General features: G+C 60.7%; 62 protein-coding genes and 5 tRNA genes (2 of these 67 running past the window's edge). 58 read left to right on the top strand and 9 right to left on the bottom strand.

Annotated features, from left to right (window positions below):
* The 22 genes from alr to tuf (PP263_RS12465) all read left to right on the top strand — a co-directional run.
* On the top strand, positions 1-791 hold the 3' portion of the coding sequence (gene alr, locus PP263_RS12570; protein ID WP_308363846.1) for an alanine racemase. Its footprint begins 346 nt before the window's first position; the window shows 791 of its 1,137 coding nt (coding positions 347-1,137); the start codon falls outside the window, past its left edge; its stop codon occupies positions 789-791.
* 2 nt (positions 792-793) lie between these two features.
* Entirely contained in the window at positions 794-1,792 is a 999-nt protein-coding gene (gene birA / locus PP263_RS12565) for a bifunctional biotin--[acetyl-CoA-carboxylase] ligase/biotin operon repressor BirA (protein ID WP_308363845.1), read from the top strand.
* 2 nt (positions 1,793-1,794) lie between these two features.
* Positions 1,795-2,538 (top strand): type III pantothenate kinase, encoded by a 744-nt coding sequence (locus tag PP263_RS12560; protein ID WP_308368609.1) that lies wholly within the window; start codon positions 1,795-1,797, stop codon positions 2,536-2,538.
* A 258-nt stretch (positions 2,539-2,796) separates the two neighbouring features.
* Positions 2,797-3,486 carry a hypothetical protein gene (locus tag PP263_RS12555; RefSeq protein ID WP_308363844.1) on the top strand — a complete coding sequence of 230 codons (690 nt, stop codon included), beginning with the start codon at positions 2,797-2,799 and terminating at the stop codon, positions 3,484-3,486.
* A gap of 219 nt (positions 3,487-3,705) precedes the next feature.
* Positions 3,706-3,781 (top strand) — tRNA-Thr (locus PP263_RS12550).
* A 109-nt stretch (positions 3,782-3,890) separates the two neighbouring features.
* A tRNA-Tyr gene (locus PP263_RS12545) sits at positions 3,891-3,974 on the top strand.
* Between the two features lie 72 nt (positions 3,975-4,046).
* Positions 4,047-4,120: transfer RNA gene (locus PP263_RS12540), tRNA-Gly, on the top strand.
* A 49-nt stretch (positions 4,121-4,169) separates the two neighbouring features.
* A tRNA-Thr gene (locus PP263_RS12535) sits at positions 4,170-4,244 on the top strand.
* A gap of 133 nt (positions 4,245-4,377) precedes the next feature.
* Entirely contained in the window at positions 4,378-5,571 is a 1,194-nt protein-coding gene (gene tuf, locus PP263_RS12530) for an elongation factor Tu (protein WP_308363833.1), read from the top strand.
* A 146-nt stretch (positions 5,572-5,717) separates the two neighbouring features.
* A tRNA-Trp gene (locus PP263_RS12525) sits at positions 5,718-5,793 on the top strand.
* A 49-nt stretch (positions 5,794-5,842) separates the two neighbouring features.
* On the top strand, positions 5,843-6,211 hold the full coding sequence (gene secE, locus PP263_RS12520) for a preprotein translocase subunit SecE (RefSeq protein ID WP_308363843.1): 369 nt from the start codon (positions 5,843-5,845) through the stop codon (positions 6,209-6,211).
* 10 nt (positions 6,212-6,221) lie between these two features.
* Positions 6,222-6,755: a transcription termination/antitermination protein NusG gene (gene nusG, locus PP263_RS12515; protein WP_308363842.1), complete on the top strand. Its 534-nt coding sequence runs from the start codon at positions 6,222-6,224 to the stop codon at positions 6,753-6,755.
* 159 nt (positions 6,756-6,914) lie between these two features.
* Positions 6,915-7,346 carry a 50S ribosomal protein L11 gene (gene rplK, locus PP263_RS12510; RefSeq protein ID WP_183463863.1) on the top strand — a complete coding sequence of 144 codons (432 nt, stop codon included), beginning with the start codon at positions 6,915-6,917 and terminating at the stop codon, positions 7,344-7,346.
* Positions 7,347-8,042, top strand: a complete 696-nt coding sequence (rplA, locus tag PP263_RS12505; RefSeq protein WP_183463861.1) for a 50S ribosomal protein L1 — start codon at positions 7,347-7,349, stop codon at positions 8,040-8,042.
* A 361-nt stretch (positions 8,043-8,403) separates the two neighbouring features.
* A complete protein-coding gene (rplJ, locus tag PP263_RS12500; protein ID WP_183463859.1) occupies positions 8,404-8,898 on the top strand; it encodes a 50S ribosomal protein L10 in 495 nt (164 codons plus the stop codon).
* A 73-nt stretch (positions 8,899-8,971) separates the two neighbouring features.
* A complete protein-coding gene (gene rplL, locus PP263_RS12495; protein ID WP_183463856.1) occupies positions 8,972-9,340 on the top strand; it encodes a 50S ribosomal protein L7/L12 in 369 nt (122 codons plus the stop codon).
* A gap of 395 nt (positions 9,341-9,735) precedes the next feature.
* Entirely contained in the window at positions 9,736-13,809 is a 4,074-nt protein-coding gene (rpoB, locus tag PP263_RS12490; protein ID WP_308363839.1) for a DNA-directed RNA polymerase subunit beta, read from the top strand.
* Between the two features lie 104 nt (positions 13,810-13,913).
* Positions 13,914-18,143 (top strand): DNA-directed RNA polymerase subunit beta', encoded by a 4,230-nt coding sequence (gene rpoC, locus PP263_RS12485; RefSeq protein ID WP_308363837.1) that lies wholly within the window; start codon positions 13,914-13,916, stop codon positions 18,141-18,143.
* A 314-nt stretch (positions 18,144-18,457) separates the two neighbouring features.
* Entirely contained in the window at positions 18,458-18,832 is a 375-nt protein-coding gene (gene rpsL / locus PP263_RS12480) for a 30S ribosomal protein S12 (RefSeq protein ID WP_067150990.1), read from the top strand.
* A gap of 116 nt (positions 18,833-18,948) precedes the next feature.
* A complete protein-coding gene (gene rpsG / locus PP263_RS12475; protein WP_183463850.1) occupies positions 18,949-19,419 on the top strand; it encodes a 30S ribosomal protein S7 in 471 nt (156 codons plus the stop codon).
* 89 nt (positions 19,420-19,508) lie between these two features.
* Positions 19,509-21,614: an elongation factor G gene (fusA, locus tag PP263_RS12470; protein ID WP_308363834.1), complete on the top strand. Its 2,106-nt coding sequence runs from the start codon at positions 19,509-19,511 to the stop codon at positions 21,612-21,614.
* An 89-nt stretch (positions 21,615-21,703) separates the two neighbouring features.
* Entirely contained in the window at positions 21,704-22,897 is a 1,194-nt protein-coding gene (tuf, locus tag PP263_RS12465; RefSeq protein ID WP_308363833.1) for an elongation factor Tu, read from the top strand.
* Positions 22,898-23,000: 103 nt separating this feature from the next.
* Here tuf (PP263_RS12465) and PP263_RS12460 read toward each other — a convergent pair whose 3' ends face one another.
* A complete protein-coding gene (locus PP263_RS12460) occupies positions 23,001-23,477 on the bottom strand; it encodes a YbaK/EbsC family protein (RefSeq protein ID WP_308363832.1) in 477 nt (158 codons plus the stop codon).
* 186 nt (positions 23,478-23,663) lie between these two features.
* Between PP263_RS12460 and rpsJ the strand changes: the two genes are divergently transcribed.
* The 30 genes from rpsJ (at position 23,664) to PP263_RS12310 (ending at position 39,188) form a co-directional block, all read left to right on the top strand.
* Positions 23,664-23,975 carry a 30S ribosomal protein S10 gene (gene rpsJ, locus PP263_RS12455; RefSeq protein ID WP_066967210.1) on the top strand — a complete coding sequence of 104 codons (312 nt, stop codon included), beginning with the start codon at positions 23,664-23,666 and terminating at the stop codon, positions 23,973-23,975.
* 110 nt (positions 23,976-24,085) lie between these two features.
* The gene (gene rplC / locus PP263_RS12450; RefSeq protein WP_308363829.1) at positions 24,086-24,721 is read left to right on the top strand and encodes a 50S ribosomal protein L3; all 636 of its coding nucleotides are present in this window, start codon (positions 24,086-24,088) and stop codon (positions 24,719-24,721) included.
* Between the two features lie 18 nt (positions 24,722-24,739).
* Positions 24,740-25,354 (top strand): 50S ribosomal protein L4, encoded by a 615-nt coding sequence (rplD, locus tag PP263_RS12445; RefSeq protein ID WP_308363828.1) that lies wholly within the window; start codon positions 24,740-24,742, stop codon positions 25,352-25,354.
* Entirely contained in the window at positions 25,351-25,659 is a 309-nt protein-coding gene (gene rplW / locus PP263_RS12440) for a 50S ribosomal protein L23 (RefSeq protein WP_183462965.1), read from the top strand. Before rplD ends, rplW begins: the two co-directional genes overlap by 4 nt.
* Positions 25,660-25,676: 17 nt before the next feature.
* Positions 25,677-26,501, top strand: coding sequence for a 50S ribosomal protein L2 (gene rplB / locus PP263_RS12435; protein WP_183462964.1), 825 nt, complete (start codon positions 25,677-25,679; stop codon positions 26,499-26,501).
* 158 nt (positions 26,502-26,659) lie between these two features.
* Positions 26,660-26,938 (top strand): 30S ribosomal protein S19, encoded by a 279-nt coding sequence (gene rpsS / locus PP263_RS12430; RefSeq protein ID WP_067087044.1) that lies wholly within the window; start codon positions 26,660-26,662, stop codon positions 26,936-26,938.
* 15 nt (positions 26,939-26,953) lie between these two features.
* Positions 26,954-27,286 carry a 50S ribosomal protein L22 gene (gene rplV, locus PP263_RS12425; protein ID WP_067087040.1) on the top strand — a complete coding sequence of 111 codons (333 nt, stop codon included), beginning with the start codon at positions 26,954-26,956 and terminating at the stop codon, positions 27,284-27,286.
* Positions 27,287-27,305: 19 nt separating this feature from the next.
* Positions 27,306-27,986, top strand: coding sequence for a 30S ribosomal protein S3 (rpsC, locus tag PP263_RS12420; RefSeq protein ID WP_308363826.1), 681 nt, complete (start codon positions 27,306-27,308; stop codon positions 27,984-27,986).
* A gap of 11 nt (positions 27,987-27,997) precedes the next feature.
* A complete protein-coding gene (gene rplP, locus PP263_RS12415) occupies positions 27,998-28,411 on the top strand; it encodes a 50S ribosomal protein L16 (protein WP_073277504.1) in 414 nt (137 codons plus the stop codon).
* Entirely contained in the window at positions 28,411-28,602 is a 192-nt protein-coding gene (gene rpmC / locus PP263_RS12410; protein WP_193166393.1) for a 50S ribosomal protein L29, read from the top strand. Before rplP ends, rpmC begins: the two co-directional genes overlap by 1 nt.
* Before the next feature lie 2 nt (positions 28,603-28,604).
* Positions 28,605-28,868: a 30S ribosomal protein S17 gene (gene rpsQ / locus PP263_RS12405; protein ID WP_183462960.1), complete on the top strand. Its 264-nt coding sequence runs from the start codon at positions 28,605-28,607 to the stop codon at positions 28,866-28,868.
* A gap of 34 nt (positions 28,869-28,902) precedes the next feature.
* Positions 28,903-29,271: a 50S ribosomal protein L14 gene (rplN, locus tag PP263_RS12400; RefSeq protein ID WP_183462957.1), complete on the top strand. Its 369-nt coding sequence runs from the start codon at positions 28,903-28,905 to the stop codon at positions 29,269-29,271.
* A 24-nt stretch (positions 29,272-29,295) separates the two neighbouring features.
* Positions 29,296-29,613 (top strand): 50S ribosomal protein L24, encoded by a 318-nt coding sequence (gene rplX / locus PP263_RS12395; protein ID WP_308363824.1) that lies wholly within the window; start codon positions 29,296-29,298, stop codon positions 29,611-29,613.
* Positions 29,614-29,631: 18 nt separating this feature from the next.
* A complete protein-coding gene (rplE, locus tag PP263_RS12390; protein ID WP_183462953.1) occupies positions 29,632-30,171 on the top strand; it encodes a 50S ribosomal protein L5 in 540 nt (179 codons plus the stop codon).
* Positions 30,172-30,180: 9 nt separating this feature from the next.
* Positions 30,181-30,486 carry a 30S ribosomal protein S14 gene (rpsN, locus tag PP263_RS12385; protein ID WP_183462951.1) on the top strand — a complete coding sequence of 102 codons (306 nt, stop codon included), beginning with the start codon at positions 30,181-30,183 and terminating at the stop codon, positions 30,484-30,486.
* A 25-nt stretch (positions 30,487-30,511) separates the two neighbouring features.
* A complete protein-coding gene (rpsH, locus tag PP263_RS12380) occupies positions 30,512-30,904 on the top strand; it encodes a 30S ribosomal protein S8 (RefSeq protein WP_308363823.1) in 393 nt (130 codons plus the stop codon).
* 12 nt (positions 30,905-30,916) lie between these two features.
* Complete coding sequence (gene rplF, locus PP263_RS12375) at positions 30,917-31,450, top strand: 50S ribosomal protein L6 (RefSeq protein WP_308363822.1); 534 nt, start codon at positions 30,917-30,919, stop codon at positions 31,448-31,450.
* 26 nt (positions 31,451-31,476) lie between these two features.
* A complete protein-coding gene (gene rplR / locus PP263_RS12370; protein ID WP_183462945.1) occupies positions 31,477-31,827 on the top strand; it encodes a 50S ribosomal protein L18 in 351 nt (116 codons plus the stop codon).
* Between the two features lie 10 nt (positions 31,828-31,837).
* A complete protein-coding gene (gene rpsE / locus PP263_RS12365) occupies positions 31,838-32,344 on the top strand; it encodes a 30S ribosomal protein S5 (RefSeq protein ID WP_308363821.1) in 507 nt (168 codons plus the stop codon).
* Positions 32,345-32,397: 53 nt separating this feature from the next.
* Positions 32,398-32,583: a 50S ribosomal protein L30 gene (gene rpmD / locus PP263_RS12360; RefSeq protein WP_308363820.1), complete on the top strand. Its 186-nt coding sequence runs from the start codon at positions 32,398-32,400 to the stop codon at positions 32,581-32,583.
* Between the two features lies 1 nt (position 32,584).
* Positions 32,585-33,019 (top strand): 50S ribosomal protein L15, encoded by a 435-nt coding sequence (gene rplO / locus PP263_RS12355; RefSeq protein WP_308363819.1) that lies wholly within the window; start codon positions 32,585-32,587, stop codon positions 33,017-33,019.
* A gap of 11 nt (positions 33,020-33,030) precedes the next feature.
* Positions 33,031-34,377, top strand: a complete 1,347-nt coding sequence (gene secY / locus PP263_RS12350) for a preprotein translocase subunit SecY (RefSeq protein WP_308363818.1) — start codon at positions 33,031-33,033, stop codon at positions 34,375-34,377.
* 44 nt (positions 34,378-34,421) lie between these two features.
* Positions 34,422-34,538, top strand: a complete 117-nt coding sequence (gene rpmJ, locus PP263_RS12345; protein ID WP_091516926.1) for a 50S ribosomal protein L36 — start codon at positions 34,422-34,424, stop codon at positions 34,536-34,538.
* A gap of 414 nt (positions 34,539-34,952) precedes the next feature.
* Complete coding sequence (rpsM, locus tag PP263_RS12340; RefSeq protein WP_183462934.1) at positions 34,953-35,309, top strand: 30S ribosomal protein S13; 357 nt, start codon at positions 34,953-34,955, stop codon at positions 35,307-35,309.
* Positions 35,310-35,396: 87 nt separating this feature from the next.
* Entirely contained in the window at positions 35,397-35,786 is a 390-nt protein-coding gene (gene rpsK / locus PP263_RS12335; RefSeq protein WP_183462932.1) for a 30S ribosomal protein S11, read from the top strand.
* A 15-nt stretch (positions 35,787-35,801) separates the two neighbouring features.
* Positions 35,802-36,422, top strand: a complete 621-nt coding sequence (gene rpsD / locus PP263_RS12330; RefSeq protein WP_183462931.1) for a 30S ribosomal protein S4 — start codon at positions 35,802-35,804, stop codon at positions 36,420-36,422.
* A 45-nt stretch (positions 36,423-36,467) separates the two neighbouring features.
* Positions 36,468-37,472: a DNA-directed RNA polymerase subunit alpha gene (locus PP263_RS12325; protein ID WP_308363815.1), complete on the top strand. Its 1,005-nt coding sequence runs from the start codon at positions 36,468-36,470 to the stop codon at positions 37,470-37,472.
* 115 nt (positions 37,473-37,587) lie between these two features.
* The gene (gene rplQ, locus PP263_RS12320) at positions 37,588-37,983 is read left to right on the top strand and encodes a 50S ribosomal protein L17 (RefSeq protein WP_308363813.1); all 396 of its coding nucleotides are present in this window, start codon (positions 37,588-37,590) and stop codon (positions 37,981-37,983) included.
* 151 nt (positions 37,984-38,134) lie between these two features.
* On the top strand, positions 38,135-38,383 hold the full coding sequence (locus tag PP263_RS12315; protein ID WP_308363812.1) for a DUF1315 family protein: 249 nt from the start codon (positions 38,135-38,137) through the stop codon (positions 38,381-38,383).
* Positions 38,384-38,573: 190 nt separating this feature from the next.
* The gene (locus tag PP263_RS12310; RefSeq protein WP_308363811.1) at positions 38,574-39,188 is read left to right on the top strand and encodes a hypothetical protein; all 615 of its coding nucleotides are present in this window, start codon (positions 38,574-38,576) and stop codon (positions 39,186-39,188) included.
* A gap of 67 nt (positions 39,189-39,255) precedes the next feature.
* Here PP263_RS12310 and PP263_RS12305 read toward each other — a convergent pair whose 3' ends face one another.
* The 5 genes from PP263_RS12305 to uvrA all read right to left on the bottom strand — a co-directional run bounded on the left by PP263_RS12305 (position 39,256) and on the right by uvrA (position 45,781).
* Positions 39,256-40,710: a pectin acetylesterase-family hydrolase gene (locus tag PP263_RS12305; RefSeq protein ID WP_308363809.1), complete on the bottom strand. Its 1,455-nt coding sequence runs from the start codon at positions 40,708-40,710 to the stop codon at positions 39,256-39,258.
* 422 nt (positions 40,711-41,132) lie between these two features.
* On the bottom strand, positions 41,133-41,333 hold the full coding sequence (locus tag PP263_RS12300; RefSeq protein WP_308363808.1) for a hypothetical protein: 201 nt from the start codon (positions 41,331-41,333) through the stop codon (positions 41,133-41,135).
* A 58-nt stretch (positions 41,334-41,391) separates the two neighbouring features.
* Positions 41,392-41,649 carry a hypothetical protein gene (locus PP263_RS12295; protein ID WP_308363807.1) on the bottom strand — a complete coding sequence of 86 codons (258 nt, stop codon included), beginning with the start codon at positions 41,647-41,649 and terminating at the stop codon, positions 41,392-41,394.
* Between the two features lie 29 nt (positions 41,650-41,678).
* Positions 41,679-42,908, bottom strand: coding sequence for an Nramp family divalent metal transporter (locus PP263_RS12290; RefSeq protein ID WP_308363805.1), 1,230 nt, complete (start codon positions 42,906-42,908; stop codon positions 41,679-41,681).
* Positions 42,909-42,952: 44 nt separating this feature from the next.
* Positions 42,953-45,781 carry an excinuclease ABC subunit UvrA gene (gene uvrA / locus PP263_RS12285; RefSeq protein WP_308363804.1) on the bottom strand — a complete coding sequence of 943 codons (2,829 nt, stop codon included), beginning with the start codon at positions 45,779-45,781 and terminating at the stop codon, positions 42,953-42,955.
* Positions 45,782-45,883: 102 nt separating this feature from the next.
* Here uvrA and PP263_RS12280 point away from each other — a divergent pair, with 102 nt between their 5' ends.
* From PP263_RS12280 to PP263_RS12265, 4 genes are all read left to right on the top strand, one after another.
* Positions 45,884-47,290, top strand: a complete 1,407-nt coding sequence (locus tag PP263_RS12280) for a mannose-1-phosphate guanylyltransferase/mannose-6-phosphate isomerase (protein ID WP_308363803.1) — start codon at positions 45,884-45,886, stop codon at positions 47,288-47,290.
* 299 nt (positions 47,291-47,589) lie between these two features.
* The gene (locus PP263_RS12275; RefSeq protein WP_308363801.1) at positions 47,590-48,753 is read left to right on the top strand and encodes an MFS transporter; all 1,164 of its coding nucleotides are present in this window, start codon (positions 47,590-47,592) and stop codon (positions 48,751-48,753) included.
* 127 nt (positions 48,754-48,880) lie between these two features.
* Complete coding sequence (ssb, locus tag PP263_RS12270) at positions 48,881-49,435, top strand: single-stranded DNA-binding protein (RefSeq protein ID WP_308363799.1); 555 nt, start codon at positions 48,881-48,883, stop codon at positions 49,433-49,435.
* 13 nt (positions 49,436-49,448) lie between these two features.
* Entirely contained in the window at positions 49,449-50,279 is an 831-nt protein-coding gene (locus PP263_RS12265) for a sugar nucleotide-binding protein (RefSeq protein ID WP_308363797.1), read from the top strand.
* A 338-nt stretch (positions 50,280-50,617) separates the two neighbouring features.
* Here PP263_RS12265 and fabB read toward each other — a convergent pair whose 3' ends face one another.
* Entirely contained in the window at positions 50,618-51,841 is a 1,224-nt protein-coding gene (gene fabB, locus PP263_RS12260; RefSeq protein WP_308363796.1) for a beta-ketoacyl-ACP synthase I, read from the bottom strand.
* 95 nt (positions 51,842-51,936) lie between these two features.
* A complete protein-coding gene (gene fabA / locus PP263_RS12255) occupies positions 51,937-52,461 on the bottom strand; it encodes a 3-hydroxyacyl-[acyl-carrier-protein] dehydratase FabA (RefSeq protein ID WP_308363795.1) in 525 nt (174 codons plus the stop codon).
* Between the two features lie 236 nt (positions 52,462-52,697).
* Between fabA and galU the strand changes: the two genes are divergently transcribed.
* Positions 52,698-53,546 carry a UTP--glucose-1-phosphate uridylyltransferase GalU gene (galU, locus tag PP263_RS12250; RefSeq protein WP_308363794.1) on the top strand — a complete coding sequence of 283 codons (849 nt, stop codon included), beginning with the start codon at positions 52,698-52,700 and terminating at the stop codon, positions 53,544-53,546.
* 1 nt (position 53,547) lies between these two features.
* The gene (locus PP263_RS12245) at positions 53,548-54,897 is read left to right on the top strand and encodes a phosphomannomutase (protein ID WP_308363793.1); all 1,350 of its coding nucleotides are present in this window, start codon (positions 53,548-53,550) and stop codon (positions 54,895-54,897) included.
* Positions 54,898-55,105: 208 nt separating this feature from the next.
* Here PP263_RS12245 and PP263_RS12240 read toward each other — a convergent pair whose 3' ends face one another.
* Positions 55,106-55,704, bottom strand: the 3' portion of a protein-coding gene (locus PP263_RS12240) for a polyprenyl synthetase family protein (protein ID WP_308363792.1). The gene runs 364 nt beyond the window's last position; only the last 599 of its 963 coding nucleotides appear in the window; its start codon lies beyond the right edge, outside the window; the stop codon is at positions 55,106-55,108.

Genomic DNA, 55,704 nt, shown 5'->3' with positions numbered 1-55,704 from the left:
CGCAGCAACTGCGGGCATGGGTGGACAGTTGTGCCCGGGCGGGTATTCGCGCCCCCTGCGCGCTCAAGGTGGATTCAGGCATGACCCGCCTGGGTATGTCACCTGCAGAACTGAGGCAACTGCTGGCGGAGGGCGACCTGTTGCGCGCCGCAGACATCCAGTTGCTGCTGAGCCACCTGGCCTGCGCCGACGAACCGGCGCATCCACAGAACGCCCGGCAGTTGGAGTGTTTCCGGCGCGCCGGCGAGGAATTGAAGGCGCTCTGCCCGCAGGTATCCCTGAGCCTGGCCAACTCCTCAGGTATTTTTCTCGGTGACGACTACCACTTCGATATCGCCCGGCCCGGCTCGGCGCTCTACGGGGTCAACCCGGAGCCGGGATCGCCCAACCCCATGCGCGCGGTGGTGGAGCTGAGTCTGCCTGTGGTACAGAAACGCTATGTGGCCCAAGAGAGCAGCGTGGGTTACGGGGCGATCCAGAAAGCCGCCGCCGGCAGCTGGCTGGCAGTGGCGCGGGGCGGCTATGCGGACGGTATACTGCGCGCCCAGGGAGGCCGCGGTTGCGGCTGGGCCTGCGACCGGCGGCTGCCCATGGTGGGCCGGGTCTCCATGGATTCGGCCACCTATGACATCAGCGCCCTGAGCGAGGCCCAGCGCGAAGCCCTGGAGAATATCGAAGTGCTGAACCGCGAGTTGACCGTGGACGAGGTGGCAGGTTACGCCGGTACCATCGGCTATGAAATTCTCACCAGCCTGGGCCATCGCTATTTTCGCCGCTACCTGAGGTCTTGAAAGTGCCCGTCTCCGATTCCGCATTGCGGCAATTGCGCCCGGTCCTGGATCTTCTCGCCGACGGCGAGGTGCACTCCGGCGAATCCCTGGGCGCGGTCCTGGGGGTGAGCCGCGCCGCGGTGTGGAAGCAACTGAAAAAACTCGAGGCTTACGGGATTCCCCTGGAGTCGGTAAAAGGGCGCGGCTATCGCCTGCCCGGCGGACTGGACCTGCTGGTCGCCGAGGGGATTGAAGCCAGGTTGGCCCCGCGCACTCAGGCCCTGCTCGGCGAACTGATCCTGCTGGACCGGGTGGACTCTACCAATGCGCAGATACTGGCTCGGCTGGAGAAGGGCAGGGGCCACGGCGCGGTGATGTTCGCCGAACAGCAGACTGCCGGCCGCGGCCGGCGCGGGCGCAGTTGGGCCAGCCCGTTCGGGGGCGGGATCAATTTCTCCATCGGCTGGCAGTTCAACGGCGGTGTGCAGCTGCTTGAGGGCCTGAGCCTGGCAGTGGGAGTGGCGCTGACGCGCGCGCTGGCAGAGTTCGGTGTGCCGGATATTCGCCTGAAGTGGCCCAACGATGTCTGGTGCCGGGGGCGCAAGTTGGCCGGCGTGCTGCTGGAGCTGAGCGGAGATCTCACCGACCGCTGCGCGGTGGTAGTGGGCGTAGGGCTGAATGTAGGCCTGCCGGAGGCGAGTGGCGAAAATATCGACCAACCCTGGATCGACCTGAATCGGGTGCACCCGGGAATCGGGCGCAACGAATTGGCAGCATCACTGCTGAACCGGCTGCTGCCATTGCTGGAGACCTATCCGGTGGAAGGTTTTGCCGCTTACCGCGAGGCGTGGCAGCAACTGGACCAGTTCTCCGGGCGATCGGTGCGCATTGTCAGTGCGCGGCAGGAGTGGACCGGCGTGGATCGGGGCGTTGACGACACCGGGGCCTTGATTCTGGAAACCGACGGAGGGCTGAAGCGGTTTTATGGCGGCGAAGTGTCCCTTCGGGAGGCTGTGGATTGAGCGTGGGACTGATACTGGAGCTGGATATCGGCAACACCCGCAGCAAATGGCGGCTGCTCGACAACGGGCAGTCGCTGGCGCTGGGAGCCCTGGACACCGCTGCACTGAAGCGCGGCGAGCTGCCGGTGGCCTGGAGCGATATCCGGCCGCAGCGGCTGCGCGCCGCCAATGTGGCTGGAGAGGTCGTCGCCGATGCTCTCGCGGCGCTGGCGAGGGACAGGTTCGGATTGGAGGCGGAGTTCGCCCGGGTGCAGGCCGACTGTGCGGGGGTCACCTGCGGTTACCGGAAACCCGGTGGGCTGGGAGTGGACCGCTGGCTGGCGGTGCTCGCCGCGCACCGGCTCGATCCGCGCGCTGCGCTGATTGTGGACTGCGGCAGTGCGGTGACTCTCGATTTGCTGGATACTGGCGGACGGCACCTGGGAGGATATATATTGCCCGGCCTCGGCCCCATGCGCCGCGCCCTCTACAGCGATACCGACGCGGTAAAGGTGCGTGAAATCCGCTCCCCCGGCATGTCCCTGGCACCGGGCCGCGATACCGGAGAGGCGGTCAATCGGGGTCTGCCACTGATGGTGATGGGTGCCGTAGAGCACGCGCTGGCGGAGCTGCGGCGAACAGCCGGCAGCGAGCCGCTGCTGTGGCTGACCGGAGGGGACGGCGAGTTCTTTTCCTCCCTGTTTCCCCGGCCCCATGAATTGGTTCCTGAGCTGGTACTGGATGGCCTGGCACTCAGCAATCCCTAACCGGACATTGCACCACGCCGCTCAATTTTTTGTATAACGCTATGATTTCAAACAATTTCCAGAGATATCCCAGATGACAATTTGCTGCCCACCACCGCTGGCCGCGCCCTCGCTTGATCTCTGCACGCTCAGTGCATTTTTGCGGCTAATACGTGCAATAAGCATGTATCTACGCCGCAAAAATGCACTGAGCGCGCAGATCTCGGCGCGATCATCACGGCCCCTGGCACAATATCCGGGTTAACAGTTTCTGATTTTATGCGCTGGATAGTTATCGCCCTGTTGCTCGCCAATATCGGCCTCTACGCCTGGTTCCAGACCGCCGGCCACGCCTCGCAGTCGCTGGCGGTCGACAACGCCGTGCCGCGGGAGGCCGGCGACTCTATTGTGCTGGTGGAAGAGGCTCCGCAAAACGCCTTGCGCGAGGTACCCCCGGCTCCCGAGCCAAAGTTGCAGAGCGGGGATTTGTGCACTCTGCTCGGCCCCTTTGAAGAGGTGTATCTGGGGGAGGATATAGCGCAGCGGTTGCAGGCCCTGCAGGTGGATGCCGCGCTGCGCGAAGTTGAGGTGGAGGGGCAGATGCGCTACTGGGTGTTCCTGGCGCCCATGAGTTCGCGCCGCGAGGCATTCAGCAAGCTGCGCGAGTTGCAGGCGGCGGGGATAGACAGTTATGTGATTCCCAAAGGTACGCTCGCCAATGGAATCTCATTCGGCATATTCTCCGAACCTGATCGCGCTGCATCCCTGGCGGAAGAGTTGCGCCAGAAGGGCATTGACATCCGGACCCGCGAGGAGCCGCAGACCCACCTGGAGCGCTGGGTGGTGCTGCCGCCCGATGGTGCGGAGCAACTGGCGGAGGACTTCTGGACCCAGCTGCAGCGGGAATACCCGGAGCTGGACCGGCGGCAGAATCTTTGCAGCGAAGTAAACAGCGACTCGGAGGGGTAGGGCCGTGCGCGCCGAGTACCTGTGCGGAGCCTTGTAGTTAAGCCTGTGGCGGCCCCGCTGCCGGGGGCTTCGCTTCAACGGCCGAATATTCTTTCGAGTCCCGAGTCCCGAGTCCCGAGTCCCGTCACGCACGTCCCCTGTTGCGCCCGACCAGAACATCCCCTAGAATCCCGCCTCCACGTTGCGGGGCCGATATGGTTTCCGTGGGGTAGAGACAGGGCTGGCGTAGCTCAGTTGGTAGAGCAGCTGACTTGTAATCAGCCGGTCGGGGGTTCGACTCCTCTCGCCAGCTCCATTTTGTCTCTCGCGCTGTTCGCTTTGGACTCTGCAGATAAGTCTGTGAATTTGAAGGAAAAATCGTTGACAGTGCGGTGGCCGGTGTAGAGAATACACGCCGCTTTCGAGCAGGGGTTCCCGAGTGGCCAAAGGGATCAGACTGTAAATCTGACGCGCAAGCTTCGGTGGTTCGAATCCACCCCCCTGCACCATACAAGAGGCGGAGAGCAGAGGCTGAATTGCCTGCTCTGTGTCTGTAAAGGATCCGCGTGCGGACTGGTTCTGCGGGTATGGTTCAATGGTAGAACCTCAGCCTTCCAAGCTGATGATGCGGGTTCGATTCCCGCTACCCGCTCCATTATCCCGGGGCTGCGGCTTGTGGGGATCGCGTGGAGTTTGGCAGTAGTGCTCATGTAGCTCAGGGGTAGAGCACACCCTTGGTAAGGGTGAGGTCGGCGGTTCAAATCCGCCCATGAGCTCCATTATTTATGGCCGCGGGGGCAGGTGTCTCCGCGGCTGTTTGTATCCGGGTGCCGGGTTTGTTGGTGGTCGGGTGCGCCGGTTCTGGGAGTAGGTTCCGCTGATCAGGGCGTGCCTATATTTAGGAGGCTAGCAATGGCAAAAGAAAAGTTTGAACGTTCCAAGCCCCACGTGAACGTGGGCACCATCGGTCACGTAGACCACGGTAAAACCACCCTGACCGCCGCGCTGACCCGCGTTTGCGCCGAAGTCTGGGGCGGCTCTGCAGTCGCCTTCGAAGGGATCGACAACGCTCCCGAAGAGCGCGAGCGCGGTATCACCATTGCCACCTCCCACGTAGAATACGAATCCCCGACCCGTCACTACGCCCACGTAGACTGCCCGGGACACGCCGACTATGTGAAGAACATGATCACCGGTGCTGCGCAGATGGACGGCGCCATCCTGGTCTGCTCCGCCGCCGACGGCCCCATGCCGCAGACCCGCGAGCACATCCTGCTGTCCCGCCAGGTAGGCGTACCCTACATCGTGGTCTTCCTCAACAAAGCCGATATGGTGGACGACGAAGAACTGCTCGAGCTGGTGGAAATGGAAGTGCGCGAACTGCTCGACCAGTACGAATTCCCCGGTGACGACACCCCGATCATCGTCGGTTCCGCGCTGATGGCGCTGAACGGCGAAGACGACAACGAAATGGGCACCACCGCCGTCAAGAAGCTGGTGGAAACCCTGGACGAGTACATCCCCGAGCCGGAGCGCGCGGTGGACCAGCCGTTCCTGATGCCCATCGAAGACGTCTTCTCCATCTCCGGCCGCGGCACCGTAGTGACCGGTCGTGTAGAGCGCGGCATCATCAAGACCGGCGACGAAATCCAAATCGTCGGCATCAAGGAAACCACCACCACCACCTGTACCGGTGTGGAAATGTTCCGCAAGCTGCTCGACGAGGGCCGTGCGGGTGAGAACATCGGCGCCCTGCTGCGCGGCACCAAGCGCGACGAAGTAGAGCGTGGCCAGGTACTGGCCAAGCCGGGCTCCATCACCCCGCACACCAAGTTCGAGGCGGAAGTGTACGTCCTGTCCAAAGACGAAGGCGGCCGTCACACCCCCTTCTTCAAGGGCTACCGTCCGCAGTTCTACTTCCGCACCACCGACGTAACCGGTGCCTGTGAACTGCCGGAAGGTACCGAAATGGTAATGCCGGGTGACAACATCCAGATGACGGTGACCCTGATTGCCCCGATCGCCATGGAAGAAGGCCTGCGCTTCGCGATCCGCGAAGGCGGCCGTACCGTTGGTGCTGGCGTGGTAGCCAAGATCATCGAATAAGCCGGTGCGCGGGGCTCCACAGCTCCGCATGCGGGCCGAAAGGCCCGCAAAAGACCCGTTGATCGGGGGCGGAGCTGGTGCTAAACTCCGCTCCCTCATTTTTCGGTCGCTGATGCAAAAGTGTGCAGTGGCGTCCGGTTGTTCTTAGGCCAGTGGCTCAATTGGTAGAGCATCGGTCTCCAAAACCGAGGGTTGGGGGTTCGAGTCCCTCCTGGCCTGCCATTTCTAGATGCTGGTTTCTAGAGGCTAGAAACTAGAAAGGCTTCTGTATATGAATGCTAAAGTAGAGGCGAAAACCTTTCGTCTTGATGGCCTGAAGTGGCTGCTGGTGGTGCTGTTGGTTGGCACCGCGGTGGCGGGCAATTCCTATTACGTCGATTTTCCTCTTCTGTACCGCGTGCTGGCGATTGTTGCGCTTTGCCTGGTGGCGCTGGCTGTTGCAGTCAATACCGCCAAGGGCAATGCCTTCTGGAATCTCCTGCGTGAGGCCCAGACAGAGGTGCGGCGGGTTGTCTGGCCGAGCCGCCAGGAGGCGACACAGACCACGCTGATCGTGGTGGTGATTACGTTGATTACGGCGCTGATCCTGTGGGCGCTGGATTCCGCCCTGGGTTGGGCAGCATCCAAGGTTATCGGCTAAAGGTTGACGCATGGCTAAGCATTGGTACGTGGTTCAGGCCTACTCCGGCTACGAGAAGCGCGTCGCGTCCTCCCTGAAGGAGCGCATCGAACTGCACGAAATGGACCACCTGTTCGGTGAGGTGCTGGTGCCCACCGAAGAAGTGGTTGAGATGCGCGCCGGGCAAAAGCGCAAGAGCGAGCGCAAGTTCTTCCCCGGCTATGTGCTGGTGGAGATGGAGTTGAACGACGATACCTGGCATCTGGTGAAAGAGACCCCACGCGTGCTGGGTTTTATCGGCGGCAAGGCGGACAGGCCGGCACCGATCACCGATCGCGAAGCCCAGGCTATCCTGAATCGCATCGACGACTCTGTCGACAAGCCCAAACCCAAGACCCTGTTCGAGCCCGGCGAGATGGTGCGGGTTACCGACGGGCCGTTCAACGATTTCAACGGTGTGGTGGAAGAGGTCAACTACGAGAAGAGCCGCCTGCGTGTGGCGGTGTTGATCTTCGGCCGCTCCACTCCGGTAGAGCTGGAGTTCAGCCAAGTAGAGAAAAGCTGATTCCGGCGTCGAATTTTCAGCCCTCTTTCACCGTCGGGTGGAAGGGGGCTTTCGCGTCCCTGAAGGTTCAATAGCTTTCGGGGCAACAGGGGAGCCGAGCGCTGCGGGTGGATAACCCGTTCAACGCAGGCGCTACCACCCAACCAGAGGAGAGCTGTAATGGCTAAGAAAGTCGAAGCTTACATCAAGCTGCAAGTCAAGGCCGGCCAGGCCAACCCGAGCCCGCCCGTTGGCCCCGCGCTGGGTCAGCACGGCGTAAATATCATGGAGTTCTGTAAGGCGTTCAACGCCCAGACCCAGAATATCGAGCCGGGCCTGCCGGTGCCGGTAGTGATCTCTGTGTACAGCGATCGCTCCTTCACCTTCATCATGAAGTCCCCGCCTGCCGCAGTACTGCTGCGCAAGGCCGCCAAGATCAAGAGCGGTTCCGGTCGCCCGAACACCGAGAAGGTGGGCAAGGTAACCCGTGCCCAGTTGGAAGAAATCGCCACCGTCAAAATGGCAGACCTGACTGCATCCGATATGGACGCGGCCGTGCGCACTATCGCCGGTTCCGCACGCAGTGCCGGTATCGAAGTGGAGGGTCTGTAAATGGCTAAGTTGAGCAAGCGTCAGCGCGCTATCGCTGAGAAAGTGGAAGCTGGTAAAGCCTACGGCATCGACGATGCATTGGCCCTACTGAAGGAGCTGTCCAATGTGAAGTTCGCGGAAACCGTGGATGCCTCCATCAATCTGGGTATCGATCCGCGCAAATCCGATCAGGCAGTTCGCGGTGCCACCACTCTGCCTCACGGCACCGGTAAAGATGTACGTGTAGCTGTGTTCACCCAGGGCGCCAACGCCGATGCGGCGAAAGAAGCCGGCGCCGACCTGGTGGGCATGGACGAGCTGGCCGCCGAAGTGAAGGCCGGCAAAATGGACTTCGACGTGGTGATCGCCTCCCCGGATGCGATGCGCGTTGTCGGCCAGCTGGGCCAGATCCTCGGTCCCCGCGGCCTGATGCCGAACCCGAAGACCGGCACCGTGACTCCGGACGTGGTCACTGCGGTGAAAAACGCCAAGGCCGGTCAGGTGCGTTTCCGCGCTGACAAGGGCGGCATTATTCACGGTGGTATCGGCAAGGTGAGCTTTGATCCGAACGCGATCAAGGAGAACCTGGAGGCGCTGGTGTCGGATCTGAAGAAGGTCAAGCCCGCGTCCGCCAAGGGTGTCTACCTGAAGAAGATCACCCTGAGCACCACCATGGGGCCGGGCCTGACCATCGATCAGGCCTCTCTGAACATTTAACTGTGCTTGTAGGAGCGGCGACCGCCAGGGATGGCGGAGTGCCGCCCAGCGGAAATGCAGATTTTGCAGAAGCAAAAATCTGTCCATGGTCGCGATCGATCTTACTTACGTAGTACATGCTGATCGCGGCCATGGGCCGCTCCTACAGCAAAACCAAACTTTGGGGTCCGCTATGCACTGCACAGCGGGCCGTCAAAGACCGTAGGTGCCGCGCGGACTCCGGTTCGCAGGCTTAATCCGGACGGAGAGTCCGAACCTACGCAGACGGTGTGCCCAAACCAGTATTTTTGCTGGATTTGAGCTGCCGGAACGGGATCGGGAGCGGTATTCCCGGTCTTTTTTCAAATCCAGGAGTGACACTATGGCTATTGGACTCGAAGACAAGAAAGCGATTGTCGCAGAAGTCCAGCAAGCTGCTGAAGGCGCCCTGTCGGCGGTGATCGCGGATTCCCGCGGTGTTACCGTGAACGACATGACCGCCCTGCGCAAAGAGGCTCGCGAGAACGGCGTTTGGTTGAAAGTCGTCCGCAACACTCTGGCGCGCCGCGCTCTTGCCGGTACCGAATACGAATGTCTCGTAGAGAAGTTCGTCGGTCCCAGCCTGATTGCCTTTTCCAACGAACACCCGGGTGCCGGTGCGCGCATCCTGTCGGCGTTCGCCAAGGGAAATGACAAGCTGGAACTGAAAGGTGCCGCCTTCGAAGGCGCTGTCGCTGATGTCGCCATGTTGGCAACCCTGCCGACATACGACGAAGCGATCGCCAAGCTGATGAGCGTGTTGAAAGAAGCATCTGCTGGCAAGTTGGTCCGCACTATTGCGGCCATTCGCGACCAGAAAGAGCAGGAAGCAGCCTGATTCACTGTTGAACGGCTGTCTTTTCAATGAATTCACGAGCAGCCTGCTGCTCAAACAAATTGGGTACTGACTCATGTCTCTGACTAAAGAAGATATCATCAACGCAGTTGCCGAAATGTCTGTGAAGGACGTTGTCGAGCTGATCGAAGCAATGGAAGAGAAGTTCGGCGTAACTGCCGCTGCTGCAGTTGTAGCCGGTCCGGCTGCCGGTGAAGCGGCTGCGGAAGAGAAGGACGAGTTCGACGTAATCCTGACTTCCGCCGGCGAGAAGAAAGTAAACGTGATCAAGGCTGTTCGCGGCATCACCGGCCTGGGCCTGAAGGAAGCCAAGGCATTGGTAGACGGCGCTCCGGCTCCGCTGAAAGAAGGCGTGAGCAAGGACGAAGCCGAAGAGGCGAAGAAGCAGCTGGAAGAAGCTGGCGCAACTGTAGAGCTGAAGTAATTCGGTGGTTGCGCTGCCGCCCGGCGTTTTTTGCGACGGGTGGCGACAAGGCTGGTGGACTTTTGTCCGCCGGCCTTTTTGCCGTTTTCGGCAGCGAGGTTTTCGAGTCTCTTAACGCGTTGTTTTTTTGACCGAAGAAAACATGACCGCTGAGACTGCAAATACACCTTAACGCACTCTGTGCGCCGCTGAAAAGCGCAAGTGCTCGAGAGATTTCCGATCAGTGCAGTGAAGACTGTATTGCTCAGAGGCTTCTCGCCCGGAGGTGGAAAACCGGGGTCAGAGTAAAATTATTTTAATGGCGCAGCCATTCAATTTTTCAAATTGGAAAATAATTTTACTCTGACCCCGGTTTTCCCACGAAGTCTTGTCACCGATCAAGCTGGGGAATATGAATGGCTTACTCATACACTGAGAAAAAACGTATCCGCAAGGATTTTGGCAAGCTGCCGAAGGTCATGGATGTGCCTTTCCTGCTTGCGATACAGCTGGACTCCTATCGCAAATTCACACAGGCCGACAAGCGTCCCGATGACCGGCTGGATATCGGACTGCAGGCGGCGTTCAAGTCCGTATTTCCAATTGTCAGCTATTCCGGCAACGCCGCCCTGGAGTATGTGAGTTACCAGCTGGGCAAGCCGGCGTTCGACGTCAAGGAGTGTACCCTCCGCGGCGTCACCTACGCCTGCCCGCTGCGGGTGCGCGTGCGCCTGATCATCTATGACAAAGAGTCTGCCAATAAGTCCATCAAGGACATCAAGGAGCAGGAAGTGTACATGGGCGAAATTCCGCTCATGACCGACAATGGTACCTTCGTGATCAATGGTACCGAGCGCGTGATCGTTTCCCAGCTGCACCGCTCCCCGGGTGTGTTCTTCGATCACGACAAGGGCAAGACCCACTCCTCCGGTAAGCTGTTGTACGCCGCGCGCGTGATTCCCTACCGCGGCTCCTGGCTGGATTTCGAGTTCGACCCGAAAGACCTGGTCTATGTGCGCATCGACCGCCGCCGCAAACTGCCGGCGACCATCCTGCTGCGCGCCCTGGGCTACAGCTCCCAGGAAATGTTGGAGATGTTCTTCGAAACCAGCAGATTCGAGCTGCACGAGGACAATGTCAGCCTGGAGCTGATCCCCTCGCGCCTGCGCGGTGACGTCGCCTCTTTCGATATCAAGGATGGCAAGGGCAAGGTCCTCGTCGAGGACGGCCGCCGCATCACCCCGCGCCATATTCGCCAGTTGGAAAAAGCCGGCGTGGAGCGTCTCGAGGCACCCCTTGAATACCTCTACGGCCGCGTACTGGCCCACGATATCGTGGACGAGTCCACCGGCGAAGTGGCGGTCGAGTGCAACACCGAGATTACCGAAGAGGTGCTGGGCAAGCTGAAGGCGCTGAACATCAGCAAATTCGAAACCCTGTACACCAACGACCTGGATCGCGGTCCGTTCGTTTCCGACACCCTGCGCGCCGACCCATCGCGCACCCAGTTGGAAGCGCTGGTGGAAATCTACCGCATGATGCGTCCCGGTGAACCGCCCACCAAGGAGTCCGCCGAGTCCCTGTTCGAAAACCTTTTCTTCACTGAAGAGCGTTACGACCTGTCTGCGGTCGGCCGCATGAAGTTCAACCGCCGCCTGGGTCGCGAGGACGAGACCGGCGCGGGCACCCTGAGCAAGGAAGATATCGTCGACGTCCTCAAGACGCTGATCGATATCCGCAACGGCCAGGGCATGGTGGACGACATCGACCACCTGGGTAACCGCCGTGTGCGCTCCGTGGGTGAAATGGCCGAAAACCAGTTCCGCGTGGGCCTGGTACGCGTCGAGCGGGCGGTGAAAGAGCGCCTGTCCATGGCCGAGTCCGAGGGCCTGATGCCCCAGGACCTGATCAACGCCAAGCCGGTGGCGGCGGCGGTGAAGGAGTTCTTCGGCTCCTCCCAGCTGTCCCAGTTTATGGACCAGAACAACCCGCTGTCGGAAGTGACCCACAAGCGCCGCGTCTCCGCCCTCGGCCCGGGCGGCCTGACTCGCGAGCGCGCCGGCTTCGAGGTGCGCGACGTGCACCCGACCCACTACGGCCGTGTGTGCCCGATCGAGACCCCGGAAGGCCCGAACATCGGCTTGATCAACTCCCTGGCCACCTACGCCCGCGCCAACCACTACGGCTTCCTGGAGAGCCCCTACCGCAAGGTGGTGAGCGGTCAGGTGACCGACGAGATCGAATACCTGTCTGCGATCAACGAAGCCAACTTCGTGATCGCCCAGGCGTCCGCTGCGGTGGATGATCAGGGCCGCTTTACCGACGACCTGGTGAGTGTGCGCCACCAGAACGAATTTACCCTGAAGACGCCGGACGAAATCCAGTATATGGACGTATCCGCGCGCCAGGTGGTTTCAGTAGCCGCAGCTATGATTCCTTTCCTGGAGCACGACGACGCCAACCGCGCACTCATGGGTTCGAACATGCAGCGTCAGGCGGTGCCGACCCTGCGCGCCGAGAAGCCCCTGGTGGGCACCGGTATGGAGCGCACCGTGGCGCGTGACTCCGGCGTCTGTGTGGTGGCCAAGCGCGGCGGTGTGATCGAGCGCGTGGATGCCAGCCGTGTGGTGGTGCGCGTCGCTGACGAAGAAGTGGAGGCGGGCGAGGCCGGTGTGGATATCTACGGGCTCACCAAGTACACCCGTTCCAACCAGAACACCTGTATCAACCAGCGCCCGATTGTGAAAACCGGCGATGTGGTGGAGCGCGGCGATATCCTCGCCGACGGCCCCTCCGTGGACCTGGGCGAACTGGCCCTGGGGCAGAACATGCGCATCGCGTTCATGCCCTGGAACGGCTACAACTTCGAGGATTCCATCCTGGTGTCCGAGCGCGTGGTGCAGGAGGACCGCTTCACCACCATCCATATCCAGGAGCTGACCTGTATCGCCCGCGACACCAAGCTGGGCAGTGAGGAGATCACCGCGGATATTCCCAACGTGGGCGAATCCGCGCTGAACAAGCTGGACGAGTCCGGCATCGTGTACATCGGTGCGGAAGTGGGTCCGGGCGACATCCTGGTGGGCAAGGTAACGCCGAAGGGCGAGGCTCAGTTGACCCCGGAGGAGAAACTGCTGCGCGCCATCTTCGGCGAGAAGGCGTCCGACGTGAAGGACACCTCCCTGCGTGCGCCCAGCGGTGCCCGCGGTACCGTCATCGACGTGCAGGTGTTCACCCGCGACGGCCTGCAGAAAGACCAGCGCTCCATCGATATCGAGAAGGCGCAACTGGACGAAGTGCGCAAGGATCTGAACGAGGAATACCGCATCGTCGAGGGAGCCACCTTCGAGCGCCTGCAGGCGGCGCTGGAAGGCCAGAAGGCCGCCGGCGGCAAGGGCGTCAAGAAGGGTGACGTGCTCACCGCGGACGTGCTGTCCCAGCTGCCGCGGGAGGACTGGTTCAAGCTGCGCATGGCGGAGGAGAGCCTGAACGAGCAGCTGGAGAAAGCTGAAGCGCAGCTGAAAGAGCGCCGCAAGCTGCTCGATGAAGCCTTCGAGGACAAGAAGAAAAAACTGGAATCCGGTGACGACCTGGCGCCGGGCGTGCTGAAAATCGTCAAGGTCTACCTGGCGATCAAGCGCCGCATCCAGCCCGGCGACAAGATGGCCGGCCGCCACGGTAACAAGGGTGTTATTTCGGTGATCAAGCCGGTCGAGGATATGCCCTACGACGATAGCGGCGAGCCGGTCGATATCGTGCTCAACCCGCTGGGTGTTCCCTCGCGGATGAACGTGGGCCAGGTGCTGGAGATGCACCTGGGCATGGCCGCCAAGGGGCTGGGCGCCAAGATCGATCGCATGATCAAGGAGCAGCAGGAGGCGAAGAAAATCCGCGGATTCCTGGAAGAGGTCTACAACTCCACCGGCGGCCGGGTCGAGGAACTGGATCAGCTTTCCGATCAGGAGATCCTGGCGATGGCAGAGAATCTGCGCAATGGCGTGCCCATGGCCACCCCGGTGTTCGACGGTGCCGACGAGCGCGAGATCAAGCAGTTGCTGAACCTGGCGGATGTGCCGGAATCCGGGCAGATCACCCTGCACGACGGCCGTACCGGCGACGCCTTCGAGCGGCCGGTCACCGTGGGCTATATGTACATGCTCAAGCTGAACCACCTGGTGGACGACAAGATGCACGCGCGTTCCACCGGCTCCTACAGCCTGGTCACCCAGCAGCCGCTGGGCGGTAAGGCGCAGTTCGGCGGCCAGCGTTTCGGAGAGATGGAGGTCTGGGCGCTGGAAGCCTACGGCGCCGCCTACACTCTGCAGGAAATGCTCACGGTCAAATCCGACGACGTGGAAGGGCGGACCAAGATGTACAAGAACATCGTGGACTCCGATCACCGCATGGAGCCGGGAATGCCCGAATCCTTCAACGTACTGGTCAAGGAAATCCGCTCACTCGGCATGAACTTTGAGCTGGAACACGAATAAGACCGGTTGTTTATCGGATTAGTAGACAGAGACCGGCGGCACGATGCGCCGCCGGCACGCCCGGCCCGAAGCCGGGTTGACTACCCCCTAGTGGAGGAAAGGCCTTGAAAGATTTGTTAAACCTGGTGAAAGCCCAGGAACAGCTGGAAGAGTTTGACGCTATCCGTATCGGTCTGGCTTCGCCGGACATGATCCGCTCCTGGTCCTACGGCGAAGTGAAAAAGCCCGAGACCATCAACTACCGCACCTTCAAACCGGAGCGCGAGGGCCTGTTCTGTGCCAAGATCTTCGGCCCGGTGAAGGACTACGAGTGCCTGTGCGGCAAGTACAAGCGCATGAAGCACCGCGGTATCATCTGCGAGAAGTGCGGCGTCGAGGTGACCAAGGCCAAGGTGCGCCGCGAGCGCATGGGCCATATCGAACTGGCCAGCCCGGTAGCGCACATCTGGTTCCTGAAGTCGCTGCCGTCCCGTATCGGCCTGCTGCTGGACATGACACTGCGCGATATCGAGCGGGTACTGTATTTCGAATCCTATGTGGTCACCGATCCGGGCATGACCAGCCTGGAGCGCGGCCAGTTGCTGAACGACGAGCAGTACTTCGAGGCGATGGAAGAGTTCGCCGACGAGTTCGAGGCCAAAATGGGCGCTGAGGCGATCCAGGAACTGATGCGCGATATCGATCTGCCGGCGGAAATCCAGCGCCTGCGGGAAGAGATTCCGGCCACCAATTCCGAGACCAAGATCAAGAAGCTGTCCAAGCGCCTGAAGCTGCTGGAGGCCTTCTATAAGTCCGGCAACAACCCGGAGTGGATGGTCATGCAGGCGCTGCCGGTGCTGCCGCCGGATCTTCGCCCGCTGGTGCCCCTGGACGGTGGCCGCTTCGCGACCTCCGACCTGAACGACCTGTACCGCCGGGTGATCAACCGCAACAACCGCCTGAAGCGCCTGCTCGAGCTGAATGCGCCGGACATCATCGTGCGCAACGAAAAGCGCATGCTGCAGGAGTCCGTGGACGCACTGCTGGACAACGGCCGCCGCGGCCGCGCCATCACCGGCTCCAACAAGCGCCCGCTGAAGTCCCTCGCGGACATGATCAAGGGCAAGCAGGGCCGCTTCCGCCAGAACCTGCTGGGCAAGCGCGTGGACTACTCCGGCCGCTCCGTGATCGTGGTTGGCCCGACCCTGCGCCTGCACCAGTGCGGCCTGCCCAAGAAAATGGCCCTGGAGCTGTTCAAGCCGTTTATTTTCGGCAAGCTGGAAGCCCGCGGCCTGGCCACCACCATCAAGGCGGCCAAAAAAATGGTCGAGCGCGAAGAAGCGGTGGTCTGGGACATTCTCGACGAGGTGATCCGCGAGCACCCGGTGCTGCTGAACCGCGCCCCGACCCTGCACCGCCTGGGTATCCAGGCGTTCGAGCCGGTGCTGATCGAAGGCAAGGCGATCCAGCTGCACCCGCTGGTGTGCGCGGCCTATAACGCCGACTTCGACGGCGACCAGATGGCGGTACACGTGCCGCTGACCATCGAGGCGCAACTCGAAAGCCGCGCGCTGATGATGTCCACCAACAACATCCTGTCCCCGGCCAATGGCGAGCCGATCATCGTGCCGTCCCAGGACGTGGTACTGGGTCTCTACTGGATGACCCGCGAGCGCGTCAATGACAAGGGCGAGGGCATGTTCTTCTCCGACATCAAGGAGGTGAGCCGCGCTTACTACGCCAAGCAGGTGGGTCTGCAGGCGAGGGTGAAAGTGCGCATCCGCGAGGTAATCGTCGGCGAGGACGGTGAGAAGCGCGAGCAGCGCAGCATCTACGACACCACTGTCGGTCGCGCGCTGCTGTGGAATATCGTACCGGATGGCCTCGGCTTCGACATGGTCAACAAGGCCATGAACAAGAAGTCCATCTCGCGCATTCTCAACCAGTGCTACCGCCTGGTGGGCCTGAAGGCAACGGTGATCTTCGCCGACCAGTTGATGTACACAGGTTTCGATTTCTCCACCAAGTCCGGCTCCTCCATCGGCGTGAACGACTTTGAGATCCCGGCGGCCAAGGCCGAGCTGATCGCCGCCGCGGAGGCGGAGGTGAAGGAGATCGAGAGCCAGTTCGCCTCCGGCTTGGTTACCGCCGGCGAGAAATACAACAAGGTCATCGACGTCTGGTCGCGCACCAACGACCGCGTGACCCAGTCCATGATGGACGGCATCCGCAAGGAGAAGGTGATCGATCGCGACGGCAAGGAGACCGAGCAGGACTCCTTCAACTCCGTGTACATGTACGCCGACTCCGGCGCGCGGGGCTCCGAGGCGCAGATCCGCCAGTTGGCTGGTATGCGCGGCCTGATGGCGCGTCCGGACGGCTCCATTATCGAGAACGCCATTACCGCGAACTTCCGCGAGGGTCTGAACGTACTGCAGTACTTCATCTCCACCCACGGTGCTCGTAAAGGTCTGGCGGATACCGCACTGAAAACCGCCAACTCCGGTTACCTGACCCGCCGTCTGGTGGACGTGGCCCAGGACGTGGTGGTGACCGAGCCCGACTGCGGCACCGACGACGGCCTGACCATGGCACCGGTGATCGAGGGCGGCGACGTGATCGAGTCCCTGGGTGACCGCATCCTGGGCCGCGTGGTTGCGCGCGATGTGCTCAGGCCGGGCACCGACGAGATCGCGGTATCCGCCGGTACCATGATCGACGAAGCCTGGGTCGAGCGCATCGAGACCATGGGCATCGACGAAGTGATCGTGCGCTCGCCGATTACCTGTGAGACCGCCCACGGTATCTGTTCCCAGTGCTACGGCCGCGACCTGGCCCGCGGTCATCGCGCCAATTCCGGCGAGGCGGTGGGCGTGGTTGCCGCCCAGTCCATCGGTGAGCCGGGTACCCAGCTGACCATGCGGACCTTCCACATCGGCGGCGCGGCCAGCCGCGCCTCCGCGGCGGACAGCATCCAGGTGAAGCAGCCGGGTACTGTGCGTCTGCACAATGTGAAGACGGTAAAAGCGGAAAGCGGTGTCCTGGTGGCAGTGTCCCGCTCCGGTGAACTGGCCGTCGCCGACAGCGCCGGCCGGGAGCGCGAGCGCTACAAGCTTCCCTACGGTGCCAGCATCACTGTGGAGGAGGGCGCCGAGGTGGACGGCGGCCAGGTAGTGGCCAAGTGGGACCCGCACACCCACCCGATCATTACCGAGGTGGCCGGCTGGGTGAAGCTGTCCGGCATGGAAGATGGACTGTCGATCCGCAAGCAGACCGATGAAATTACCGGACTGTCCTCCATCGAAGTAATCGATCCGGCGGAGCGCCCGTCCGCGGGCAAAGACCTGCGTCCGGCGGTGACCCTGGTGGACGAGAGCGGCAACGAACTGACCCTGGCCAACAGCAACGCGCCGGCGCACTACGCGCTGCCGCCGCGAGCCATCCTCAGCCTGGCCGACGGCGACAAGGTGAATGTGGGCGATATCGTCGCGCGTATTCCCCAGGAGTCCGGCGGCACCAAGGACATCACTGGCGGTCTGCCGCGAGTGGCCGACCTGTTCGAGGCGCGCAAGCCGAAGGAGCCGTCCATCCTGGCGGAGATCTCCGGTACTGTGTCGTTCGGCAAGGAAACCAAGGGCAAAGTGCGTCTGCAAATCACCCCGACCGACGGCAAGCCGTTGGCGAACGGCAAGGATCACTACGAGGTATTGATCCCGAAACACCGCCAGTTGACCGTGTTCGAGGGTGAAACCGTTGAGAAGGGCGAGGTTATTTCCGATGGCCCGTCCAACCCGCACGACATTCTGCGCCTGAAGGGCGTGGAGGAACTGGCCCGCTACATCACCAATGAAATCCAGGAGGTCTACCGCCTCCAGGGTGTGGGCATCAACGACAAGCATATTGAAGTGATCGTGCGCCAGATGCTGCGCAAGGTGGAGATCACCGAGATGGGCGATTCCGAGTTCATCAAGGGCGACCAGGTGGAGTACCAGCGGGTCATCGAGGAGAACGTGCGCCTGCGCGCCGAGGACAAGCAGCCGGCTCAGTTCGAGCGCCTGTTGCTGGGTATCACCAAGGCGTCCCTGGCCACCGAGTCCTTCCTGTCCGCGGCCTCTTTCCAGGAGACCACCCGCGTCCTCACCGAGGCGTCGGTCACCGGCAAGGAAGACCGCCTGCGCGGCCTGAAGGAAAACGTCGTGGTGGGCCGCCTGATCCCTGCGGGTACCGGCCTTGCTCACCACCTGGAGCGCAAGCGCAGGCGCAGCCTGCAACTGGAGGAAACTTTCGGCGAGGGACCGTCCGCCGCGGAAGTGGAAGCGGCACTGACCGAGGCCCTGAAGTCCTCCGGCGAATGATGAAAGCGGAATGCGGAATGCGGAATACGCGGTCTGGCTCTGTGCTGTAGGAGCGGCCGTTGGCCGCGATCCGGCTCCCGGCTAGCACCGGGGCTGATCGCGGTCGAGGAGTCGCCCTGCGGCACATGGCCAGATCGCGATTCCGCATTCAGCATTCATCATTCCGCATTGACTGGGCGCGGTCGCGCCTATAGAATGCGGCCCCCGCTTATGTGGGGTGTGCTGCCTGGCTTTCAGGCCAGCAGCTAGCACACACAGACGATTGGGCCCCCGCTCTCGAAGGTGGGGGCGTTTTATTTTTGGAGTGATTTTTAATGGCAACGATCAACCAGTTGGTTCGTAAGCCGAGAAAACGCAAAGTCGAGAAAAGCGACGTTCCCGCCCTGCAGGCCAGCCCGCAGCGCCGTGGAGTTTGCACTCGCGTGTACACCACTACACCGAAGAAGCCGAACTCTGCATTGCGCAAGGTCTGCCGTGTGCGCCTGACCAACGGTTACGAAGTGACTTCGTACATCGGCGGTGAGGGCCACAACCTGCAGGAGCACAGCGTGGTACTGATTCGCGGCGGTCGTGTAAAAGACCTGCCGGGTGTGCGCTACCACACGGTGCGCGGTGCACTGGACTGTGCCGGCGTCAACGATCGCAAGCAGGGCCGTTCCAAGTACGGCGCCAAGCGACCCAAAGGCTAATTGACCTTTATTTGACCCATTGCGTTTCGGTTTTCCAACCGGAGTAAGGCTGAGCTCGCCGATGAGTATTTGAGTTACGGCGGCGTCTCAGAGTAACCCTGAAGAGAGGCAATCCCATGCCAAGAAGACGAGTAGTCGCCAAGCGCGAAGTGCTGCCCGATCCCAAGTTCGGGAACGTCACCCTCGCCAAGTTCATGAACCACGTCATGATCAGCGGCAAGAAATCTGTTGCAGAGAGCATCGTCTACGGTGCCCTGGATATGGTTTCTGAAAAACTGAACAAAGACCCCATCGAAGTTTTCGAAGAGTCCCTGGAAAACATTGCGCCTATGGTGGAAGTTAAGTCCCGCCGCGTTGGTGGTGCGACTTACCAGGTGCCGGTAGAAGTGCGTCCCTCGCGCCGCATGGCTCTGGCAATGCGTTGGCTGGTAGAGTTCTCCCGCAAGCGCGGCGAGAAGTCCATGGCCCAGCGCCTGGCCAACGAAATGATCGACGCCTCCCAGAGCAAGGGCGGTGCGGTCAAGAAGCGTGAAGACGTGCACCGTATGGCGGAAGCCAACAAGGCGTTCTCTCACTACCGCTTCTGAGTCTGATGATTACCACCATCGGAAATTAATACCGAAAGGCAGCACGGAAATTCCAGGCTGCCTTTTGCCGTTATATCGAGGATACAACTGTGGCACGTAAAACGCCTATCGAACGCTATCGCAATATCGGTATCTGCGCCCACGTAGATGCCGGTAAGACCACCACCACCGAGCGCGTACTCTTCTACACTGGTCTGTCCCACAAAATCGGTGAGGTGCACGAGGGCGCCGCAACCATGGACTGGATGGAGCAGGAGCAGGAGCGCGGTATCACCATTACCTCCGCGGCGACCACCTGTTTCTGGGCCGGTATGCAGCAGCAGTTCCAGCAGCACCGCGTCAACATCATCGACACACCCGGACACGTTGACTTCACCATCGAGGTGGAGCGCTCCCTGCGCGTGCTCGACGGCGCCGTTGTCGTGCTGTGCGGTTCCTCCGGCGTACAGCCGCAGACCGAAACCGTATGGCGCCAGGCCAACAAGTACGAAGTGCCGCGCATGGTCTTCGTGAACAAGATGGACCGCGCCGGTGCAAACTTCCGCAACGTGGTCAAGCAGCTCAAGGACCGCCTGAATGCCAACGCGGTACCCCTGCAGATGACCATCGGCGCCGAGGACGATTTCAAGGGCGTGGTCGACCTGGTGAAAATGAAAGCCATCATCTGGAACGAAGATGATATGGGCATGACCTTCACCTACGAAGACATCCCCGCCGAGCTGCAGGACGAGTGCGAAGAGATGCGCGAGTTCCTGATGGAGGCTGCCGCGGAAGCCAGCGAAGAACTGATGGAGAAATACCTGGAGGAAGGCGAGCTTTCCGAAGAGGAAATCAAAGCCGGTATCCGCCAGCGCACCCTGGCCAACGAGATCGTTCCGGTCCTGGGCGGCTCTGCATTCAAGAACAAAGGCGTGCAGGCAGTGCTGGACGCGGTGATCGAGTACCTGCCGGCACCCACCGAAGTGCGTGCCATCGAAGGTACCCTGGAGGACGGCGAAACCGTCGAGACTCGCGAGGCGGACGACAATGCGCCGTTCGCCGCGCTGGCGTTCAAGATTGCCACCGACCCCTTCGTGGGCACCCTGACCTTCTTCCGCGTCTACTCCGGTAAGCTGGAGAGCGGCACCGCGGTGTACAACTCGGTGAAAATGAAGAAGGAGCGTGTCGGCCGCATGGTGCAGATGCACTCCAACGACCGCAAGGAAATCAAGGAAGTGCTGGCGGGCGACATCGCCGCGGCCATTGGCTTGAAAGACGTCACCACGGGGGACACCCTGTGCGCCGAGAACAGCAGGATCGTGCTGGAACGCATGGAGTTCCCGGAGCCGGTAATTCACGTTGCCGTGGAGCCGAAATCCAAGGCGGACCAGGAAAAAATGGGCGTGGCCCTGGGCAAACTGGCTCAGGAAGACCCGTCTTTCCGCGTGAAGACCGACGAGGAGTCCGGCCAGACCATTATCGGCGGTATGGGTGAGCTGCACCTGGACATCATCGTCGACCGTATGCGTCGCGAGTTCAACGTCGAGGCGAATATCGGCAAGCCGCAGGTGGCCTACCGCGAAGCCATCCGCAACACTTCCGAGATCGAAGGCAAGTTCGTGCGCCAGTCCGGTGGTCGCGGCCAGTACGGCCACGTCTGGGTGCGCTTCGAGCCGGCGGAGGACGAGTCCGCGGAAGGTCTCGAGTTCGTCAACGAAATCGTGGGCGGCGTGGTACCCAAGGAATACATTCCGGCGGTACAGAAAGGTATCGAAGAACAGATGCAGAACGGCGTACTGGCGGGCTACCCGCTGCTGGGCCTGAAGGCAAGCCTGTACGACGGTTCCTACCACGATGTGGACTCCAACGAAATGGCGTTTAAAATCGCCGGTTCCATGGCGACCAAGCAGCTCTCCTCCAAGGGCGGTGCGGTACTGCTGGAGCCTGTGATGAAAGTGGAAGTGGTGACCCCGGAAGAGAACATGGGTGACGTGGTCGGCGACCTCAACCGCCGCCGCGGCCTGATCCAGGGCATGGACGAAAGTCCCTCCGGCAAAGTGGTCAATGCGGAAGTGCCGCTGGCGGAAATGTTCGGTTACGCAACCGACTTGCGCTCCGCCACCCAGGGCCGCGCCACCTACACCATGGAGTTCCTGAAGTACGCGGAAGCGCCGAAGAACGTAGCCGATGAGATCATCGCGAAAACCAAGGCTTAAACAACCTTTGACTCAAAAGGCCTCGGGCGGCCGACAGGTGCACAGCTCGAGGCTTCTTTGACAAACTTTTAGCTATAGAGGACACGACAGTGGCAAAAGAAAAGTTTGAACGTTCCAAGCCCCACGTGAACGTGGGCACCATCGGTCACGTAGACCACGGTAAAACCACCCTGACCGCCGCGCTGACCCGCGTTTGCGCCGAAGTCTGGGGCGGCTCTGCAGTCGCCTTCGAAGGGATCGATAACGCTCCCGAAGAGCGCGAGCGCGGTATCACCATTGCCACCTCCCACGTAGAATACGAATCCCCGACCCGTCACTACGCCCACGTAGACTGCCCGGGACACGCCGACTATGTGAAGAACATGATCACCGGTGCTGCGCAGATGGACGGCGCCATCCTGGTCTGCTCCGCCGCCGACGGCCCCATGCCGCAGACCCGCGAGCACATCCTGCTGTCCCGCCAGGTAGGCGTACCCTACATCGTGGTCTTCCTCAACAAAGCCGACATGGTGGACGACGAAGAACTGCTCGAGCTGGTGGAAATGGAAGTGCGCGAACTGCTCGACCAGTACGAATTCCCCGGTGACGACACCCCGATCATCGTCGGTTCCGCGCTGATGGCGCTGAACGGCGAAGACGACAACGAAATGGGCACCACCGCCGTCAAGAAGCTGGTGGAAACCCTGGACGAGTACATCCCCGAGCCGGAGCGCGCGGTGGACCAGCCGTTCCTGATGCCCATCGAAGACGTCTTCTCCATCTCCGGCCGCGGCACCGTAGTGACCGGTCGTGTAGAGCGCGGCATCATCAAGACCGGCGACGAAATCCAAATCGTGGGCATCAAGGAAACCACCACCACCACCTGTACCGGTGTGGAAATGTTCCGCAAGCTGCTCGACGAGGGCCGTGCGGGTGAGAACATCGGCGCCCTGCTGCGCGGCACCAAGCGCGACGAAGTGGAGCGTGGCCAGGTACTGGCCAAGCCGGGCTCCATCACCCCGCACACCAAGTTCGAGGCGGAAGTGTACGTCCTGTCCAAAGACGAAGGCGGCCGTCACACCCCCTTCTTCAAGGGCTACCGTCCGCAGTTCTACTTCCGCACCACCGACGTAACCGGTGCCTGTGAACTGCCGGAAGGTACCGAAATGGTAATGCCGGGTGACAACATCCAGATGACGGTGACCCTGATTGCCCCGATCGCCATGGAAGAAGGCCTGCGCTTCGCGATCCGCGAAGGCGGCCGTACCGTTGGTGCTGGCGTGGTAGCCAAGATCATCGAATAAGCCGGTGCGCGGGGCTCCACAGCTCCGCATGCGGGCCGAAAGGCCCGCCCTGGAGTATCCGATAAAAAACGCTCAGTTGCTGAAAAGTGGCTGGGCGTTTTTTCTACGGCCAGTCCTTGCTCAAATCGCAGCTCTGGCAGTCCTCGAACAGCTTGGCAAAGCGCGTGCCGTCCATTTCCACCAGTTCCTCGTGGTCGCCGGCCTCGAAATAGACGGTGTCGCGGTGGCGCAGGCTGTTGTCCAGCACGGTGGTGATGCCGTAGGCCTGCCCCAGGGGTGGCAGGGCGCCCAGCTCGCAGTCCGGGAAGGCGCGGCTCAACTCCCCTTCCTCCACCATCTCCAGGTGTCTGCGGCCGGTCTCATCGTGCACCGCGCGCATATCCAGGCTGCTGCTGGCGGGCAGCACCGCCAGTACATAACCCTGGTCGTCTTTGAGCAGCACCGCTTTGGCCACCTGGTCTTCGCGGACGCGGGCCGCGCGTGCGCTCTCCGCGCTGCGCTGGCTGTGGGGATGCTGGACCAATTGGAAGTCGACCGACTGGTCGCGCAAATACTGACTCACTCTTGCAGCTATGGTCACGGTCTTTTCTCCTCGTTTCGCAGTGGCGTCTTTCAAGTGTAGTTTCACGCCGCGCCGGCGGTGCAAAACCAAGACTGGTTGGCGGTTGACAGGCCGGAGCGCTGACCGTAGAATTCGCGCTCCTTTTCGCCCGCCCTCGGGGCTGCGCAAAGGGACGTTCTTTGGTTTTGATTGGAGTTTGATTCCATGCAGGGTCAACGCATCCGAATTCGCCTGAAGGCGTTCGATCACAAGCTGATCGACACGTCTACCCAGGAGATCGTCGAGACGGCCAAGCGCACGGGCGCGCAGGTTCGCGGTCCCATTCCGCTGCCGACTCGCAAAGAGAAGTACACCGTGCTGATTTCCCCGCACGTCAACAAAGACGCGCGCGACCAGTACGAGATTCGTACCCACAAGCGTTTGCTGGACATCGTGGAGCCCACCGAGAAAACCGTCGACGCGCTGATGAAGCTCGATCTGGCGGCCGGTGTTGAGGTTCAGATCAGTCTCGGCTAACTCTTTTAATTAACTACCGAATCCCGGGCGAAAAAGGTCCGGGTAGTGTAACGCTCTGAAACTGGGCGGCCGCAGTGGGTTAAAGCCCCGTGCACTGAGAGGTTGAAACGATGACTATAGGTATTGTCGGCCGCAAGAGCGGCATGACTCGCATCTTCACTGAGGATGGCGCTTCTATTCCGGTTACCGTTATCGAGGTGGCCCCGAATCGCGTCACTCAGGTGAAAAGTGTGGAAACTGACGGCTATGCCGCGGTTCAGGTGACCGTGGGTAAGCGTAAGGCTTCCCGTGTCTCCAGGCCCCAAGCGGGCCACTTCGCCAAGGCCAACACTGAGGCCGGCACTCGTCTCTTCGAACTGCGCACCGACGCCTCTGAGGAGACCTTCGAAATCGGTTCTGAAATCACTGTCTCCGGCTTTGAGGCCGGCCAGAAGATCGACGTAACCGGCACTTCCAAGGGTAAAGGTTTTCAGGGCGGCATTAAGCGCTGGAATTTCAGTACCCAGGACGCAACCCACGGCAACTCTCTGTCTCACCGCGCTCCCGGTTCCATCGGCCAGTGCCAGACTCCCGGTCGCGTGTGGAAAGGCAAGAAAATGGCCGGCCACATGGGTGCTGAGCGTGTAACTGTGCAGAACCTGGAAGTGGTTCGTGTCGACGCCGAACGCAATCTGCTGCTGGTTAAAGGCGCCGTTCCCGGTGCGCCCGGCGGTGATGTAATCGTTCGTCCGGCAGTAAAAGCCTAAGTCTGAGGGGAAATGGATATGGAACTGAATATCGCTACTCCCGAAGGCGCCAAAGGCACTGTAGCTGTCTCTGAAGTGACTTTCGGACGTGAGTTCAATCAGGATCTCGTACACCAGGCGGTAGTGGCCTACATGGCCGGTGCCCGCCAGGGTACCAAGGCGCAGAAGAATCGCGCTGACGTTTCCGGTGGCGGCAAGAAGCCCTGGCGCCAGAAAGGCACCGGTCGCGCCCGCGCCGGTACCATCCGCAGCCCGCTGTGGCGCTCCGGTGGCGTAACCTTCGCCGCTGAGCCGCGGGATCACAGCGTCAAGCTGAACAAGAAGATGTACCGCGCCGCTCTGCGCTGCATCCTCTCCGAACTGGCCCGTCAGGAGCGCCTGGTGGTGGTGGAGTCCTTCGAAATGGAGGCGCCCAAGACCAAGCAGCTGGTGAGCAAGCTGGCTCAGTTCGACCTGGCGGATGCGCTGATAATCACTGAAGAAGTGAGTGAGAACCTCTACCTCGCTTCTCGCAACCTGCACAAGATCGACGTGCGCGACGTGCAGGGCATTGACCCGGTCAGCCTGATCCGCTTCGACAAGGTCGTGGTTACCGTGTCTGCGCTCAAGAAAATTGAAGAGGTGCTGGGATGAACAAGCAGGAGCGACTCTACAAAGTACTGCTCGGCCCGGTAATTTCCGAAAAAGCTGCTGCATTGGCGGACGCTGCCAACCAAGTGGTTTTCAAGGTCACCACCGATGCCGATAAAGCCGAGATCAAGGCCGCGGTTGAAAAGCTGTTCAACGTTTCCGTCGAGCAGGTTCGCACCGTGAACGTAAAAGGCAAAACCAAGCGTACGCGTTTCGGCATGGGCCGTCGCAACGACTGGAAAAAAGCCTACGTTCGCCTGGCCGAAGGCAGCGACATCAACTTTGAAGCTGCCGACGTAACGGCGTAAGTAAGGGGACAGTTGCAATGCCGATTGTAAAAAGTAAACCGACCTCTGCCGGCCGTCGCCACCTGGTCAAGGTTGTAAACCCTGACCTGTACAAGGGTGAGCCCTATGCTCCCCTGGTAGAGAAGAAAAGCAAGAGCGGCGGTCGTAACAACGCCGGTCGCATCACCACTCGCCATATCGGCGGTGGTCACAAGCAGCACTACCGTGTTATCGACTTCAAGCGCAACAAGGACGGTATCCCGGCCAAGGTTGAACGCCTGGAGTACGACCCGAACCGCAGTGCCAATATTGCCCTGGTCTGCTACGCAGACGGCGAGCGCCGTTACATCATCGCGCCGAAAGGCCTGAAAGCCGGTGCTACCGTGCAGTCCGGCGACGCGGCGCCGATTGTTGTGGGCAACACCCTGCCGCTGCGCAATATCCCGGTGGGTTCCGTGATCCACGGTCTCGAGCTGAAGCCGGGCAAGGGCGCCCAGTTGGCCCGCTCCGCCGGTGCCTCTGTGCAGCTGGTGGCGCGCGAAGGCCAGTACGCAACGGTTCGCCTGCGTTCCGGCGAGATGCGCAAGGTGTTGTCCGAGTGCCGCGCCACCCTGGGTGAAGTGAGCAACTCCGAGCACAGCCTGCGTAAGCTGGGTAAGGCCGGTGCCAAGCGCTGGCGCGGTGTTCGCCCGACCGTTCGCGGTGTGGCGATGAACCCGGTGGATCACCCGCACGGTGGTGGTGAAGGTCGTACCTCTGGTGGCCGTCACCCGGTAACCCCCTGGGGTGTGCCCACGAAGGGTAAGAAAACGCGTAAGAACAAGCGCACCGACAAGATGATAGTACGCCGTCGCGGCAAATAAGCCCGGCATACCGTGACCGGCACAGGATGTGCCGGCGCAAATCGGCAGCTTTGTTGCCGAGTTGGCGAAAGCCGATTACTGACATGCGCCGGAATCGGCGTCTTTTGAAAAAGTCAGGATGGCTTTTTCAAAACTGAGAGAGCAAAGAGGAATCTAAAGTGCCACGCTCATTGAAGAAAGGTCCCTTTATTGATCTTCATCTGATCAAAAAGGTGGAGGCGGCGATTGCAGCCAATGATCGTCGACCGATTAAAACCTGGTCCCGCCGTTCCATGGTTATGCCGGAAATGGTGGGTCTGACGATTGCCGTGCACAACGGTCGTCAACACGTGCCCGTACTGGTCAACGAAGAGATGGTTGGTCACAAGCTGGGCGAGTTCGCCGCTACCCGCACTTACCGCGGTCACGCTGCGGACAAGAAAGCGAAGAAGCGCTAAGCCGAGGTTATAACGATGGAAGTAGCAGCAAAATTACGCGGCGCTCGTCTATCGGCGCAAAAGGCGCGTCTGGTGGCTGATCAGATTCGCGGCAAAGGTGTCGAGGAAGCCCTGGACATCCTGGCGTTCAGCCAGAAGAAGGGCGCGGCGATCGTCAAGAAAGTACTAGAGTCGGCCATCGCCAACGCCGAGCACAACGACGGTGCCGACGTTGACGAGCTGAAGGTTTCCACGATTTTTGTGGATGAGGGTATGACCATGAAACGCATCAAACCGCGTGCTAAAGGTCGTGCCGATCGGATTCTTAAGCGTACTTGTCACATCACTGTGAAAGTGGCCGAGAAATAAGAGAGCAGGCGAGAAAACCATGGGACAAAAAGTACATCCTACCGGCATTCGTCTGGGTATCGTTAAAAAGCATACCTCTGTCTGGTATGCCGGCAGCGACGAGTACGCAGACAAGCTGTACACGGATCTGAAAGTTCGCGATTACATTCGCAAAAAACTGGCTCACGCTTCCGTGAGCCGTATCGAGATCGAACGTCCGGCGAACACTGCGCGTGTGACCATTCACACCGCCCGTCCGGGTATCGTGATCGGAAAAAAAGGTGAAGACGTAGAGCGCCTGCGCAACGAAGTCAGCGCGCAGATGGGCGTACCGGTGCACATCGACATTGAAGAAGTGCGCAAGCCGGACCTGGACGCCGCTCTGGTTGGCCAGAACGTTGCCCAGCAGTTGGAGCGTCGTGTGATGTTCCGTCGCGCCATGAAGCGTGCGGTGCAGAACGCAATGCGCCAGGGCGCCGAGGGCATCAAGATTCAGGTGAGCGGTCGTCTCGGCGGTGCGGAAATTGCCCGTACCGAATGGTATCGCGAAGGCCGTGTGCCGCTGCACACCCTGCGCGCAAATATCGACTACGCCACCGCTGAAGCGATGACCACTTACGGCATCATCGGTATCAAGGTTTGGATTTTCAAAGGTGAAGTCATCGGTGACGAAATTCCCGATGAGCAGCCGAAGAAGACCCGTAAGAAAGCTGCTAAATAAGGGGTACGCAGATGCTGCAACCAAAGCGTACAAAATTCCGCAAGGTACAGAAAGGGCGCAACCGCGGTCTTTCCCAGCGTGGCTCTAAAGTGAGCTTTGGCGAGTTCGGCCTCAAGGCCATCGGTCGCGGGCGCATTACTGCGCGCCAGATCGAAGCGGCTCGTCGCGCAATGACCCGTCACGTTAAGCGTGGCGGTAAGATCTGGATTCGCGTGTTTCCGGACAAGCCCATCACCAACAAGCCCCTCGAAGTACGGATGGGTAAAGGTAAAGGTGGCGTTGAATATTGGGTGGCTCAGATCCAGCCGGGCAAGGTTCTCTACGAGATGGAGGGTGTGTCCGAAGATCTGGCTCGCGAGGCTTTCGAGCTCGCTGCGGCCAAGCTGCCTGTAAAGACAACTTTCGTTAAGCGTTCGGTGATGTAATGAAGACTGCAGATCTACGCGAAAAGTCAGTTGAAGAGTTGAATCAGGAACTGCTGAATCAACTCGAAGCACAGTTCAAGCTTCGCATGCAAAAGTCCACCGGTCAGCTGACTCAGACCCATCTGCTGAAGCAGGCTCGTCGCGACATTGCTCGCATTAAGACTGTGTTGACTGAGAAGGCAGGTAATTAATCATGGCTGAAGCAGAACTGAAGCGCACACTCACTGGCAAGGTGGTGAGTGACAAGATGGACAAAACCATCACCGTTTTGATCGAGCGCCGTGTTAAGCACCCGATCTACGGCAAAATTGTGAGCAAGTCCACCAAGCTGAAGGCACACGACGAGAACAACGATTGCAGCATCGGTGATGTTGTAACCATCGAAGAGTCCCGTCCGCTGTCCAAGAGCAAGTCCTGGGCTTTGCAGAAAATTGTAGAGCGTGCGGCGAAGGTTTAACCCCTAGCGCATTGAAGAGTTTCGGAGAGAGACGATGATTCAAGCGGAATCCTACTTAGAAGTAGCTGACAACAGTGGGGCTCGCCGCGTCATGTGCATCAAGGTGCTGGGCGGCTCCCATCGTCGTTATGCTGGCGTGGGCGACATTATCAAGGTGACCGTTAAGGAAGCCATTCCACGCGGTAAAGTGAAGAAAGGTCAGGTAATGAATGCTGTTGTGGTTCGCACCAAAAAAGGTGTGCGCCGTGCGGACGGCTCCCTGATCAAATTTGACGATAACGCAGCGGTGCTGCTGAACCAGCAACATGCGCCGGTCGGCACTCGTATTTTCGGGCCGGTGACTCGCGAGCTGCGCGGTGAGAAGTTCATGAAGATCATCTCACTGGCACCTGAAGTTATCTAACGGCCTTCGAGCGGAGACAGAGTTATGCGCAAGATCAAGCGTGACGACGAAGTGATCGTTATTGCCGGTCGCGACAAGGGCAAGCGCGGTACAGTACGCAAAGTGCTGAACGACGGCCGATTGATTGTTGCCGGTGTGCAGATGATCAAGAAACACCAGAAGCCGAACCCCCAGCTGGGCGTTGCCGGTGGGATCGTTGAGAAAGAAGCCGCCATCCAGGCTTCCAACGTTGCCATCTACAACCCGAACACCCAGAAGGCTGACCGGGTAGGCTTCAAAGTACTGGAAGACGGCACTAAGATTCGCGTCTTTAAATCCAGCGGCGAAGCCGTTGGCGCTTAAGTAGATCAGGTAGATATCATGGCAAGGCTTAAAGAGCTCTACAGCAAAGAACTCGCGCCCAAGCTGAAAGAAGAGCTGGGGCTCGACAATGTGATGTCCGTGCCGCGCATCACCAAGATCACCGTCAACATGGGTGTCGGCGAAGCTGTTGGTGACAAGAAGGTACTGGAACACGCTGTCAGTGACATGACGGCAATTACTGGTCAAAAACCCATCGTGACCAACGCGCGCAAGTCTATTGCGGGCTTCAAGATTCGCGACGGCTGGCCGATCGGCTGCAAGGTGACTCTGCGCGGTGAGCGTATGTACGAGTTCCTGGAGCGCCTGGTCGATATCGCGATTCCGCGTATCCGCGACTTCCGCGGTATCAGCCCGAAGCAGTTCGACGGCCGCGGCAACTTTTCGATGGGTGTGACCGAACAAATCATCTTCCCGGAAGTCGACTACGACAAAGTCGACAAGCTCCGCGGTCTGGATATTTGTATTACCACTACAGCGGCTAACGACGATCATGGTCGTGCGCTGCTGAAAGCGTTTAACTTCCCTTTCAAGGGTTAAGAGGAATCCATGGCGAAGAAATCCATGATTGCGCGCGAAGTAAAGCGCGCTCGAACCGCAGCTAAGTACGCGCAGAAGCGCGCAGAGCTGAAGGCGATCATCGCCAGTGCCACTGCTTCTGAAGAGGAACAGTGGGAGGCTCAACTCAAGCTGCAAAAACTGCCGCGCGATGCAAGCCCGGTACGCCAGCAACGCCGCTGTCGTATCACTGGTCGCCCCCACGCTGTCTACCGCAAGTTCGGCCTGTGCCGTAACAAGCTGCGTGAGGCGGCAATGCGTGGTGATGTTCCCGGTCTGGTTAAGTCCAGCTGGTAAAGGCTGACTTGAGGAGTCGTAACAAATGAGTATGCAAGATCCGTTGGCAGATATGCTGACTCGCATCCGCAACGCCCTGGCACGCGGAAAGGCGACGGTCACCCTGCCTTCATCCAAACTGAAAATTGCTGTAGCCAAAGTGTTGAAAGACGAAGGCTACATCATCGATTACGCGGTAAGCGAAGACGCCAAGCCGGAACTGACCATTGACCTGAAATACTTCCAGGGCAAGCCGGTTATCGCCGAGCTGGACCGGGTTTCACGCCCGGGCCTGCGCGCTTACACTGGCAAGAAAGCGCTGCCGACCGTACGTGGTGGCCTGGGTATCGCGATTGTTTCCACCTCTCAGGGGGTGATGACCGATCGCGCTGCGCGTCAGGCCGGTGTTGGTGGCGAAGTGCTCTGCACCGTATTCTAAGCGGGGGTTGGTATGTCTCGAGTAGCAAATGATCCGGTAAAAATCCCCGCGGGCGTAACCGTGAACCTGTCAGGCCAGGATATCGCCGTCAAAGGCGGAAATGGCAACCTGAACATGGTAATTCACGGCGATGTGGAAGTGAGTGAGGCCGAAGGCCTGCTGACTTTTGCTGCGCGCAGCGGTTCCAAACAGGCCAAGGCGCTGGCGGGTACTACGCGCGCACTGGTCAACAATATGGTGGTTGGTGTCAGCCAGGGTTTCGAGAGGAAACTGCAGTTGAACGGCGTTGGTTACCGCGCAAAGGCGTCCGGCAAGACCGTCAACTTGACCCTGGGCTTCTCCCACCCTATCGATTATCAGCTTCCGGAAGGTGTGACTGCGGAAACGCCGAGCCAGACTGAAATCGTATTGAAGAGCAGCGACAAGCAGCTGCTGGGCCAGGTGGCCGCTGAGATCCGCGCATTCCGTCCGCCGGAGCCTTACAAGGGTAAGGGTGTCCGCTACGCCGACGAGCGCGTGTATCGCAAAGAGGCCAAGAAGAAGTAGGGCAAATTAGGTAGGACGACATAGAAATGAACGTCAAGAAGCAATCTCGCTTGCGTCGTGCACGCCGTGCCCGCGCCAAGATCCGCGAGCTGGGTGCTGTTCGCCTGACCGTGAACCGCACACCGCGACATATTTACGCACAGATCCTGTCTGCCGCCGGTGACAAGGTACTGGCTTCGGCCTCTACCCTGGACAAAGACCTGCGCTCAGGGAAAACCGGGAACGTCGACGCCGCCGGGGCGGTGGGCACCCTGATCGCCGAGCGCGCCAAAGCGGCCGGCGTTGAGCAGGTGGCCTTTGACCGCAGCGGTTACAAGTACCACGGCCGCGTCAAGGCCCTGGCTGACGCTGCCCGCGAAGCCGGTCTGAAATTCTAAGGGTTGAGTTATGGCTAGAGAGAAAGACAAAAGCAACGACGAAGGCCTGCAGGAAAAGCTGGTCCAGGTCAATCGCGTTGCAAAAACTGTTAAAGGTGGTCGCATCTTCGCCTTTACCGCACTGACTGTGGTGGGCGACGGCAACGGCCGCGTTGGCTTCGGTCGCGGCAAGGCCCGCGAGGTGCCGGTGGCGATCCAGAAGGCGATGGAAGCGGCGCGCCGCAACATGATCCAGGTGGATCTGAACGGCGACACCATCCAATACGCTACCAACGGCCGCCACGGCGGTTCCAAGGTGTATATGCAGCCCGCTTCCCAGGGTACAGGTGTAATCGCCGGTGGCGCCATGCGCTCTGTACTGGAAATGGCCGGTGTGCACAACGTACTGGCCAAGTGTTACGGCTCCACCAACCCGGTGAACGTGGTGCGCGCAACCTTCAGTGCCCTTGAAGAGATGTCCAGCCCGGAAGACGTCGCTGCCAAGCGAGGCAAATCCGTCGAGGAAATCCTGGGCTGATCGGCGCCGAGGGCCGCCAAGGGCAAAGTCGAATTCGTTTTGAGTGAAAAGTCATGGCTAAGAAGACCATTAAAGTCACCCAGGTCAAAAGCATCGCCGGTCGTCTGAAGAACCATCAGGCGTGCATTGCCGGTCTGGGACTGCGCCGCATCGGTCACACCGTGGAAGTGGAAGACACTCCCTCCGTGCGCGGCATGATCAATAAAGTCAATTACCTGATTAAGGTAGAGGGGGAATAACATGCGTTTGAACGACTTGTCTCCCGCAGAAGGCCACAAACACAGCGCCAAGCGCGTCGGCCGCGGCATCGGCAGCGGCCTGGGCAAGACCGCCGGTCGCGGTCACAAGGGCCAAAAGGCACGTTCCGGCGGCACTGTGCGTCCGGGTTTCGAAGGCGGCCAGATGCCGCTGCAGAAGCGCCTGCCGAAGTACGGTTTCACCTCGCGTGTTTCCCGCGTCACTGCGGAAGTGCGTCTGGCCGAGCTGGCAAAGGTGGACGCCGATGTCATCGATTTGGCAGCGTTGAAGAATGCCGATATCATCGGCAGCCACGTAAAACGCGCCAAGGTGTTTCTTTCCGGCGAACTGACCAAGGCGGTAACCGTTAAAGGTCTGGCGCTGACCAAAGGAGCCAAGGCGGCTATCGAAGCCGCTGGCGGAAAAATAGAAGACTAATCGAGGCCCCAATGGCACGACCAGGATCCGGCGTAAACTCCCTGGGCAACAGCAAGGGATTGGGCGAGCTTTGGGCTCGCCTTCGTTTTCTGTTCCTCGCGATACTGGTGTATCGCGTGGGGACACATATTCCGGTGCCCGGTATTGATCCGGAGAAGCTGGCGAATCTGTTCAACCAGAACCAGGGCACTATCCTGGGGATGTTCAACATGTTCTCCGGCGGCGCCCTGGAGCGTATGAGTATCTTGGCGCTGGGCATCATGCCCTACATCTCCGCCTCCATCATTATGCAGCTGATGAGCGCGGTGACGCCCTCTCTGGAAGCATTGAAGAAGGAGGGGGATGCCGGTCGGCGCAAGATCAACCAGTACACCCGCTACCTGACGGTGGTGCTGGCACTGATCCAGGGTATCGGCATGACCTTCGGCCTGGCGGGACAGAATCTGTCCTACTCGGCGGAGCCGGCCTTCGGTTTCTACTTTGTGGCGGTGACGTCCCTGGTGACCGGTGCGGTGTTCATGATGTGGCTGGGTGAGCAGATCACCGAGCGAGGTGTAGGCAACGGCATTTCCATGCTGATTTTTGCGGGCATCGTCGCCGGTCTGCCGAGTGCTATCGGCCAGGCTTTCGAACAGGCGCGGCAAGGCGAACTGCACATTTTGCTGCTGTTGGCCATCGGCTTTGTCGCTGTCGCCGTGGTGTACTTTGTGGTGGTGATGGAACGCGGCCAGCGCCGGATCACCATCAACCACGCCCGCCGTCAGGCGGGGCGCTACTCGGCGGCGCCGGCTGCCCAGTCGAGCCATCTGCCGCTGAAGGTGAACATGGCCGGTGTTATCCCGGTGATCTTCGCCAGCAGCATCCTGCTGTTTCCCGCCACCCTGGCGCAGTGGTTCGGCCAGGGAGGCGAGGGCCTAGGTGCGGAGATACTGCAGAAATTGGCACTGGCCTTGGGGCCGGGGCAGCCGCTGAACATTATCCTGTTCGCCGGCCTGATTGGTTTCTTCTGCTTCTTCTATACGGCGTTGATGTTCAACCCCAATGAAGTGGCGGACAACCTGAAACGATCCGGTGCCTATGTGCCAGGTATCCGCCCGGGTGAGCAGACCGCGCGTTATATCGACAGCGTGCTGACTCGCTTGACCCTGGTGGGTGCCGTGTATATCGCACTGGTCTCCCTGCTGCCGCAGTTTCTGGTGGTGGGGTTGAACGTACCTTTCTATCTGGGTGGTACTTCGCTGCTGATCGTTGTAGTGGTAGTGATGGACTTTATGGCACAGGTGCAGTCACATCTGCTGTCCCACCAGTACGAAGGAATGATGAAAAAGGCGAACCTGCAGAGCTATGGTCGCCGCTAATTGCGGTACACCGGCGAGCAGTTTGATTGAATTGAGGTAAGGTCATGAAAGTACGCGCTTCTGTAAAAAAGATCTGCCGTAACTGCAAAATCGTGCGCCGCAAAGGTGTTCTGCGAGTAATCTGCAGTACCGATCCGCGCCACAAGCAGAGACAGGGCTAAGCTGGCGCCGAGTTCCCGCTCGGCAGGCGGACCGCAAGGCCCGCCAGTGTAGGAGCGGCCCATGGCCGCGATCAGAGTCCGATCGCGGCCATGGACCGCTCCTACAGGAAGAATTAGCCGGCTATCGCCGCCCCGCGATAACCGGCGACGCCGCAAGCCCTTCCAGGCGGGCGGTGGATATCGGAAGGCCGGCTGGCTGGACGATATCGAAAAGGGGGCGCTGACTGTCGTCCATTACGCCCTCCGCCAGAGGCGGAGGGCGTTGGGCTATTGCAATTTAGTGTCTGAAAAGCTATTCTTGCGCGCCTTTTTGGTGGCGCCGCCGGTTTTTTAGTCGCTGTCAGCGCCGAATTTAAGTAGAGCCACGCTCTTGATTAATAAAGTAGTGGCTCCCAATACGTGGAGTATGCCTCTATGGCACGTATTGCTGGTGTCAATGTACCAGACCACAAGCACGCCGTGATCTCCCTGACCCATGTTTTCGGGGTCGGTCGCACCACGGCGAAGTCTATTTTGGCAGCGACCGGTATCGCTGAATCCACCAAGATCCGCGACCTCTCCGAAGAGCAGCTGGAATCCATCCGCGGTGAAATTGCCAAGCTCACCGTTGAGGGCGACCTGCGCCGCGAAGTGTCCATGAACATCAAGCGTTTGATGGACCTGGGCTGCTACCGGGGCCTGCGCCACCGCCGCAACCTGCCGGTTCGCGGCCAGCGCACCAAGACCAACGCCCGCACCCGCAAGGGTCCGCGCAAGCCCATTCGTAAATAGGTTTTGGGCAAGTAAAGCGCACTCGCGGTTTTCACAAGCCCTCTCTCCTTGAGAGGAGGGATTTGATACAGGATTTAGGATACAGGTATGGCCAAGCCAAAAACTACTGTTCGCAAGAAGGTCAAAAAGACCGTTGTCGACGGTGTTGCCCACGTCCACGCATCGTTTAACAATACGATCGTAACGATCACCGATCGCCAGGGTAACACCCTCAGCTGGGCCACTTCGGGTGGTTCCGGTTTCCGCGGCTCTCGCAAGAGCACGCCGTTTGCAGCCCAGGTTGCCGCCGAGCGCGCAGGTGTTGCCGCTCAGGAGTACGGCCTGAAAAACCTCGACGTTGAAGTCAAGGGCCCCGGCCCCGGTCGCGAATCAGCGGTTCGCGCACTGAACAACTGTGGCTTCAAGATCACCAACATCACCGACGTGACGCCCATTCCGCATAATGGATGCCGTCCGCCCAAAAAACGTCGCGTGTAACAGGGGGCTGACAAAATGGCACGTTATATTGGACCAAAATGTAAACTTTCCCGCCGGGAAGGTACCGATCTGCAGCTGAAAAGCGGCGTTCGCCCGCACGACTCCAAATGTCGCGCAGAAGCCAAACCCGGCCAGCACGGCGCAGGTCGCGGCCGTCTGTCCGACTACGGCGTACAGCTGCGCGAGAAGCAAAAGGTTCGCCGTATCTACGGCGTACTGGAAAAGCAGTTCCGCAACTACTATAAGGAAGCGGCGCGCCTGAAGGGCGCCACCGGTGAAAACCTGCTGCAACTGCTGGAGAAACGCCTGGACAACGTGGTGTACCGCATGGGTTTCGGTTCCACCCGTTCCGAAGCGCGCCAGCTGGTTTCCCACAAGGCGATTCTGGTCAACGGCAGCGCTGTGAACATCCCTTCCTACCAGGTTAAGGAAGGTGATGTGATTTCCATACGCGAGAAAGCCAAAAAGCAGATGCGTATCCAGCATTCCGTTTCCCTCGCCGCCCAGCGTGGCGACGTCGAGTGGGTAGACGTCAACGCGAGCAAACTGGAGGGCACTTTCAAGCGCGTTCCGGATCGTGTGGACCTGCCGGCAGAGATCAACGAAAACCTTATCGTGGAACTCTACTCCAAGTAAGACCTAGTTCCACTTAAGGCAAAGTAACTGTAAACAGGTATGGCTATGCAGACTGCTGTCAACGAGTTTTTGACACCGCGTCGTATTGACGTCACCGAGTACAACCCGAACCACGCCAAAGTGGTTCTGGAGCCCCTGGAGCGTGGTTTCGGCCACACTCTGGGCAACGCCCTGCGTCGCATCCTGCTGTCTTCCATGCCGGGCTGTGCCGTCACCGAGGTGGAAATCGACGGTGTCGAGCACGAGTACAGCGCGATTGAAGGTGTACAGGAGGATGTGATTGAAATCCTGCTCAACCTGAAGGAAATCGCCGTTGTGATGCACGGCAAGGACCAGGCGGTACTGAACCTGAGCAAGAAGGGCCCGGGTGCGGTGACAGCTGGAGATATCCAGGTGGATCACGACATCGAGATCGTGAATCCCGAGCACGTGATCGCCAATATCACCGGCGACGTGGAACTCAGCCTGCGCCTGACCGTAGCGCGCGGTCGGGGCTACCAGCCCGCCGACGCCCGCCGCGACGAGGAAGAGGAAACCCGCGCGATCGGCCGTCTGCAGCTGGACGCCTCCTACAGCCCGGTTCGGCGTGTGGCCTACAGTGTGGAGTCCGCGCGTGTGGAGCAGCGCACCGACCTCGACAAGCTGGTGCTGGACCTGGAGACCAACGGAACCCTGGACCCGGAAGAGGCTATTCGCCGCGCCGCCACTATCCTGCAGCAGCAGCTGGCAGTGTTCGTGGACCTGGAAGGCGAGAAAGAGGCCCAGCCGGAATCCAAGGAAGAGGAAGTGGACCCGGTCCTGCTGCGCCCTGTGGACGACCTGGAACTGACCGTGCGTTCGGCCAACTGTCTGAAGGCGGAAAACATCTACTATATCGGCGACCTGATTCAGCGCACCGAGGTAGAACTGCTCAAGACTCCGAACCTGGGCAAGAAGTCCCTGACCGAAATCAAGGATGTCCTGGCTTCCCGTGGCCTGTCCCTGGGTATGCGTCTGGAGAACTGGCCGCCGGCCAGCCTCAAAGGCGACAGCAAGCTGAGCGCCCTGTAAACATTATTAAATATTGCAGTAGCGGCCTCTGGCCGCGAAAGAATTAACTTCAGCGGTTTTTACCGCGCCAGAACGACTTGCCGCGAAGGCAATTGAAGTCGTAAGGAATTGAGTCATGCGTCATCGCTATAGTGGCCGTAAATTCAGCCGTACCAGCGCTCACCGCAAGGCCATGTTCAAGAACATGACCGCCTCTCTGGTGGAGCACGAACTGATCAAAACCACATTGCCGAAAGCCAAGGAGCTGCGCCGCGTTGCCGAGCCGTTGATCACCCTGGCCAAGAAGGACAGTGTCGCCAATCGCCGGCTGGCTTTCGCCCGTATCCGCGACAAGGATGCCGTGCGCAAGCTGTTCGACGAACTGGGCCCGCGCTACGAAGCCCGTCCTGGCGGATATATCCGCATCCTGAAGTGCGGTTTTCGTGCCGGGGACAAGGCCCCAATGGCCTATGTCGAACTGGTAGACCGCCCCCAGGTCGAAGAAGACACGGCTGAAACCGCCGAAGCGTAAGCTCCGGCGTCCCGCACAGAAAAGCCGGTCTGAGACCGGCTTTTTTGTGTGAAGCACATCCCTGTGCTTCACCTCGCGGGTCAACTAAAGCTGACGAAAAGCGCTCCCCGGCGCTTTTGTGCGCATTTGATATCCGAGGTATTGGGCCCCCATGTCTTTCCAGCAACTGCTCAACAATCTCAATCCACAGATAATCGGTAGCCTGAAACGCGCCATTGAGCTGGGCAAATGGCCCAACGGCGCCGCTATCACCGACGAGCAGCGCCGGCTTTGTGCCGAGGCGGTGGCCAACTGGGAAAAGCGCAGTCTGCCGGTGGAAGCCCGCGTGGGCTATGTGCCGCCTAAGAATACCCCCTGCGCGGATAAAACGGTGGACGAGCAAAAGCTCAACTGGGTGTAGCAATTTTGGGAACCCGGGACTCGAACTTCACCTTGTAGGAGCGGCCCATGGCCGCGATCGGACTCTGGTAGGTGTAGAAGCCAGATCGCGGTCACGGGCTGCTCGTACGCGCAGCTGCCTGACGCACTTTGTGCATTTCCTTGGAATGGCTACACTGTTCCCGTTACCGCCAATAACGGAAGCAGCAACAATGAATAATAAGATCCGGCTATCTGTTGTTATCGCCCTGGCCCTGGGCGCAGGCGTCGCCACCTGGCGATATTTCTTTTCCCCCGCGCAGAGCAGCGCCGATATCCCCACGGAAGTCACCGTCGCCGACGATTCCGACCCCAGCCCCGCCAAACAGGGTCGGGAAGACCTGTCCAGCCTGCTGTCCGATCCGCGGGTGCAGCGCTATTTCCAACGGGAAAAGGACAAGCGGTCGCTACAGGACTACTTCAGCAACAGCGGCGAACTGAGCGCAGAGGAGAGCTGGCAGCTGATCGAGGCCATCGAGGCCGAGGGCCGCATAATGGCCTACGAGGCGATGGCGCTGAAACTGGCCTGGCTGGAGCGCAACAGCGCCAGCAAGTCGGAATTTGATCGAGCCGCCGGTGAGCTGGTGGAGAGTTACCGGCAGAAATCGCAACAGAGTGCCGAGGAGTACGATCCTTATGAGGACGTACCGGGATTTGCCGAATACAAGGAAATGGAAGCGCAGATAGTGCGCGAGGTACAGCAGATGACCACTTTCCCCGACAGTATGAGCAAACAGGAATACCTGCGCAGGCGACTGCAGGAAGCCCGGGAAAAAGCGTATCAATGAACAGTGATTGCGGAGCGACCGCGCAATGCCGTCGCTCCGCATCGTTCACTGGCAATTGATCACTGGATCAGAGCAGTCCTCCCACCAGGTCGTAAAACCAGTTGTGGTTGTTCTCGAAATCGGAAACCTGGTCCGTTTCGTAGGCACGCATCATGCTGCCACCCTGGTAGTTCACGATATTGTTGAGAAAATCCCGCAATACCAGCCCCTGCTCGGCGATCTCGCCATACTCCAGGTCGAGAATGGTGGTGCAGTGGCTCTCGTTGAAATCCCGGTACATGGGAAAGTAGTAGCCCCAGTTGCCGGTCTGCTCGAGTAACGGGATCAGGTTGCTGTGGGTGTCCTGCTGCCACTTCTCGCGCAACTTGTTCAAGCGCGATTCCGGGTCCGGGTCGTTGTAAATATCGTCGTGGAAACGCTCGTAGGAATAGGACGAGAAATTGCCGTCGGCGAGGAAGTGGGTGATGCCCAGGCGATCATCGGGGAACTTGTTGGAGAGGCTTGGGTAGAGCGAGGCCAGTTCGTTGCTGTCAAATCCCGGGGTAATACTGGCGAGCATATTGACCGGATTGACGTCACTGGGATCGCCGCCGGCAGTGAAAGTGGTCCATGAACTCAGTACTTTCTTGTGCAACGGCAGAGACGGATAGCTATTGCTGTCGTTACTGTTTAGCGGGGCCCGGTAGAGTGGGCCAGAATCGTCGATCAGGTAGCCGTAATCCACATTCATATCCGCGCGCAGCTTGGAGTAGTTCAGCAGCGCACCGATACTGCCGGCGCTGCAGCCCGCAGTCACCATCTGTTTCGGTTTCTGCAGGTTGTTCTTCACCCAGGAAGTCACCGCCTGCACATTGCGCACACCGTTGTGGTGCCATACCAAGTCCGGGTTCTCGCCGGTGAGGTCCTGGTAAATTTCAGTTTTGTCGCCGACATAGATGTCACCGGTGCAGTAGGGTACATACACCAGATTCCATTCGCCGGTTTTGAACCGGTTATAGGGGTGGTGGGTATAGATCAGTGGGGATACCGCTGCGGTGGCCAGGTTGGCCGAGTTTTCAAAATCCAGCAGGTTGATATTCTGCACGTAATTGTCGGGGATACCGTTGGGGTTGCGAGCGCCGCGAATACCGTCCGCGCCGGAGCAGCTTTCATAATCCCAGCAGGCACCACCGCCCTCGAAATAGAAGATAGTGTTGCTGGTATCCGGCACCCGGTAGACGAAAAACTTGTAGGGCGAGCCATTGCCGCACATGGCTCCGGTGCTGGCCGGCACATCCACTTTCTGCCAGTTGTCGTAATCGCCGGGGTCGAAGTCGTCGTTGAAATTCGGGTCGTGCAGAGCCAGCGGATACATGCCTTGGGCCTGCTCCGGAGTCACCGGCGCGTTGGCGTCGGGCGGGTCGAACAGGTTGCCGATGGTATCCCAGAAACCGTAGTCGCCAGGTTCTGCGTGGGCGTTGGCGCCGAAGGCAAACAGACCGGCGGCAAACGCCGGGGCCAGATAACGGAGAGTTTTTATCATTATTAAATCCCCTGGGTTGGTTGGAGTTTTCTCTCTGGGCCCCGCCCAAGTCGCAATGCGAGCCGCACCTCAAGGGACAGCGAAAAAGTACCTCTATCCTTATCGACCGCGATAGCCTGGACGCAGGCCCAAATCGCCTGTTGGGTAAAACGATCTGAGAGTAGTGAACAAATCTGATTCGGTCCAGGGAGTTGTGCACTAAAACTGTGCGGTCACCATAGACGTACCAGTCGAGTGCGGATATGGCCCAGACTAACTAGCGCGCCTTCGTGAAGCATCACGAGTAGGGGGCGGGGCCTACTCGCGCAGGCCTGCTATCTGCAGAAACGAATCGGGTGTCTGGAAATTGGTCTGCTGCAGGGAACCAAGGTGGAGTCCTTCGAGCTCGAGCTTTAAGCGTTCCCCTCTATGCAGGCTTCTGGTCAATATTGCTTTACAAATTCCCGGTCGAGAAAACGCACTCCACTTATTTCGCCGGATGGGTCTATGAGAAAGTGCGCCAAACTGCCGCCACCGGTCACTTCAATGCGAAAGGCGTTGCCGCTTGCGTCGTAAATTTCGGCAGGGGAGTGTGCCACTCCCATATGCACCCTCAGTCCCGTCTCACCCAGGAGCCACTTCATAGTGCCGAGAGTCCCCTCTCGTATCGCAGGACTTCACAGAGATTGGGGCTTCTGGCGTTTATTTTGGCTTGGTGGAACTGCTCGACTGGCTTCCGCAAGGAAAGCACTGGTCAGAATGCTGGGTGAGGGCATCGCGCATACAATACTTCGCGCTTTCACAAGGCGCGGCGAAGGGGACTGCGGCACCTATTTCCTGAGAAGCTCGATCTGGAGATACGAATCCGACACCTGGCGGATGCTGTATCACCAGGGCACCAAAACTGAGCCGTTTGAGCTGGTTTTCGATGATGGTCTGGGCGTAGAAGTCCTGATTCACCTCCCCTTCTTTCTGGCTACCCCTCTGTTTTATAGCCAGCCGAAAGCGGAAAGCAGACTGCGTGCGCCCAACAGCAGGGACGCTAACAGTACCAGCAGACCGAGCAGATTCTGCAGCGGTGAATTCCTGTATTTGCCCAGCCGCACCGAGTTCATCTCCCACAGCAGAAACGCCGTCACGATCGGCAGCAGCAAGCCGTTGGCGACCTGCGCGAACCAGATAAGCTCAACCGGCTTGATGCCCAGGGTGGCGATCAGGGTGCCTGCAGCCAGTATCGCCAGCCACACGGCGCGGAAACTTGCGGATTTCAGTTCGGGTTTTAGTCCCAGGACACCGCTCAGCGCATAGGCGGCGGCCAGCGGTGCGGTCAGGGCGGAAGAAATACCGGCGGCGAAGAGTCCCATGCCCATAAAGTAGCGGGCGCCGTTGCCGAACACCGGTTGCAGGGAGTGGCCGATATCCTCTGCGCCGCTCAATATCACCTGTTTGCCGAAGAAGGCAGAGGCGGCGGTGGAGACTATGGCGATGGAGATCAGGCCGCCCAGCGGGATCGAAAAAAAGATATCCCGGCGCGCTTCGGGGAGCTGTTCGGGGTGCCGCCATTTTTCTATGGCACTGGAGCTGTGCAGGAACAGGTTATAGGGCACCACCGTCGTGCCTATCAATGCGATTACCGTCAGCCCCGCGCCCGTGGGTACCCTGGGAATAAGAAGCCCCTTCAGGAAGGTGAGCAGGTCCGGCCTGGTAATGGCGAAGGTGGCCAGAAAGGCGAGGCTCATCAAAAATACGAGAGTAATCAGCGCCCGCTCAATCAGCCGGTAGTTGCCTCGCCACAGCAGCACAAAAGCTACGGCGGCAATCAGCAGCGGCCAGGGATTGAAGTTCCACTGGGTCTGGTCGAAGGCCGCGGAGGTGAGCAGATCCAGTCCCACGCCGGCGCCGGCGATATTGCCGCCCTGGTAGGCGGCATTGCCGATGGCGATGGCGCTGATCACCAGAATAATTGCCGGCCAGCGGGTTGCCGGCCGCCGGAAGGTTTCGCGAATATTTTCCCCCAGCCCCTGTTGGGTCACTATGCCGAGGCGCGCCGCCATCTCCTGCAGAATCATGCTGGCGAATACTGCAAACAACAGTGCCCACAGCAGCGCATAACCGAAGTGGGCGCCGGCCAGGCTGGCGGAAATTACCGTGCCCGGACCGATAAAGGCAGCGGCCACCATGGTGGCGGGGCCAATACTCAGATACCTGCTTTTTTTCATTATGGTTATGGTTGGAGCAAGGTGTTATGAAGGTTTCTTCCCGATCAGCCTGACAGCATTGGTTTCAGGAAGCGACCGGTATGCGAGCCTTTTATCTCCGCCACCTCCTCCGGGGTGCCGGTGGCGATAATCTGTCCGCCGCCGGAGCCGCCCTCCGGCCCCAGGTCGACGATCCAGTCCGCGGTCTTGATCACGTCCAGGTTGTGCTCGATCACCACGATGGTGTTGCCGTGGTCGCGCAGGCGGTGCAGTACGTCCAGCAACAGCTGGATATCGGCGAAGTGCAGGCCGGTGGTGGGTTCGTCGAGGATATACAGGGTCTGGCCGGTATCGCGTTTGGACAGTTCGCGGGAGAGTTTTACCCGCTGTGCCTCGCCGCCGGAAAGCGTCGTCGCCGCTTGGCCCAATTTGATATAGGACAGGCCAACATCCATCAGCGTCTGCAGTTTCTTGGCGATGGCGGGCACCGGGTCGAAAAATTCCCGCGCGTCCTCCACGGTCATCTCCAGGACCTCGTGGATATTCTTGCCTTTGTAGTGCACTTCGAGGGTCTCGCGGTTGTAGCGCTTGCCCTTGCAGGTGTCGCAGGGCACATAGATGTCCGGCAGGAAGTGCATTTCCACCTTGATCACACCGTCGCCCTGGCAGGCTTCGCAGCGGCCGCCCTTGACGTTGAAACTGAAACGCCCCGGCTTGTAGCCGCGGGATCTGGCCTCCTGGGTACCGGCAAACAGTTCGCGAATGGGGGTAAAGATGCCGGTATAGGTGGCGGGGTTCGAGCGCGGGGTGCGGCCGATCGGGCTCTGGTCGATATCCACGCACTTGTCGAAATGCTCCATCCCGTGCACTGCTTTATAGGGCGCGGGCTTTAATGTAGTGGCCTTGTTCAAGGCGGTGGCCGCCAGCGGGTAGAGCGTGGTGTTGATCAGAGTGGACTTGCCGGAGCCGGAGACGCCGGTCACGCAGGTGAACAGCCCCACGGGAATTTCCAGGTCGACGTTCTGCAGGTTGTTGCCGGTGGCGCCCTCGATGCGCAGCATATAGTCCGGGTCCGACACGTAGCGTTCCTCGGGTACGGCGATTTTCTTTTTGCCGGAGAGGTACTGCCCGGTCAGTGAGCGCTTGCACTGGGCAATCTGTTCGTGGGTGCCGGCTACCACTACCTCGCCGCCGTGTACGCCGGCCCCGGGACCGATATCCACGATAAAGTCGGCGCTGCGAATGGCGTCCTCGTCGTGTTCGACCACGATCACAGTGTTGCCGATATCGCGCAGGTGGGTGAGGGTATTGAGCAGCCGCTCGTTGTCGCGCTGGTGCAGGCCGATAGAGGGTTCGTCGAGAATATACATCACGCCCACCAGCCCGGCGCCGATCTGGCTGGCCAGGCGGATGCGCTGGGCCTCGCCGCCGGAAAGGGTCTCGGCGCTGCGGTTCAGAGTCAAATAATTCAGGCCCACGTCCACCAGGAAGCGGAAGCGGTCGCGCAGCTCCTTGAGGATCTTATCGGCGATCTCCTTCTGCGCGCCCCGGAATTTGAGCCGGTTGGCGAAGTAGTCGAAGGCGTCGCCCACCGGCAGTTCGGTGATCTGCGCCAGGGTGCGATTGTCCACGAACACGTGGCGCGCCTCGCGGCGCAGGCGGGTGCCGCGGCATTCCGGGCACTTCTGGGTGCTCAGGTATTTGGCCAGTTCCTCGCGCACCGACTGGGATTCGGTGTCCCGGTAGCGGCGCTGGAAGTTGGGAATAATGCCCTCGAAGGTATGGCGGCGGATGGTGACGTCGCCGCGGTCGTTCACGTAGCTGAAATCGATCGGGGTGTCGCCGCTGCCATACAGGATGACTTCGCGGTGCGTTTTGCGCAGTTTCCTCCACGGCTTGTCCAGGTCGAAGCCGTAGTGCTCGGCCAGGGAGTCGAGCATATGATAGTAGTAGATATTGCGCCTGTCCCAGCCGCGGATGGCGCCTTCGGAGATACTGCTCTCCGGATCGAGGATGACTTTCTCCTCGTCGAAAAATTGCTTTACGCCCAGGCCGTCGCAGCTGGGGCAGGCACCGGCGGGGTTGTTGAAGGAGAAGAGCCTCGGTTCCAGCTCGTTTAGTGAGTAGTCGCACACCGGGCAGGCGTGGCGGGCGGAGAAGAGGTGATCGCCCTGCTTGCCTTCCATAAAACTGATGGAAGCGATGCCGTCGGTCAGGGCCAGTGTCGTCTCGAAGGATTCCGACAGGCGCAGCTGCAGATCCTTGCGCACCTTGAAACGGTCCACCACCACCTCGATGGTGTGCTTCTTGCGCTTGTCGAGCTTGGGTGCGTCGTCCAGGTCGCAGACCAGGCCGTCGATGCGTGCGCGCACGAAGCCGTCGCGCCGGAGCTGCTCGAATACGTGCAGGTGTTCGCCCTTGCGATCCCGCACCACCGGCGCGAGCAGCATCAGCTTGGTGCCTTCCGGCAGCGCCAGTACCTGGTCCACCATTTGGCTGACCGTCTGCGCCTGCAGTGGCTCGCCGTGCTCCGGACAGCGGGGTTCGCCCACCCGGGCGAACAGCAGGCGCAGGTAGTCGTAGATCTCGGTGATGGTGCCCACGGTGGAGCGGGGGTTGTGGGAGGTGGATTTCTGCTCGATGGAGATGGCCGGGGAAAGGCCCTCCACCGTGTCCACATCCGGCTTTTCCATCATCGACAGGAACTGGCGCGCATAGGTGGACAGGGACTCCACATAGCGGCGCTGGCCCTCTGCGTAGAGGGTGTCGAACGCAAGCGAGGACTTCCCGGAGCCGGACAGGCCGGTGATCACGATCAGCTTGTCGCGGGGAATATCCAGGTCGATATTCTTCAAGTTGTGGGTGCGCGCACCCCGTACGTAAATCGTGTCCACGCTCTACCTATTACTTTGGCCGGGAAAACAGGCAAGTATAATCCGGCTGTCAACTGTGCCAAAATTCCCCACCGGAAATTTCCAACCATTAATCGATTTCACATGATCCCCGTTATTCTCTGTGGCGGCACCGGCTCGCGCCTGTGGCCGCTGTCCCGCGAGTGCTACCCGAAACAGTTCCTGCCTCTCGCCGGCAGCCGGACCATGTTGCAGGACACCGCGCTGCGTCTCGACGGCCTGGAGGGATTACAGGCGCCGATCCTGGTGTGCCATGAAGAGCACCGCTTCGCCGCCGCCGAACAGTTGCAGGAAATCGACCGCAAACCCCGGTCGATCCTGCTGGAACCCTGCGCCCGCAATACCGCGCCGGCCATAGCGCTGGCGGCACTGGATGCGCTCGCCGGCGGGGAGGACCCGCTGCTGCTGGTGCTGCCGGCGGATCACGTGGTGGCGGATGCGGTGGCGTTTCGGCGCGCTGCGAAGGCCGCCGGCGAGTTGGCACGGCGAGGCCACCTGGTGACCTTCGGCACAGTGCCCGACTGTGCGGAGACCGGCTACGGCTATATCCGCCGCGGTGAGGACCTGGGCGGCGGCGCCTGGAAAGTGGCGGAGTTTGTCGAAAAGCCGGATGCCGAGACCGCCGAGCGCTACCTGGCCAGCGGCGATTATTCCTGGAACAGCGGTATCTTCCTGTTCCGCGCCTCCCGCTATATCGAGGAGCTGGGCCACTACCGCGCCGATATACTGGCCGCCTGCCGCACCGCCTTCGAGAAGGCGGTGCGGGACCTGGATTTCACCCGCATCGACGCCGGGGCCTTTTCCGCCTGCCGCTCCGAATCGGTGGATTACGCGGTGATGGAAAAGACCGAATCCGCCGCGATATTGCCCCTGGACGCCGGCTGGAGCGATGTGGGCTCCTGGGATGCGCTCTGGGAACTGGCCGAGCGGGACGGCGACAACAACCTGCTGCACGGCGATGTGCTGGCGGAGTCCTCCGAGGGCTGCCTGGTGCGCGCCGACAGCCGGCTGGTGGGGCTGCTCGGCGTGCGCGACCTGGTGGTGGTGGATACCGACGATGCGGTGTTGATCGCGGATAAAAACTGCGTGCAGGACGTGAAAAAGCTGGCGGAGCGGCTGAAGGGCGCGGAGCGCAGCGAGGCGTTGCGTCACCGCAAAGTCTACCGCCCATGGGGCTACTACGATTCCATCGACGCGGGGCCGCGCTTCCAGGTCAAACGCATTCTGGTCAAGCCGGGGCAGCAGCTGTCGCTGCAGATGCACCACCACCGCGCCGAACACTGGGTGGTGGTGCGCGGCACCGCCAGGGTGACCCGGGGCGAAGAGGAACTGCTGCTCACGGAAAACCAGTCCACCTTTATTCCCCTGGGGGTGGTGCACCGGCTGGAAAACCCCGGCACCATTCCGCTGGAACTGATCGAGGTGCAGTCCGGCAGTTACCTGGGCGAGGACGATATCGTCCGTTTCGATGACAGCTACGGGCGCACGTAGGGGCGAGCCTTGTGTTCGCTGGGCGTCCGACTTCTGTGGCCGGTTCCGTGGCGGCCCTGCTACCGGTGGCTCTTTGCGGGACACGGGCTAGGCGCCCCCCCGTGAATACATCCCTGTAGGCTTGTCTGCGAGGTCCCTCTCGCAGACAGTCCCGCAAAGAGCCACCGGCATCAGGGCCTTCGCATCGACATCTTCGTTATATCGGCTTCCGTAGAGCGAACACAAGCTTCGCCTCTACTGTCTCCCGGCCCACCACTGTTACAATGCGCGCCCATTGAAGTAGCACCTTCGGATTGCCGATGAATTCCACCGAACGCCGCGCCCTCGCCGGCCTGGCTTCCCTGTACGTTTTCCGCATGCTCGGCCTGTTTATGGTGCTGCCGGTGTTGTCGGTGTACGGGGCGGACTACCGCGGCAGTACGCCGGCACTGCTGGGGCTGGCGCTCGGGGCCTACGGCCTGAGCCAAGCGTTATTGCAGATACCGCTGGGGATGCTGTCCGACCACTGGGGGCGGAAGCCGGTGATATACACGGGGCTCGCCGTGTTCGCCCTGGGCAGCCTGCTCGCGGCACAGACGGATTCGGTTTACGGGCTGATCGCCGGGCGCATGCTGCAGGGCGCCGGCGCCATCGCCGCGGCCACCATGGCACTGGTGGCGGACCTGACCCGCGACGAGAGCCGGGGTGTGGCTATGGCGGTGATCGGCGCCGCCATCGGCCTGGCGTTTATGCTGGCGGCGGTACTGGGGCCCGTGCTGGCGGGCTTCGGCGGCCTGTCGGCGGTGTTTTGGCTCACTGCGGCCCTGGCCCTGCTGGGCATTCTGCTGCTGTGGCGTCTGGTGCCGACTCCGCAGAGTCCGAGGCGGCCAGCGGTATACCGCGGCGGTTTCCGCCGGGTGCTGGGCTGTGCCGAAGTGCGGCGCCTGGCCGCCGGCGCCTTCTTCCTGCACCTGCTGTTGACTGCGCTGTTCGTGCCCCTGCCGTTGGTGCTGGTGGACACGCTGCGGCTGCCCGGCAGCGAGCACTGGAAAATCTACGGCCCGGTGATGCTGGGGGCTTTTGTAGTGATGTTGCCGCTGATGCGCGCAGCCGAGCGCAGCGGCCGGGCGCGGGTGGCGATGATGTGCGCACAGTTGGCACTGGCCGCCGGCAGTGTCGCACTGTGGGCCGTTTCCGAGCTGTCTCTGGTATTTCTGCTGGCGGTATTCTTTGTCGCCTTCAACCTGCTGGAGGCCCTGATGCCGGCGCAGCTCACCCGGGTGGCGCCGGCGGAGGCTCGCGGCGCCGCGACCGGGTTGTACGCCACGGTGCAATTTCTTGGTGCCTTTTCCGGCGGCAGCCTGGGTGGCTGGCTGTATGGTCTCGGCGGTGCCGGTGCGGTAGCGCAGTTGGGGATTGCGGTGGTCCTGATGTGGGCCGCACTCTGGTGGCGGTTGGACGCCCGTGCGCCGAAAGCCGCCTGACAGGGCGGTTGTGGCTGTTGTATGCTGCTGGATAAAAATACACTGGTTGCCGCAAGGCGGCGACCGCTGAAATGTTCACAATTGTAAATTTCCGGAAAAGATCCGGGCTTATCGAGAGGAGAGGGCCATGGCCAGGGGTATCAACAAAGTCATTCTGATTGGCAATCTGGGCGCAGACCCGGAAACCCGCTACATGCCCAGCGGCGGCGCAGTGACCAATGTGAATCTGGCGACGTCCGAGACCTGGAAGGACAAGCAGACCGGCCAGCAGCAGGAACGCACCGAGTGGCACCGGGTGGTGTTCTTCAACCGCCTGGCGGAGATCGCCGGCGAATACCTGCGCAAGGGCAGCAAAGTGTACATCGAGGGCTCGTTGCGTACCCGCAAGTGGCAGGACAAGAACTCCGGCCAGGACCGCTACACCACAGAAATCGTCGCCAGCGAAATGCAGATGCTGGACAGCCGCGGGGACCAGGGTGGCTATTCCCAGGGCGGCGGCGGATACGACCAGGGCTACCAGCCGCAGGGCGGCCAGTCCGACCCCTATGGTCCTGGCAACCAGGGCCGCTCCGCACCTTCCTCCATGGCGCCGTCCCAGCCATCAAGCCAGCAGCCGCCGAGCCAGCAGGCGCCGGCGAGCGGTGGCTTCGACAACAGTTTCGACGACGACATTCCTTTCTGAGAATCCGCCCGCCGTGCCAGACACCGGCTATACACCGGAATCGGTCGCCGTTATCGGCGCCGGCAACGATATCGACAGCGCACTGCAGAAACGCCTGCAGCGCGCTGGCTTTCGTGTGCAACTGCTGACTCCGGACCAACTGGACCAACTGCGCCCCGGCGCGCTGGTAATCAACGCCTCCTGCTGCGCCGGGGGCAAGGGCATGGCCGCGGCCCTGTGGGCATGCCGCGCGCTGGCGCAAAAATCCCGCAACCCGATTCTGCACCTTTCCTCCTACCAGGTTTTTGCCGGCGGGGCGCGAAAGCGCTACGACGAGGAGGACGAGCCTGCGCCGGCCACCGAGGCCGGGCGCCAATGGCTGGAGTGCGAACATGCCCTGGAGGGACGCGACAATGTGAGCGTGCTGCGCTTCGGTTGGATGCTTGACCGCAGCGAAGATGCGTTGCTCGGGCGGGTGCTGCGCGGCCTGGTGGCGCACCAGCCGATCGCCCTGGACGACCGCAGTCGCGGCAGCCCGGTGACAGTGGCGGATATGGCCCGGGTGGCGGTGGCGGTGGTCCAGCAACTGGCCAGCGGCGCCCCGACCTCCGGTGTCTACCACTACGGCGCCGCCGACAGCTGCACCGCACTGGAGTTTGCCCATGAAGTGGTGGAGCGCGCGCAATCCTTCTACGACGAGGACCTCTCGCCACAGCTGAGCGCGCTGCCCGCCGCAGAGGATCGCAGCGCAGTGCTGGCCTGTAATAAATTGCGGGACGTTTTCGGTATTCAGCAGCGCAGCTGGCGCCAGGGACTCACCCGGCAGGTGGAGCTGTGGTTGGAAAAGCTGGAGGCCGAGGCATAAGGGGGAGCCTTGTTTTCCCCTTTGCCTGGACCAAAGTTAATTCCGTGGCGGCCCTTCGGCCCCTCTCGCAGACAAAACGGCAGGATTGCTGTTTTGGACGCCGAAGGCGCCCGAAGGGCGAGCGGTTCGGCGCTCCGAGCCATGGATGGCCCGAGTCACTGTCCCGCAAAAAACCACCGGTATCAGGACCTTCGCATCGAGGGTTTTGGCTTCACCGGCCCATGTAGGAGCGGCCCATGGCCGCGATCAGAGCTTCGGGTTGCCCCGGCCATCGATCGCGGCCATGGGCGGATGGCCGCCCCGCCGCTCCTACAGGTAAACGTTCAGGCCTTAAACAATCAGGCCTTGTCGAAAATCAGGCAGGCATTGGTGCCGCCAAAGCCGAAGCTGTTGGACATGGCGCGCTTGACCTTCTGACTACGCAGCTCTGTTACCAGGTCCATTCCCTCTGCCGCTTCGTCTCTGTGCTCCACATTGGCAGAGGCAGTGAGAAAGTCGTTCTGCATCATCAGCAGGCAGTAGATGGCCTCCTGCACGCCGGCAGCGCCCAGGGAGTGACCGGTAAGGGATTTGGTGGAGGAGAAGGCCGGTACCTTGTCGCCGAAAACTTCGCGCATGGCCCTGAGTTCCGCCACATCGCCCACCGGGGTGGAGGTGCCGTGAGTGTTGATATAGTCCACCGGGCCCTCCAGACCCTTGCCGTCCATGCCCGCCAGCGCCTGCTGCATACAGCGCACCGCGCCCTCGCCGCTGGGGGCCACCATATCGTAGCCGTCGGAAGTGGCGCCGTAGCCGGTCAGTTCGGCGTAGATGGTAGCGCCGCGGGCTTTTGCATGCTCCAGTTCCTCCAGCACCACGCAGCCGCCGCCGCCGGCGATCACGAAGCCGTCCCGGTCCACGTCATAGGGGCGCGAGGCCTTGGTGGGCTCGTCGTTGTACTTGGTGGACAGGGCACCCATGGCATCGAACAGATGGGTGAGACTCCAGGCCAGCTCCTCGCCGCCACCGGCGAAAACGATATCCTGCTTGCCCATCTGGATCAGCTCGGCGCCGTTACCGATGCAGTGGGCACTGGTGGAGCAGGCGGAGGAGATGCTGTAGTTGACCCCCTTGATCTTGAAGGGGGTGGCCAGGCATGCGGACACGGTGCTGCCCATCACCTGGGGTACCCGGTAGGCGCCCACGCGGCGCACGCCTTTCTCCTTGAGTATCTGCGCCGCCTCGATAATGGCGGCGGTGGAGGTGCCGCCCGAGCCCATCACTATGCCGGTGCGCGGGTTGGAGATATCGCTCTCCTCCAGTCCCGCCATGCGGATCGCCTCCTGCATAGCGACATACGCGTAGGCGGCAGAGTCGCCCATAAAACGCAGGTGCTTGCGGTCGATATGCTCCTTGAAGTCGATATCCACTTCGCCGCCCACCTGGCTGCGCAGGCCAAGTTCCCGGTATTCCTCCTGGAAGCGGATGCCGCTGCGGCCCGCCTTTAATGCGGCGGTGACCGCTTCAGTGTCGGTGCCGATGCAGGAAGTGATGCCCATTCCGGTGATAGCAACCCGGCGCATAGTGATCTCCAGTAAAACTTTACGACAGTGTAACGCTGTTATTCTTGTGGTTCGCAGCGGACTTAAACCTGTGTCCGCGACCTCGCGGCCGCGGATTAAAAGTTGTCAGTGCGGGTAAACAGGCCGACCCGCAGGTCCTTGGCTGTGTAGATCTCGCGACCGTCCACCGATACCGAGCCATCGCCGATACCCATGACCAGCTTGCGTTCCACCAGCCGGCTCATTTGAATATGGTAGGTGACCTTCTTATTGGTCGGCAGAATCTGGCCGGTGAATTTCACCTCGCCGCAACCCAGGGCGCGGCCGCGGCCAGGGTTGCCCTTCCAGGCCAGGAAGTAGCCCAGCAGCTGCCACATGGCGTCCAGACCCAGGCAGCCGGGCATCACCGGATCGCCGGGGAAGTGGCATTCGAAGAACCACAGGTCCGGGTGAATATCCAGTTCCGCGACCAGTTCGCCCTTGCCGTAGGCGCCGCCTTCCTTGGAGATATGGGTGATGCGGTCGAGCATCAGCATATCGGGGGCGGGCAGCTGGGCGTTGCCGGGGCCGAACATCTCGCCTTGAGAGCAGGCCAGCAGCTCTTCACGGCTATAGCTGCTTTTTTGAACGAAATTACTCATTTTGTTCCCGTTGTTGGGTATCTGGGCAATAAAGAGTGGGCGTTTTTGTAAGAGCAGGGCATTCTAAAGACTGAGAATAGCTTGTCCAGTCAGTCATAAGTGTTTTTGTGACCGGTGACAGAAGCACGAATCACGCCAGCCGGCTGGCTGGCATGGGCCTTGCTGCTCGTTGCTGGGATTTTATGATAAGTTGCACACGCGCGGGGAAGCGCTGAAAGAAACTATCGGGGTTAGGAATGCTAAAGAAATGTCTGTTTCCGGTTGCCGGCTACGGCACCCGGTTCCTGCCGGTCACCAAGGCCATGCCCAAGGAGATGCTGCCGCTGGTAAATAAGCCACTGGTACAGTACGGCGTGGAGGAGGCCATCGAAGCCGGATTGACCGAGATCGGCTTCGTCACCGGGCGTGGCAAACGCGCCATCGAGGATCACTTCGACACCAATTTCGAACTGGAACACCAGATCGCCGGCACCGGAAAGGAACGCTACCTGGACTGTGTGCGCAAGGTGATCGACAGCGCCAGCTTCTCCTATACCCGCCAGGGGGAGATGCGCGGCCTGGGTGATGCCATCCTGCAGGGGCAGCGCCTGGTGGGCGACGAACCCTTCGCCGTGGTGCTGGCGGACGATCTGTGCCTGAACGGCGAACTGGGCGTGCTGGGGCAGATGGTCCAACTCTACAAACAGTTCCGCTGCAGCATCGTCGCGGTGGAAGAGGTTCCACAGGAGCAGATCCATAAGTTCGGTGTCATTGCCGGCAACGAGATAAAACCGGGCCTCTATCAGGTCACCGACATGGTGGAGAAGCCGGCGGCGGAAGATGCACCCAGCAACATGGCCATTATCGGCCGCTATATTCTCACCCCGGATATCTTCGAGCTGATCCGCGAGACCCCCCCGGGAAAGAACGGCGAGGTGCAGATCACCGACGCCCTGCTGGCCCAGGCCCAGCGCGGCTGCGTTCTTGCCTATCGCTTCAAGGGGCGCCGCTTCGACTGCGGCTCCGTGGACGGCTTTATCGAGGCCACCAACTACGTCTACGAAAATGTCTACCTGCCGGAGCAGGCCGAGCTGGAGAAGAAGTAAAGTGACTGAGCTGACCTGTTTCAAGGCCTACGACCTGCGCGGTCGTGTGCCCGACGAACTGAACACCGATATCGCCTACCGCGTGGGCCGCGCCTTCACCCAGTTTCTGGGCGCCCGCCGTGTGGTGGTGGGGCACGATATCCGCCTCACCAGTGGCGAACTCACCGACGCCCTGGTCGAGGGCTTGCGCGACGCCGGCGCCGATGTGTTCCATATCGGGCAATGCGGCACCGAGGAGGTCTACTTCTCGACCTTCCACAAGGACCTTGACGGCGGCATCTGCGTGACCGCCAGCCACAACCCGATGGACTACAACGGCATGAAGTTCGTGCGCGCCGGCAGCCGCCCGATCAGCGCCGACACCGGCCTGCTGGACATCAAGCGATTGGCGGAGGAAAACGACTTCGGCCCGGTGGAGAAGCGCGGCGAACTGCAGCGTTACGAACACCGCGCGGATTTCGTCAAACACCTGCTCGGCTACGTGGACGTCGCCCAGTTGAAGCCGCTCAAGTTGGTGGTCAATGCCGGCAACGGCGGCGCCGGCATGGTGGTGGACGCCCTGGCCCCGCACCTGCCGTTCGAGTTTGTGCGCGTGTATCACCAGCCGGACGGCAGCTTCCCCAACGGTATTCCCAACCCGCTGCTGCCGGAAAACCGCGCTGCCACCGCGCAGGCGGTGTGTGCGAGCGGCGCCGACTTCGGCATTGCCTGGGACGGTGACTTCGACCGCTGCTTCTTTTTCGATGAGAGCGGCTCCTTTATCGAGGGTTATTACGTGGTCGGCTTGCTGGCGGCGGCCTTCCTGGCCAAGCAGCCTGGCGCCAAGGTAGTGCACGACCCGCGCCTGGTGTGGAACACCCGGGATATCGTCGAATCCGCCGGCGGCGTGCCGATAGAGAGCAAGAGCGGGCACGCCTTTATCAAGGAGCGCATGCGTATGGAGGACGCCATCTACGGCGGTGAGATGAGCGCGCACCACTACTTCCGGGACTTCGCCTATTGCGACAGCGGTATGATCCCCTGGCTGTTGGTGGCGGAGCTGGTCAGCCGCAGCGGCATGCCCTTGTCCCAGTTGGTGGGTGAGCGTATGGCCGCCTTCCCCTGTTCCGGTGAAATCAACTCCACGGTGGAAGACCCGGTGGGGCTGCTGAAGGCGGCGGAGGAAAAATACGGTCCCGGCGCCGAGAGCGTCGAGCATGTGGACGGCCTCAGCGTCGCCTTTGCCGATTGGCGCTTCAACCTGCGCATGTCAAACACCGAGCCGGTGGTGCGCTTGAATGTGGAATCCCGCGGAAACGAGCTGTTGATGCGCGAGAAGACCGAGGAGCTGCTGAATCTGATCCGCGGATAATCTTGTCGGGACTCGGGATTCATGTAGGGGCCTGCTTGCAGGCGAACAGGAGCGGAGCTCCGTAGCCCTTCGCCTGCCAGTGGGCTCCTACGGCCGCGTCGCCCTGGGACCGCGGAGCTCCAGCTCCGCACGCGGGCCGCAGGCCCGCTAAAGTGAAGATGCGGAGCGGGAGCCTTCAGCCACTTAAAAAGCTCCGCGGTCCCGGGACCTATGCGCTTCTTTCCACCGCAAAACTGGCCAGTTGCTGCAGTGCGGTCTTATGCTCCCCCTCCGGCAGAAACGCCAGATGCTCCCGGGCCTTACCCACTGCCGTCCGCGCCTGTTCCAGGGTGTAATCTATCGCGCCGCAACTCTCGATTGCCTCGACAATCTCTGCCAGCCGGGCCCCGCTGCGCTGCTCGATCGCCTCGCGCACCAGCGCCGCCTGCACTGGGCTGCCGTTGGCCATGGTATAGATCAGCGGCAGTGTGGGTTTACCTTCAGCCAGGTCATCGCCCACATTTTTGCCCAGGGCCGAAGGGTCGCCGCGATAATCCAGTGCGTCGTCCACCAGTTGGAAGGCCAGGCCCAGGTGGCGGCCGTAGAGCTTGAGTGATGTGCGTTCCTCCCCTGTGCAGCCGGACAGCACAGCGGCGGTTTCACAGGCGGCCTCGAACAGCGCACCGGTCTTCTTGTGAATCACGGTCAGGTAGTTGTCTTCGCCCACCTCCGGGTCGCCGGCGTTGACCAGCTGCTGCACCTCTCCCTCGGCGATGGTGTTGGTGGTGTCCGAGAGAATGGCCATGATGTCCATATCCTTCAGTGCCA

Source organism: Microbulbifer sp. TB1203 (genome assembly GCF_030997045.1).
Classification (GTDB): domain Bacteria; phylum Pseudomonadota; class Gammaproteobacteria; order Pseudomonadales; family Cellvibrionaceae; genus Microbulbifer.
The sequence above is the reverse complement of the archived record's forward strand: the minus strand, read 5'-3'. Positions and strand labels throughout refer to the sequence as shown.

Coding starts and splice junctions, on each gene's coding strand:
- PP263_RS12310 (WP_308363811.1), top strand. CDS start 38,574: ATGAATAATAAGATCCGGCTATCTGTTGTTATCGCCCTGGCCCTGGGC.
- PP263_RS12305 (WP_308363809.1), bottom strand. CDS start 40,710: ATGATAAAAACTCTCCGTTATCTGGCCCCGGCGTTTGCCGCCGGTCTG.
- rpmJ (WP_091516926.1), top strand. CDS start 34,422: ATGAAAGTACGCGCTTCTGTAAAAAAGATCTGCCGTAACTGCAAAATC.
- rpsJ (WP_066967210.1), top strand. CDS start 23,664: ATGCAGGGTCAACGCATCCGAATTCGCCTGAAGGCGTTCGATCACAAG.
- rpsD (WP_183462931.1), top strand. CDS start 35,802: ATGGCACGTTATATTGGACCAAAATGTAAACTTTCCCGCCGGGAAGGT.
- rplD (WP_308363828.1), top strand. CDS start 24,740: ATGGAACTGAATATCGCTACTCCCGAAGGCGCCAAAGGCACTGTAGCT.
- rpsG (WP_183463850.1), top strand. CDS start 18,949: ATGCCAAGAAGACGAGTAGTCGCCAAGCGCGAAGTGCTGCCCGATCCC.
- secE (WP_308363843.1), top strand. CDS start 5,843: ATGAATGCTAAAGTAGAGGCGAAAACCTTTCGTCTTGATGGCCTGAAG.
- rpsQ (WP_183462960.1), top strand. CDS start 28,605: ATGGCTGAAGCAGAACTGAAGCGCACACTCACTGGCAAGGTGGTGAGT.
- PP263_RS12275 (WP_308363801.1), top strand. CDS start 47,590: ATGAATTCCACCGAACGCCGCGCCCTCGCCGGCCTGGCTTCCCTGTAC.
- rpsE (WP_308363821.1), top strand. CDS start 31,838: ATGGCTAGAGAGAAAGACAAAAGCAACGACGAAGGCCTGCAGGAAAAG.
- rplW (WP_183462965.1), top strand. CDS start 25,351: ATGAACAAGCAGGAGCGACTCTACAAAGTACTGCTCGGCCCGGTAATT.
- rpmD (WP_308363820.1), top strand. CDS start 32,398: ATGGCTAAGAAGACCATTAAAGTCACCCAGGTCAAAAGCATCGCCGGT.
- rpsH (WP_308363823.1), top strand. CDS start 30,512: ATGAGTATGCAAGATCCGTTGGCAGATATGCTGACTCGCATCCGCAAC.
- rplC (WP_308363829.1), top strand. CDS start 24,086: ATGACTATAGGTATTGTCGGCCGCAAGAGCGGCATGACTCGCATCTTC.
- nusG (WP_308363842.1), top strand. CDS start 6,222: ATGGCTAAGCATTGGTACGTGGTTCAGGCCTACTCCGGCTACGAGAAG.
- PP263_RS12290 (WP_308363805.1), bottom strand. CDS start 42,908: ATGAAAAAAAGCAGGTATCTGAGTATTGGCCCCGCCACCATGGTGGCC.
- secY (WP_308363818.1), top strand. CDS start 33,031: ATGGCACGACCAGGATCCGGCGTAAACTCCCTGGGCAACAGCAAGGGA.
- rpmC (WP_193166393.1), top strand. CDS start 28,411: ATGAAGACTGCAGATCTACGCGAAAAGTCAGTTGAAGAGTTGAATCAG.
- PP263_RS12280 (WP_308363803.1), top strand. CDS start 45,884: ATGATCCCCGTTATTCTCTGTGGCGGCACCGGCTCGCGCCTGTGGCCG.
- rpsK (WP_183462932.1), top strand. CDS start 35,397: ATGGCCAAGCCAAAAACTACTGTTCGCAAGAAGGTCAAAAAGACCGTT.
- rplO (WP_308363819.1), top strand. CDS start 32,585: ATGCGTTTGAACGACTTGTCTCCCGCAGAAGGCCACAAACACAGCGCC.
- rplE (WP_183462953.1), top strand. CDS start 29,632: ATGGCAAGGCTTAAAGAGCTCTACAGCAAAGAACTCGCGCCCAAGCTG.
- rplX (WP_308363824.1), top strand. CDS start 29,296: ATGCGCAAGATCAAGCGTGACGACGAAGTGATCGTTATTGCCGGTCGC.
- galU (WP_308363794.1), top strand. CDS start 52,698: ATGCTAAAGAAATGTCTGTTTCCGGTTGCCGGCTACGGCACCCGGTTC.
- fabA (WP_308363795.1), bottom strand. CDS start 52,461: ATGAGTAATTTCGTTCAAAAAAGCAGCTATAGCCGTGAAGAGCTGCTG.
- rpsL (WP_067150990.1), top strand. CDS start 18,458: ATGGCAACGATCAACCAGTTGGTTCGTAAGCCGAGAAAACGCAAAGTC.
- PP263_RS12325 (WP_308363815.1), top strand. CDS start 36,468: ATGCAGACTGCTGTCAACGAGTTTTTGACACCGCGTCGTATTGACGTC.
- rplL (WP_183463856.1), top strand. CDS start 8,972: ATGTCTCTGACTAAAGAAGATATCATCAACGCAGTTGCCGAAATGTCT.
- PP263_RS12300 (WP_308363808.1), bottom strand. CDS start 41,333: ATGAAGTGGCTCCTGGGTGAGACGGGACTGAGGGTGCATATGGGAGTG.
- rplJ (WP_183463859.1), top strand. CDS start 8,404: ATGGCTATTGGACTCGAAGACAAGAAAGCGATTGTCGCAGAAGTCCAG.
- rplP (WP_073277504.1), top strand. CDS start 27,998: ATGCTGCAACCAAAGCGTACAAAATTCCGCAAGGTACAGAAAGGGCGC.
- PP263_RS12555 (WP_308363844.1), top strand. CDS start 2,797: ATGCGCTGGATAGTTATCGCCCTGTTGCTCGCCAATATCGGCCTCTAC.
- tuf (WP_308363833.1), top strand. CDS start 4,378: ATGGCAAAAGAAAAGTTTGAACGTTCCAAGCCCCACGTGAACGTGGGC.
- rpsC (WP_308363826.1), top strand. CDS start 27,306: ATGGGACAAAAAGTACATCCTACCGGCATTCGTCTGGGTATCGTTAAA.
- rplK (WP_183463863.1), top strand. CDS start 6,915: ATGGCTAAGAAAGTCGAAGCTTACATCAAGCTGCAAGTCAAGGCCGGC.
- rplR (WP_183462945.1), top strand. CDS start 31,477: ATGAACGTCAAGAAGCAATCTCGCTTGCGTCGTGCACGCCGTGCCCGC.
- ssb (WP_308363799.1), top strand. CDS start 48,881: ATGGCCAGGGGTATCAACAAAGTCATTCTGATTGGCAATCTGGGCGCA.
- rplA (WP_183463861.1), top strand. CDS start 7,347: ATGGCTAAGTTGAGCAAGCGTCAGCGCGCTATCGCTGAGAAAGTGGAA.
- fabB (WP_308363796.1), bottom strand. CDS start 51,841: ATGCGCCGGGTTGCTATCACCGGAATGGGCATCACTTCCTGCATCGGC.
- rplF (WP_308363822.1), top strand. CDS start 30,917: ATGTCTCGAGTAGCAAATGATCCGGTAAAAATCCCCGCGGGCGTAACC.
- rplB (WP_183462964.1), top strand. CDS start 25,677: ATGCCGATTGTAAAAAGTAAACCGACCTCTGCCGGCCGTCGCCACCTG.
- PP263_RS12315 (WP_308363812.1), top strand. CDS start 38,135: ATGTCTTTCCAGCAACTGCTCAACAATCTCAATCCACAGATAATCGGT.
- rplV (WP_067087040.1), top strand. CDS start 26,954: ATGGAAGTAGCAGCAAAATTACGCGGCGCTCGTCTATCGGCGCAAAAG.
- rplQ (WP_308363813.1), top strand. CDS start 37,588: ATGCGTCATCGCTATAGTGGCCGTAAATTCAGCCGTACCAGCGCTCAC.
- rplN (WP_183462957.1), top strand. CDS start 28,903: ATGATTCAAGCGGAATCCTACTTAGAAGTAGCTGACAACAGTGGGGCT.
- rpsM (WP_183462934.1), top strand. CDS start 34,953: ATGGCACGTATTGCTGGTGTCAATGTACCAGACCACAAGCACGCCGTG.
- rpoB (WP_308363839.1), top strand. CDS start 9,736: ATGGCTTACTCATACACTGAGAAAAAACGTATCCGCAAGGATTTTGGC.
- rpsN (WP_183462951.1), top strand. CDS start 30,181: ATGGCGAAGAAATCCATGATTGCGCGCGAAGTAAAGCGCGCTCGAACC.